Annotated in this window: 58 protein-coding genes, 1 tRNA gene and 1 riboswitch; of the genes, 29 read left to right on the top strand and 30 right to left on the bottom strand. The window is 66.7% G+C overall.

What is annotated here, in order from left to right; translation table 11 throughout:
• The first annotated feature begins 168 nt into the window (after positions 1–168).
• Entirely contained in the window at positions 169–1,344 is a 1,176-nt protein-coding gene (locus tag ASE28_RS22840; protein WP_057268591.1) for a trans-acting enoyl reductase family protein, read from the top strand.
• 13 nt (positions 1,345–1,357) lie between these two features.
• On the opposite strand, the gene ASE28_RS22835 is transcribed toward ASE28_RS22840, so the two are convergent.
• Complete coding sequence (locus tag ASE28_RS22835; RefSeq protein ID WP_057204002.1) at positions 1,358–1,876, bottom strand: Lrp/AsnC family transcriptional regulator; 519 nt, start codon at positions 1,874–1,876, stop codon at positions 1,358–1,360.
• 185 nt (positions 1,877–2,061) lie between these two features.
• On the opposite strand from ASE28_RS22835, the gene ASE28_RS22830 reads away from it, so the two are divergent.
• Both ASE28_RS22830 and ASE28_RS22825 read left to right on the top strand, forming a co-directional pair.
• Positions 2,062–3,078: a 1-aminocyclopropane-1-carboxylate deaminase gene (locus ASE28_RS22830; protein WP_057268590.1), complete on the top strand. Its 1,017-nt coding sequence runs from the start codon at positions 2,062–2,064 to the stop codon at positions 3,076–3,078.
• Positions 3,079–3,341: 263 nt separating this feature from the next.
• Positions 3,342–4,340: a tripartite tricarboxylate transporter substrate binding protein gene (locus tag ASE28_RS22825; RefSeq protein ID WP_057204000.1), complete on the top strand. Its 999-nt coding sequence runs from the start codon at positions 3,342–3,344 to the stop codon at positions 4,338–4,340.
• A 178-nt stretch (positions 4,341–4,518) separates the two neighbouring features.
• Here ASE28_RS22825 and ASE28_RS22820 read toward each other — a convergent pair whose 3' ends face one another.
• From ASE28_RS22820 to ASE28_RS22810, 3 genes are read right to left on the bottom strand one after another with little or no spacing between them, the layout of a single operon-like run.
• Positions 4,519–5,043, bottom strand: coding sequence for a hypothetical protein (locus ASE28_RS22820; protein ID WP_235516195.1), 525 nt, complete (start codon positions 5,041–5,043; stop codon positions 4,519–4,521).
• Positions 5,044–7,014 carry an MFS transporter gene (locus tag ASE28_RS22815; protein ID WP_057268589.1) on the bottom strand — a complete coding sequence of 657 codons (1,971 nt, stop codon included), beginning with the start codon at positions 7,012–7,014 and terminating at the stop codon, positions 5,044–5,046.
• 44 nt (positions 7,015–7,058) lie between these two features.
• Positions 7,059–7,934 (bottom strand): hypothetical protein, encoded by an 876-nt coding sequence (locus ASE28_RS22810; protein WP_057268588.1) that lies wholly within the window; start codon positions 7,932–7,934, stop codon positions 7,059–7,061.
• Between the two features lie 119 nt (positions 7,935–8,053).
• Between ASE28_RS22810 and ASE28_RS22805 the strand changes: the two genes are divergently transcribed.
• The 8 genes from ASE28_RS22805 to ASE28_RS22770 all read left to right on the top strand — a co-directional run bounded on the left by ASE28_RS22805 (position 8,054) and on the right by ASE28_RS22770 (position 14,955).
• Positions 8,054–8,785 (top strand): helix-turn-helix transcriptional regulator, encoded by a 732-nt coding sequence (locus tag ASE28_RS22805; protein WP_057268587.1) that lies wholly within the window; start codon positions 8,054–8,056, stop codon positions 8,783–8,785.
• A 156-nt stretch (positions 8,786–8,941) separates the two neighbouring features.
• Complete coding sequence (locus tag ASE28_RS22800) at positions 8,942–9,787, top strand: TetR/AcrR family transcriptional regulator (protein ID WP_057268586.1); 846 nt, start codon at positions 8,942–8,944, stop codon at positions 9,785–9,787.
• Positions 9,784–10,338 (top strand): DUF2867 domain-containing protein, encoded by a 555-nt coding sequence (locus tag ASE28_RS22795; RefSeq protein ID WP_057268585.1) that lies wholly within the window; start codon positions 9,784–9,786, stop codon positions 10,336–10,338. Before ASE28_RS22800 ends, ASE28_RS22795 begins: the two co-directional genes overlap by 4 nt.
• Complete coding sequence (locus ASE28_RS22790) at positions 10,335–11,666, top strand: AarF/ABC1/UbiB kinase family protein (protein WP_057268584.1); 1,332 nt, start codon at positions 10,335–10,337, stop codon at positions 11,664–11,666. The genes ASE28_RS22795 and ASE28_RS22790 overlap by 4 nt, the downstream gene beginning before the upstream one ends.
• Positions 11,667–11,694: 28 nt before the next feature.
• Positions 11,695–12,075 carry a DUF6463 family protein gene (locus tag ASE28_RS22785; protein ID WP_057268583.1) on the top strand — a complete coding sequence of 127 codons (381 nt, stop codon included), beginning with the start codon at positions 11,695–11,697 and terminating at the stop codon, positions 12,073–12,075.
• A 147-nt stretch (positions 12,076–12,222) separates the two neighbouring features.
• On the top strand, positions 12,223–12,663 hold the full coding sequence (locus tag ASE28_RS22780; protein ID WP_057268582.1) for a YXWGXW repeat-containing protein: 441 nt from the start codon (positions 12,223–12,225) through the stop codon (positions 12,661–12,663).
• 135 nt (positions 12,664–12,798) lie between these two features.
• A complete protein-coding gene (locus ASE28_RS22775) occupies positions 12,799–13,242 on the top strand; it encodes a YXWGXW repeat-containing protein (RefSeq protein WP_057268581.1) in 444 nt (147 codons plus the stop codon).
• Positions 13,243–13,423: 181 nt separating this feature from the next.
• A riboswitch (glycine riboswitch) is annotated at positions 13,424–13,532 on the top strand.
• Positions 13,533–13,632: 100 nt separating this feature from the next.
• Positions 13,633–14,955, top strand: coding sequence for a D-amino acid dehydrogenase (locus tag ASE28_RS22770; protein WP_057268580.1), 1,323 nt, complete (start codon positions 13,633–13,635; stop codon positions 14,953–14,955).
• A gap of 3 nt (positions 14,956–14,958) precedes the next feature.
• On the opposite strand, the gene ASE28_RS22765 is transcribed toward ASE28_RS22770, so the two are convergent.
• Positions 14,959–15,279 (bottom strand): cytochrome c, encoded by a 321-nt coding sequence (locus ASE28_RS22765; protein WP_082608214.1) that lies wholly within the window; start codon positions 15,277–15,279, stop codon positions 14,959–14,961.
• 13 nt (positions 15,280–15,292) lie between these two features.
• A complete protein-coding gene (locus ASE28_RS22760) occupies positions 15,293–16,504 on the bottom strand; it encodes a sulfite oxidase (protein WP_057268578.1) in 1,212 nt (403 codons plus the stop codon).
• Positions 16,505–16,732: 228 nt separating this feature from the next.
• On the opposite strand from ASE28_RS22760, the gene ASE28_RS22755 reads away from it, so the two are divergent.
• Positions 16,733–17,887: a rhodanese-like domain-containing protein gene (locus tag ASE28_RS22755; RefSeq protein ID WP_057268577.1), complete on the top strand. Its 1,155-nt coding sequence runs from the start codon at positions 16,733–16,735 to the stop codon at positions 17,885–17,887.
• A 24-nt stretch (positions 17,888–17,911) separates the two neighbouring features.
• On the opposite strand, the gene ASE28_RS22750 is transcribed toward ASE28_RS22755, so the two are convergent.
• The 3 genes from ASE28_RS22750 to ASE28_RS22740 form a co-directional block, all read right to left on the bottom strand.
• The gene (locus ASE28_RS22750) at positions 17,912–19,216 is read right to left on the bottom strand and encodes an FIST N-terminal domain-containing protein (protein ID WP_057268576.1); all 1,305 of its coding nucleotides are present in this window, start codon (positions 19,214–19,216) and stop codon (positions 17,912–17,914) included.
• Positions 19,217–19,263: 47 nt separating this feature from the next.
• Positions 19,264–20,091: a PhaM family polyhydroxyalkanoate granule multifunctional regulatory protein gene (locus tag ASE28_RS22745; RefSeq protein ID WP_057268575.1), complete on the bottom strand. Its 828-nt coding sequence runs from the start codon at positions 20,089–20,091 to the stop codon at positions 19,264–19,266.
• Positions 20,092–20,179: 88 nt separating this feature from the next.
• On the bottom strand, positions 20,180–20,671 hold the full coding sequence (locus ASE28_RS22740; protein WP_057268574.1) for a copper chaperone PCu(A)C: 492 nt from the start codon (positions 20,669–20,671) through the stop codon (positions 20,180–20,182).
• Positions 20,672–20,894: 223 nt separating this feature from the next.
• On the opposite strand from ASE28_RS22740, the gene ASE28_RS22735 reads away from it, so the two are divergent.
• Together ASE28_RS22735 and ASE28_RS22730 are read left to right on the top strand one after the other, a co-directional pair.
• Positions 20,895–21,539: a glutathione S-transferase gene (locus tag ASE28_RS22735; protein ID WP_057268573.1), complete on the top strand. Its 645-nt coding sequence runs from the start codon at positions 20,895–20,897 to the stop codon at positions 21,537–21,539.
• 39 nt (positions 21,540–21,578) lie between these two features.
• Positions 21,579–21,992 (top strand): VOC family protein, encoded by a 414-nt coding sequence (locus tag ASE28_RS22730; RefSeq protein WP_057204134.1) that lies wholly within the window; start codon positions 21,579–21,581, stop codon positions 21,990–21,992.
• Between the two features lie 70 nt (positions 21,993–22,062).
• On the opposite strand, the gene ASE28_RS22725 is transcribed toward ASE28_RS22730, so the two are convergent.
• Positions 22,063–22,611: an Rrf2 family transcriptional regulator gene (locus ASE28_RS22725; RefSeq protein ID WP_057268572.1), complete on the bottom strand. Its 549-nt coding sequence runs from the start codon at positions 22,609–22,611 to the stop codon at positions 22,063–22,065.
• Positions 22,612–22,768: 157 nt separating this feature from the next.
• Between ASE28_RS22725 and nhaR the strand changes: the two genes are divergently transcribed.
• Positions 22,769–23,665 (top strand): transcriptional activator NhaR, encoded by an 897-nt coding sequence (gene nhaR, locus ASE28_RS22720; RefSeq protein WP_057268571.1) that lies wholly within the window; start codon positions 22,769–22,771, stop codon positions 23,663–23,665.
• Positions 23,666–23,699: 34 nt separating this feature from the next.
• On the opposite strand, the gene ASE28_RS22715 is transcribed toward nhaR, so the two are convergent.
• Both ASE28_RS22715 and ASE28_RS22710 read right to left on the bottom strand, forming a co-directional pair.
• Complete coding sequence (locus ASE28_RS22715; RefSeq protein WP_082608203.1) at positions 23,700–24,653, bottom strand: sugar kinase; 954 nt, start codon at positions 24,651–24,653, stop codon at positions 23,700–23,702.
• Positions 24,646–25,038 (bottom strand): RidA family protein, encoded by a 393-nt coding sequence (locus ASE28_RS22710; protein ID WP_057268570.1) that lies wholly within the window; start codon positions 25,036–25,038, stop codon positions 24,646–24,648. The genes ASE28_RS22715 and ASE28_RS22710 overlap by 8 nt, the downstream gene beginning before the upstream one ends.
• Positions 25,039–25,149: 111 nt before the next feature.
• On the opposite strand from ASE28_RS22710, the gene ASE28_RS22705 reads away from it, so the two are divergent.
• From ASE28_RS22705 to ASE28_RS22640, 14 genes are all read left to right on the top strand, one after another.
• The gene (locus ASE28_RS22705; protein ID WP_057268569.1) at positions 25,150–26,751 is read left to right on the top strand and encodes an ABC transporter substrate-binding protein; all 1,602 of its coding nucleotides are present in this window, start codon (positions 25,150–25,152) and stop codon (positions 26,749–26,751) included.
• Positions 26,752–26,775: 24 nt separating this feature from the next.
• Positions 26,776–27,723, top strand: coding sequence for an ABC transporter permease (locus tag ASE28_RS22700; protein WP_057268568.1), 948 nt, complete (start codon positions 26,776–26,778; stop codon positions 27,721–27,723).
• A gap of 1 nt (position 27,724) precedes the next feature.
• Entirely contained in the window at positions 27,725–28,594 is an 870-nt protein-coding gene (locus ASE28_RS22695) for an ABC transporter permease (protein ID WP_057203979.1), read from the top strand.
• A 61-nt stretch (positions 28,595–28,655) separates the two neighbouring features.
• On the top strand, positions 28,656–29,720 hold the full coding sequence (locus ASE28_RS22690; protein ID WP_057268567.1) for an ABC transporter ATP-binding protein: 1,065 nt from the start codon (positions 28,656–28,658) through the stop codon (positions 29,718–29,720).
• The gene (locus ASE28_RS22685) at positions 29,717–30,709 is read left to right on the top strand and encodes an ABC transporter ATP-binding protein (protein ID WP_057268566.1); all 993 of its coding nucleotides are present in this window, start codon (positions 29,717–29,719) and stop codon (positions 30,707–30,709) included. The genes ASE28_RS22690 and ASE28_RS22685 overlap by 4 nt, the downstream gene beginning before the upstream one ends.
• Before the next feature lie 44 nt (positions 30,710–30,753).
• On the top strand, positions 30,754–32,043 hold the full coding sequence (locus ASE28_RS22680; protein WP_057268565.1) for an amino acid deaminase: 1,290 nt from the start codon (positions 30,754–30,756) through the stop codon (positions 32,041–32,043).
• A 14-nt stretch (positions 32,044–32,057) separates the two neighbouring features.
• Entirely contained in the window at positions 32,058–33,020 is a 963-nt protein-coding gene (locus ASE28_RS22675; protein WP_057268564.1) for a MurR/RpiR family transcriptional regulator, read from the top strand.
• Entirely contained in the window at positions 33,020–34,486 is a 1,467-nt protein-coding gene (locus ASE28_RS22670; protein ID WP_057268563.1) for an amidohydrolase family protein, read from the top strand. The genes ASE28_RS22675 and ASE28_RS22670 overlap by 1 nt, the downstream gene beginning before the upstream one ends.
• 99 nt (positions 34,487–34,585) lie before the next feature.
• A complete protein-coding gene (locus tag ASE28_RS22665) occupies positions 34,586–34,948 on the top strand; it encodes a hypothetical protein (RefSeq protein ID WP_057268561.1) in 363 nt (120 codons plus the stop codon).
• Between the two features lie 171 nt (positions 34,949–35,119).
• Positions 35,120–37,303, top strand: a complete 2,184-nt coding sequence (locus ASE28_RS22660) for a TonB-dependent siderophore receptor (protein ID WP_082608213.1) — start codon at positions 35,120–35,122, stop codon at positions 37,301–37,303.
• Between the two features lie 20 nt (positions 37,304–37,323).
• The gene (locus ASE28_RS22655) at positions 37,324–38,064 is read left to right on the top strand and encodes an ABC transporter ATP-binding protein (RefSeq protein WP_057268687.1); all 741 of its coding nucleotides are present in this window, start codon (positions 37,324–37,326) and stop codon (positions 38,062–38,064) included.
• Positions 38,061–39,488 carry a DUF3526 domain-containing protein gene (locus ASE28_RS22650; protein WP_057268560.1) on the top strand — a complete coding sequence of 476 codons (1,428 nt, stop codon included), beginning with the start codon at positions 38,061–38,063 and terminating at the stop codon, positions 39,486–39,488. Before ASE28_RS22655 ends, ASE28_RS22650 begins: the two co-directional genes overlap by 4 nt.
• Positions 39,485–40,849: a DUF3526 domain-containing protein gene (locus ASE28_RS22645; RefSeq protein ID WP_235516194.1), complete on the top strand. Its 1,365-nt coding sequence runs from the start codon at positions 39,485–39,487 to the stop codon at positions 40,847–40,849. Before ASE28_RS22650 ends, ASE28_RS22645 begins: the two co-directional genes overlap by 4 nt.
• Positions 40,850–40,976: 127 nt before the next feature.
• Positions 40,977–41,372, top strand: a complete 396-nt coding sequence (locus ASE28_RS22640; protein ID WP_057268559.1) for a 4-oxalocrotonate tautomerase family protein — start codon at positions 40,977–40,979, stop codon at positions 41,370–41,372.
• A gap of 116 nt (positions 41,373–41,488) precedes the next feature.
• Here ASE28_RS22640 and ASE28_RS22635 read toward each other — a convergent pair.
• From ASE28_RS22635 to rplN, 18 genes are all read right to left on the bottom strand, one after another.
• Positions 41,489–41,565 (bottom strand) — tRNA-Met (locus tag ASE28_RS22635).
• A 20-nt stretch (positions 41,566–41,585) separates the two neighbouring features.
• Positions 41,586–41,984: a 50S ribosomal protein L17 gene (rplQ, locus tag ASE28_RS22630; protein WP_057203970.1), complete on the bottom strand. Its 399-nt coding sequence runs from the start codon at positions 41,982–41,984 to the stop codon at positions 41,586–41,588.
• Between the two features lie 173 nt (positions 41,985–42,157).
• Positions 42,158–43,150, bottom strand: a complete 993-nt coding sequence (gene rpoA / locus ASE28_RS22625; protein WP_007861735.1) for a DNA-directed RNA polymerase subunit alpha — start codon at positions 43,148–43,150, stop codon at positions 42,158–42,160.
• Between the two features lie 116 nt (positions 43,151–43,266).
• Entirely contained in the window at positions 43,267–43,890 is a 624-nt protein-coding gene (gene rpsD / locus ASE28_RS22620) for a 30S ribosomal protein S4 (protein WP_057203969.1), read from the bottom strand.
• A 90-nt stretch (positions 43,891–43,980) separates the two neighbouring features.
• Positions 43,981–44,385 carry a 30S ribosomal protein S11 gene (gene rpsK / locus ASE28_RS22615; RefSeq protein WP_005793662.1) on the bottom strand — a complete coding sequence of 135 codons (405 nt, stop codon included), beginning with the start codon at positions 44,383–44,385 and terminating at the stop codon, positions 43,981–43,983.
• An 18-nt stretch (positions 44,386–44,403) separates the two neighbouring features.
• Entirely contained in the window at positions 44,404–44,769 is a 366-nt protein-coding gene (rpsM, locus tag ASE28_RS22610) for a 30S ribosomal protein S13 (protein WP_008906516.1), read from the bottom strand.
• 23 nt (positions 44,770–44,792) lie between these two features.
• The gene (gene rpmJ / locus ASE28_RS22605) at positions 44,793–44,906 is read right to left on the bottom strand and encodes a 50S ribosomal protein L36 (RefSeq protein WP_057203968.1); all 114 of its coding nucleotides are present in this window, start codon (positions 44,904–44,906) and stop codon (positions 44,793–44,795) included.
• Between the two features lie 145 nt (positions 44,907–45,051).
• Complete coding sequence (secY, locus tag ASE28_RS22600; protein ID WP_057203967.1) at positions 45,052–46,371, bottom strand: preprotein translocase subunit SecY; 1,320 nt, start codon at positions 46,369–46,371, stop codon at positions 45,052–45,054.
• Positions 46,372–46,395: 24 nt separating this feature from the next.
• A complete protein-coding gene (gene rplO, locus ASE28_RS22595) occupies positions 46,396–46,827 on the bottom strand; it encodes a 50S ribosomal protein L15 (protein WP_057203966.1) in 432 nt (143 codons plus the stop codon).
• A 10-nt stretch (positions 46,828–46,837) separates the two neighbouring features.
• A complete protein-coding gene (gene rpmD, locus ASE28_RS22590; RefSeq protein WP_007861725.1) occupies positions 46,838–47,020 on the bottom strand; it encodes a 50S ribosomal protein L30 in 183 nt (60 codons plus the stop codon).
• 13 nt (positions 47,021–47,033) lie between these two features.
• On the bottom strand, positions 47,034–47,552 hold the full coding sequence (rpsE, locus tag ASE28_RS22585) for a 30S ribosomal protein S5 (protein WP_057203965.1): 519 nt from the start codon (positions 47,550–47,552) through the stop codon (positions 47,034–47,036).
• Positions 47,553–47,569: 17 nt separating this feature from the next.
• Positions 47,570–47,935, bottom strand: a complete 366-nt coding sequence (gene rplR, locus ASE28_RS22580) for a 50S ribosomal protein L18 (RefSeq protein WP_007861721.1) — start codon at positions 47,933–47,935, stop codon at positions 47,570–47,572.
• An 11-nt stretch (positions 47,936–47,946) separates the two neighbouring features.
• Complete coding sequence (gene rplF / locus ASE28_RS22575; protein WP_057203964.1) at positions 47,947–48,480, bottom strand: 50S ribosomal protein L6; 534 nt, start codon at positions 48,478–48,480, stop codon at positions 47,947–47,949.
• Between the two features lie 25 nt (positions 48,481–48,505).
• Positions 48,506–48,901, bottom strand: coding sequence for a 30S ribosomal protein S8 (gene rpsH / locus ASE28_RS22570; protein WP_057203963.1), 396 nt, complete (start codon positions 48,899–48,901; stop codon positions 48,506–48,508).
• Between the two features lie 20 nt (positions 48,902–48,921).
• Positions 48,922–49,227, bottom strand: a complete 306-nt coding sequence (gene rpsN / locus ASE28_RS22565; protein ID WP_007861712.1) for a 30S ribosomal protein S14 — start codon at positions 49,225–49,227, stop codon at positions 48,922–48,924.
• Between the two features lie 8 nt (positions 49,228–49,235).
• Positions 49,236–49,775 carry a 50S ribosomal protein L5 gene (gene rplE, locus ASE28_RS22560; RefSeq protein ID WP_057203962.1) on the bottom strand — a complete coding sequence of 180 codons (540 nt, stop codon included), beginning with the start codon at positions 49,773–49,775 and terminating at the stop codon, positions 49,236–49,238.
• A gap of 9 nt (positions 49,776–49,784) precedes the next feature.
• On the bottom strand, positions 49,785–50,105 hold the full coding sequence (gene rplX / locus ASE28_RS22555; protein ID WP_057203961.1) for a 50S ribosomal protein L24: 321 nt from the start codon (positions 50,103–50,105) through the stop codon (positions 49,785–49,787).
• A 9-nt stretch (positions 50,106–50,114) separates the two neighbouring features.
• Positions 50,115–50,483, bottom strand: a complete 369-nt coding sequence (gene rplN, locus ASE28_RS22550; RefSeq protein WP_057203960.1) for a 50S ribosomal protein L14 — start codon at positions 50,481–50,483, stop codon at positions 50,115–50,117.
• Between the last annotated feature and the right edge of the window lies 1 nt (position 50,484).

Below are 50,484 nucleotides of genomic sequence, written 5' to 3'. Positions count from 1 at the left end.
ATACCCGGCGAGACCGGTTTGTCGGGCGTTGCAGCCGATGCTCCTTCTGCCGCGCACGCTCCTGGTCACCCACCGAAGCGCATGGGCGACAGCCGATGCCTTCCCCGTCTTCGACAATCCCGCCGATCACGGGCCCGCCCCGTAACCCCCGAATTTCCAGGAGCCCCCATGACCAAACCCTTTGACATCGTCGTCCACGGCGCCACCGGCTTCACCGGCCGGCTGGTGGTGGAGTACCTGCTGCAGCGCTACCCCGCCGGCAGCGGCCTGCGCTGGGCCATGGGCGGGCGCAGCGCCGACAAGCTGGCAGCCGTGCGCGACGAGCTGGGCGCGCCGGCCGATACGCCCCTGGTGGTGACCGACAGCGCCAGCATGGAAAGCCTGCAGGCGCTGATGGCGCAGACCCGCCTGGTGCTGACCACCGTGGGCCCCTACCAGCTCTACGGCAACGAACTGGTGGCCGCCTGCGCTGCGGCCGGCGTGGACTATGTGGACCTGTGCGGCGAGCCCGCCTGGATGCGCCACATGATCGACGCGCACGAGGCCACGGCCCAGGCCAGCGGCGCGCGCATCGTGTTCTCGTGCGGCTTCGACTCGATCCCGTTCGACCTGGGGGTGTTCGTGCTGCAGCGCGAGATGAAGGCGCGCTTCGGCCATCCCGCCAGCCGCGTGCGCGGCCGGGTGCGCAAGATGAAGGGGACCTTCTCGGGCGGCACGGCGGCGAGCCTGAAGGCCACCATGGCCGCCTCGGCCGCCGACCCCAAGGTGCTGGACCTGCTCAAGAACCCGTTCTCGCTCACGCCCGGCTTCGAGGGCCCGCGCCAGCCCACGGGCCACAAGCCCATGTTGGACGAAGCCCTGGGCATGTGGGTGGCCCCGTTCGTGATGGCGGCCATCAACACGCGCAACGTCCACCGCTCCAACTTCCTGCTGCAGCACGCCTGGGGCACGGATTTCGTCTACGACGAGATGCTGGTCACCGGCCCCGGAGAGAAGGGCGAGGCCATCGCCAATGCCGTGGCCGGCGACAAATCCATGGGCTCGGACAAGGGCCCCAAGCCGGGCGAAGGCCCTTCGCGCGAGGAGCGCGAGGCAGGGTTCTACGACGTGCTGTTCCTGGGCGATGATGGCCAGGGCAACACCCTGCGCGTGGGCGTCAAGGGCGACCGCGATCCGGGCTATGGCTCCACCTCGAAGATGATCGCCGAGGCCGCGGTCTGCCTGCTTCAGGAAGCCACCGGCACTCCCGGCGGCATCTGGACCACCGCGCCCGCCATGGGCGAGCCGCTGGTGGCGCGCCTGCAGGCAAATGCCGGGCTGACGTTCGCCGTCGAGACGGCTTGATCCCCGCTGCTGGTCACAAGGCCAGCGGCAGCTCCGTGGTGGACAGCACGTTGCGCAGCACCATGAAGGAGCGCACCTGCCGCACGCCCGGCAGGTAGATCAGTTGCTCGGCGTGCAGGCGGTTGAAGCTGTCGCTGTCGCGCGTGCGCACCAGCATGAAATAGTCGAACTCGCCCGTGACCACATGGCACTCCATGCAGCCCGAGATCTTCACGGCGGCCTTCTCGAAGGCCGCGAACGACTCGGGCGTGGAGCGGTCGAGCACCACGCCGATCATCACCAGCATGCCGGCCCCCACGGCCTTGGGGTTGAGCAGCGCCACCACCCCATCGATGAGCCCCAGGCGCCTGAGCCGCTCCACCCGGCGCAGGCAGGCGGGCGGGCTCAGGTGCACCTTCTCGGCCAGGGCCACATTGGACAGGGAGGCATCGCGCTGCAGCAGGCGCAGGATGGCCTTGTCGGTGCGGTCGAGCTCGTCCGTCATTCCAGCGCTGGCCGGCACGCTCTTGTCACGAACTTTTGTTGCGCACATGGTTGGTTTTGTGGAATCAATGAAAATCAATTTTCATTTTCACATACCAAAACTCTGAAATCCACTCCATTTTCACAACCACGTTAAACGCCGCTTTTCCTACGATGGAGGCACTGCAGGCAAGGCGCCACCGAAGCGCCCCTGCGAGTGATTCCTCACCCCTTCCATCGCACACGAGAGCCGCCATGAACCTGCAGAAATTCGCCCGCCACCCGCTGACCTTCGGGCCCTCGCCCATCACGCCGCTGCCGCGCCTGTCGGCCCACCTGGGTGGCAAGGTGCACCTGTATGCCAAGCGCGAGGACTGCAACAGCGGCCTGGCCTTTGGCGGCAACAAGACGCGCAAGCTCGAATACCTCATTCCCGAGGCGATTGCCGGCGGCTACGACACGCTGGTCTCCATCGGCGGCATCCAGTCCAACCAGACGCGCCAGGTGGCGGCCGTGGCCGCCCACCTGGGCATGAAGTGCGTGCTGGTGCAGGAGAACTGGGTCAACTACTCCGACGCGGTGTACGACCGCGTGGGCAACATCGAGATGTCGCGCATCATGGGTGCCGACGTGCGCCTGGACGCCGCAGGCTTCGACATCGGCATCCGCCCCAGCTGGGAGCAGGCCATGGACGACGTGAAGAAGGCCGGCGGCAAGCCCTTCCCCATCCCCGCTGGCTGCTCCGAGCACCCGTACGGCGGCCTGGGCTTCGTGGGCTTTGCCGAGGAAGTGCGCCAGCAGGAGAAGGAACTGGGCTTTGCGTTCGACTACATCGTCGTGTGCTCGGTCACGGGCAGCACGCAGGCCGGCATGGTGGTGGGCTTCGCAGCCGATGGCCGCTCGCGCAAGGTGATCGGCATCGACGCCTCGGCCAAGCCCGAGAAGACGCATGCCCAGGTGCTGCGCATCGCGCAGAACACCGCCAAGCTCGTCGAGTTGGGCCAGGAGATCACCGCAGAGGACGTGGTGCTGGACACGCGCTACGGCGGCCCTGAGTACGGCCTGCCCAGCGAGGGCACGCTCGAAGCCATCCGCCTGTGCGCGCGCCAGGAAGGCATGCTCACCGACCCGGTGTACGAAGGCAAGTCCATGCACGGCATGATCGACATGGTGCGCAAGGGCGAATTCCCCGAAGGCTCCCGTGTCCTGTACGCGCACCTGGGAGGGGTGCCGGCGTTGAACGCCTACAGCTTTCTTTTTCGCAACGGCTGAAGCACCGCGCGATGAAACGGAGCAGCAGCGCCTGGGCCGACTGGCGGGCCTGTCGCTCATCTGAACCCCTCTGACTCCCACCATCGACCCGGGCATGCCCACGGGTCGCCGCCATGATCCCGTGCATCCACGGCCATGGCGGCTGCGCAAACATCTGCAGCAGCGACAGGCATGGCCGGTGCGAGACGAAGGCTGGTGCGCCCTGCCGCCTGTTCGCAGCCAACAACGGCCGGCCGACCAGCCCTCACCCGAAGGATCGCCAAATGAAGTGCTTGCATCTGAACCGACGCACAAGCGTCGCCGTGTTCGTGGTAGCCATTGCAGTGACAGGGCTGGGTGGAGGGGCCAAGGCACATGCCGATGGCTACCCCGTCAAACCGGTCCAGCTGGTTGTGCCCTTCCCGCCTGGCGGGGCCGTCGATATCGTGGGCCGCCTGATCAGCAAGAAGCTGGGCGAGCGCCTGGGCCAGCCGATCGTGGTCGAGAACAAGGCCGGGGCAGGCACCATCGTGGGCGCATCCTTCGTGGCCAATGCTCCTGCCGATGGCTACACGCTGCTGATCAGCTCCGGCTCCACCTTCACCGTCAACCCCGCGCTCAACAACAAGCTGCCCTACGATCCACTCAAGAGCTTCGAGCCGGTCGGCATGGTGGCGCGCGTGCCGCTGATCCTGCTCGCCCATCGCGATGTGCCTGTGGACAACCTCAAGCAGCTGATCACGGCAGCGCACCAGGCTCCCGACAAGTTCTCCTACGGCTCGTTCGGCAGCGGCACCACCGGCCATTTCGCCGCCGAGCTGATGTGGTCTGCCACAGGCATCAAGCTGCTGCACGTGCCCTACCGGGGAAGCGCGCCGGCCATGAGCGACCTGATGGGCGGGCAGATCCCGTTCACCATCGACACGGTGGCCGCGGCGCTGCCGCAGCTCAAGTCGGGCAAGATCAAGGCCATCGTCGTCACGGGCGCCGCGCGCGCCACGCGGTTGCCCGATGTACCGACGGTGGCGGAAAGCGGCTTTGCAGGTTTTGCTGCCGACTCGTGGCTGGCCGTTGTCGCGCCCCGCGGCCTGCCCGCCCAAGCAAAGGCCAGGTTGGAAAAGGCGCTGTCCGAAACCATGGCGGATGCCGAGATACGCGGCAAGCTCATCGCCAGTGGCCTGGAGCAGGCCTACGCCCCCGGCAACACCGTGCTCGCGCAGATCGAGGACGAACTACCGCGCATGCGGGCGATTGCCCAGCGCGCGAACATCCGCGCGGAGTGAACGCGGCCACGCAGCACCTGGGCAGCGTGCTCGAAAGCTGCTTTGCAGGTGGCGGGGTCTGCCTTGCAGGGCGTGATCGGGATGGCCTGGTCCAGGCTGAACAGCCAGCCACGAAGCGCAGCAGGCACTCGGGCACCAATGGGTATGAGCCCCCTGACCGAATCGGCAAGGCCCGGGTTCAGGAGCGCAGCCAGGCCATGAGGTGCGGATAGGGAGTGGCCCCTGCCGATGCCTGCGCGGGCGTGGCCGCCAGGCCCGCCGACACCAGCCCAGCGGCGCCCAAGTAGACGCCCAGCTCGAAGGTGGTGCGCAGGCCCTGGGACCGGCCATGGTAGCCACCGTCATGGAACAGCACCTCGGACGGCAACTGAAGGTGCCGCAGGGCCGCCCAGGCCCATGCCGTGGCCTCGATCTCGCCGCCATGCGGCACCGGGGGCAGTTCTGCGAGCGCGTCGTCCATCCCGCTGCGCAGCGCGGCCGGCACCACGGCCAGGTGCCCGGCTTCGTGCAGCAGGTCACCCGGCCAGCGCAGCTGGTCCAGGTCCACCTGCAGGCCACCCTGCACAATGCGCAGGCCCGGCAGGAAGCTGTCAGCTGGCACCTCTGCCTCGGTCACCTCCAGGCCAATCCCGCGCAGAAAGGCCACGATCCGGCGCGCCAGCGCCACGCGCTCTGGCGCTTGCAGGGGGTCGGCGCCCAGCACTCAGGTGCCCAGCAGATCGGCCACACGCGAGCGCAGCAACGCGGGCTGCACGTCCGACGACGCCACGGCATGCCCCACGTTCAGCCCCACGCGGCTGTAGAAGCCGCGGCGGAAGGGACGCACCATGGCCCCGCCCTGCTCGATGCGGCTGAAGTACGAGCCCCAGAGGTTGGTCAGCGCCATGGGGATCACGGGGGCGTCGATGCCTTCTTCGCGCGCCCGCTCGATGATCTTCATGATGCCGCCCTTGAACTCCTGGAGTTGCCCGTCCTTGGTGATGCCGCCTTCGGGGAATATGGCCAGCAGGTCGCCTTCGCGCAGCACCTGGGCCGCGCGCTCGAAGGCCGCGTCGTAGATGGCGGGGTCTTCCTTGTAGGGCGCGATCGGGATGGCCTTGGCCAGGCGGAACAGCCAGCCGAGCACCGGCACGCGGAAGATGCGGTGGTCCATCACGAAGTAGATGGGCCGGGGGCTGGCGGCCATGAGCAGCACCGCGTCGATGAAGCTCACGTGGTTGCAGGCCAGGATGGCCGCGCCCGTGGTGGGCAGGTTCTCGTCGCCCTGCACCTTGAAGCGGTAGACGAAGCGCGAAGACACCCAGGCCACGAAGCGCAGCAGGTACTCGGGCACCAGCATGAAGATGTAGAACGCCACCACGGCATTCGCCAGGCCGGTGAACAAAAAGATCTGCGGCACCGTGAAACCCGCGCCCAGCAACGCGCCGGCGATCAGCGAGCTGGCGATCATGAACAGCGCGTTCAGGATGTTGTTGGCGGCGATGATGCGCGCGCGGTGCGTGGGCTGGCTGCGCATCTGGATCAGCGCATACATGGGCACGCTGTACAGGCCCGCGAACAGGCTCAGCAGCGCCAGGTCGAGCATCACGCGCCAGTGCTGGCTTTGCGCGAGGAAGGCCCCGAGGCCCATGATCTCCGACGGCGGCAGGCTGCGCGCGGCAAAGTACAAATCGATGGAGAACACGCTCATGCCGATGGCGCCCAGGGGCACCAGGCCGATCTCCACATGGCGGCGCGAGAGCACTTCGCACAGCAGCGAGCCGATGCCGATGCCCACCGAGAACACCACCAGCAGCAGCGAGGCCACCTGTTCGTTGCCGTGCAGCACCTCCTTGGCCAGGCTCGGGAACTGCGACAGGAACACCGCGCCGAAGAACCACATCCAGCTGATACCGAGCAGCGAGCGGAAGACCACCATGTTGCCGTGCGCCAGCTTGAGGTTGCGCCAGGTTTCGGTGACGGGGTTCCAGTTGATGACCAGGCCCGGGTCGGTGGCCGGGGCCGAGGGAATGGCCTGCGCCACCACCCGTCCGACCAGTGCCAGCGCCACGCAGGCGATGGCCACCGTGGTGTGGCCGATGCCCGGCAGCGCCACCAGCAGGCCGCCCGCCACGTTGCCCAGCAGGATGGCGACAAAGGTGCCCATCTCCACCATGCCGTTGCCGCCGGTGAGTTCGCGCTCGGTCAGCACCTGGGGCAGGTAGGCGAACTTCACCGGGCCGAACAGCGTGGAGTGCATGCCCATGAGGAAGGTGCACAGGAGCAGGATCGCCACGTTGCCCGCGACGAAACCGACAGCCGCCACCAGCATGATGGCGATCTCCAGGTTCTTCACGAAGCGGATCATGCGCGTCTTGTCGTACTTGTCCGTGAGCTGGCCCGAGGTGGCCGAAAACAGCAAGAACGGCAGGATGAACAGCGCCCCGATCACCAGCCCCGCCATGGCCGGCGGCAGCCAGTCCACGCTGAGCTGGTAGGTCACCATCACCGTGAAGGCGAACTTGAACAGGTTGTCGTTGGCCGCGCCCGAGAACTGCGTCCAGAAAAAGGGCGCAAACCGGCGCTGGCGCAGCAGGGCGAACTGGTTGGGGTCCTCATGGCCGCCGTGGCTGCCCTGAACGCCGGGGCTGCCGTGCAGGGGGCTCGCGCCCGCAGAAGGGGTCTCGGTGCTCATGCGTCTCTCCTCGTTGGCATCTTGGTGTGTAGGAACGACATCTCTCAGGCGCCCTGGCGGCGTGCGGTGCGCGCCGTGGTCGAGCGGCTTTGCGGCCGGTGCTGGCCGCCATTCTGCCCGGTTGCGGCGACAGTGCGGGGGGCATTCGTGCGTTGCAGCAACGCTGCCAGCGCAGACAGCACGGGCAAGGCAGCGCCGGCCGCGATCAGGTGCTTGAGGCTGTGGCCCGACACCCACTGCCCCGTGGCCTCCAGGATCGCATGGTCGGCGGCCTCGAACAGCTTGGCCACGCCGTAGAAGGCGATCACTGCGCCCAGGTGCACCGCCAGGGAACCCGCGCGACGGGGCAGCACGGCCAGCGCCAGCACCACCAGCATGCCCCCCAGCTGCACCACCGCCCAGGGCAGCACGTTGCCGGACAGCGCCCACCACAGCACGGCAGAGGTGCCGCCCAGCAGCACGGCCCCCGCCGTGGCGATGCCGGCGCGCCCGCTGACGCGGCCCGCGGCCGCCAGCCCCAGCAGGCCTGCGAACGGCAGCACCATGCCCAGCCGGTCCCAGAACAGGCCGAAGTCGCTGGGACGCCAGTGGTAGAAGGACGAACCCACCGAAGTGCACACCAGCCCGGCCAGGAACAGGGCAACGAGGGCGCGGGATACCCCGTCCATCGCGGCATGCGGCAAGCGCACCAGCCAGGCCAGGCCCAGAATGCCCGCGATGGCAAACGGAAGGTTGCTCAGCACGTCGAGCGCACAAGGAATGCCCAGCAGCGTGCGCTGGTCGGCAAACCCGTGCTGGTGGGCACTGTCCAGCATCGCCGGCCCGAACAGGGCCAGACCCAGCAAGGCACAGGCGCCAACCAGAAGGCAGGCCTCTGGACGGGACAGGCCCGTGGTGGAAGGAGCGGAGGGCAGTGGCATGGTGCGGCGTCTCGGGAGTGGTTGATGCAGCGCAGTGTGGGCAGGCTCCAGGCCGAACGAGTACCGAAATCAGTGCAAAGGGCTACCGGAAACACCGCAGGTACCGATAATCGATACCCATGAGCACCACCGCCGACCTCGTCACCGCCCTCAAGAAGGAACTCAAGACCGCGCAGATGACCTACGCCGACCTGGCGCAGCAGCTGGGCATGGCAGAGTCCAGCGTCAAGCGCATGCTGGCCAAGGGGGACATGCCGCTGTCGCGCATCGACGCCATCTGCCGCGCGCTGGCGCTCGACTTTGCCGACCTGGCGCGCCGCGTGGCCGACAGCCAGCCCCTGCTCAAGGAGCTGACGCAAGAGCAGGAAAAAGCCGTGGTAGCCGACAAGCGGCTGCTCTTGATGGCCATCTGCGTGCTCAGCCAGTGGACGCTGGAGCAGGTGACAACGACCTACCGCCTCTCGGAGGCCGAAGGCATCAAGTACCTGGCCCAGCTCGACCGCATCGGCATCATCGAGCTGCGGCCGCTCAACCGCTACCGGCTCAAGCTGGCCAAAACCTTCCGCTGGCGGCCCCATGGCCCGGTGATGAACTACTTTCGCGAGCATGCGCTGCTCGACTACTTTGCCGGCGGCTTCGATGGCGCGGGCGAGGGCGTGCTGTTGGTACACGGCACCATCAGCCGCAGCCTGGCCCCGGCCTTCATGGAGCGCATGCAGCGCGTGGCCCAGGACTTTGCGCAGCAGCACCTGGCCGACCAGAAGCTGCCGGCCCGCGAGCTGGAGGGCTATACCTTGCTGCTGGCCCTGCGAAGCTGGGAGTTCGAGGCGTTCACAGGCATGCGGCGCTGAGCAGCACCGCTGCTTTTCCGACAGCGAAACACCTCGCCAACCTGCCTGGACATGCCGGCAGATGGGCTTCATGTTGCCTGCGCGCTCCGAACCCGCTTGACGGCTTAAACAGAATTAACTATTCTTTAAATACCAAATTAATGGGATTTAAAGAAAATGAAAACCACTCGCCAGCAGCAGGACGCTACGCGCCGCCAGATCGTGGCCAGTGCGGTCGATCTGATGACGCGCCAGGGCTTCGACGGCACGACGATGAAGGACATCGCGCGCGCGGCCGGCATTGGCGATGCGACGATCTACAAGTATTTCCCGACCAAGGACCGCATCGTGCTGGGCTATCTGGACGAAGCGGTGCGCAGCGCCCTGGCCGATACGCTGGCCACACCGGGCCTGGCGGACTACGGCCTGCAGGAAAAGCTGCAGCGCCTGACCGACGCCGTGCTCGAGCGCCTGCTGCCCGACCGCGAGTTCGTGGCCGCGGTGCGCACCCTGGCCAGGCGCTCGCCGCTGTCCATGCTGGCCGAGCCGCTGGCGGCACGCCAGGCGCTGCGCGAGGCGGTGACGGGCTTCATCGAAACGGCCGAATCCCATGGCGAGATCGAGCCCTGCGATTTCAAGGGGGTGGCCAGCGGCCTGTACGGCGACTACCTGGCGGGCGTGGTGGCCTACTGGCTGGCCGACGAATCGGACGAGTTCGCGGACACCACGCAACTGGTGGACCTGTCGCTGGGCGTGCTGGTGCTGGCGCTGCGCGCGGGCCTGGTGAACCGCGTGCTGCAGCTGGGGGGTTTCATGCTGCGCAGCCAGATGGCGCGCTTCATGCAGCACGGCAGCGGCTTGGTGGGCGTGCTGCGCATGGCCAAAAGCGCGCTGGGGGACACGATGGTGCCCCCGGTGGATACGCCGCCGCGCACGCCGCGTGCGCGCCCGTCGGCCCAGGCCCCCGTGGCCGATGCGCCCAAGCCCGCTCGCAAACCCCGTGCCCGCAAGGCCGCGCCATGAGCCCCGCCCGCACCGTCCGCGCCACCGCACTGCCCCAGGGCAGCGTGATCGCATCGCGACTGCCCGGCGCACAGTTCGCCGACTGCTTCGAAGCGGCCGACCCCACACCCGACAGCAGCGCGCTGCAGACCTGGCTCGACATGGTGAAACAAACGCCGGGCTGGACACGCGCGCTCATGGTCCTGCGCAACCGCCTGGTGCACATGGTGGGCCTCAAGGCTGTGGGGCAACTGCATGACGGCACCCGCCAGACTGAGGCGGGCTACCGCGTGGGCGATCTGGTGGGTTTCTTCGAGATCCGCCACCTGGGCGAGCGGGAGGTGGTGATGGGCGTGGACGACCGCCACCTGAACGTGCAGGTGTCGCTGCACAAGCGCATGCAGGACGGGCAGGCCGTGCTGGCTCTTTCCTCCGTGGTGCACATCCACAACGCGCTGGGCCACACCTACATGGCCGTGATCGCGCCGTTCCACCGGCGCATCGTGCGGACCCTGCTGGCCCGGGCACAAGGCCTGGCTTCGGCAGGCACATTGGCACAGCCCCGCGCATGACAGGCGCCAAGCCACCCCGCACCGGCACGCTCGCGCGCGGCACCATCACCGGCATCACGGCCGCGCGCCTGGGCCTGGCACAACTGGGCCAGCGCATGCGGCCCGCCCACGCCGACAAAGTGGCACAGGCCGATGCCCAGGCCCGCCACGAGGCGGCCATGGGCCGCATCCTGTTCCAGGCCATGGGGCAGTTGCGCGGCACGGCGCTCAAGGTGTCGCAGATCCTGAGCATGGACACCAGTTTTTTGCCCGAGGGCGTGCGGCGCGAACTGGCGCGCGCCTGCCATCAGGCCACGCCGCTCAACCGCGCGCTGGTGGGCCGGGTGTTCCGCCAGGCCTTCGGGCAGGAGCCCGAGGCCCTGTTCATCCGCTTCGAGCCCCAGGCCTTTGCCGCCGCCAGCCTGGGCCAGGTGCACCGCGCCGAGCTGGCCGGGCATGGCGCCGTGGCGGTCAAGGTGCAGTACCCGGGCATTGCCTCGACCATCGCCTCGGACATGCGCCTGTTGCGCACCACCCTGCGTGCCCTGGCGCACAGCGACCTGCCGCTACCCGGCGATGTGGTGGTGGAACGGGTGATGCAGGAGATCGAGCGCACGCTGCTGCACGAGGTGGACTACCTGCACGAGGCCCGGCAGCTGCAGTGGTTTGCCGAACATGCGGCGCTGCCAGGCATCGTGGTGCCGCAGCCCATCGCCTCGCACACCCGCGCGCAGGTGCTCACCCAGCAGTACCTGCCAGGCGTGCACCTGGGTGAATGGTTGCGCAGCGAGCCCACGCAAGCCGCACGCAACCAGGCCGGCCAACTGCTCTGGGACTGGTTCATGCACTGCACCTTTGGCCTTGGGCACATGCACGCGGACCTGCACCCAGGCAACTTTTTGTTCTTGCCCGACGGACAGCTCGGCGTGCTCGATTTCGGCTGCACGCGCGAGCTGTCGCCGGCCTTTCGCACCGGGGTCCTGCAGGCCTGGCGCGCGCTGCTGCAACCCGCGTCGCCTACCCATGCCCAAGGCGTGCTGCGGGCCTACGTGGCGCTGGGGCTGGTCGATGCAGCAATGGATGTCACCACCTTCACCGACGAGCTGATGCCCGCCCTCTCGATCATGCAGGCCTGGCAGACCGAGCCCTTCACAGAGCCGGTCTTCGACTTCGCAGGCAAGAGCCGGCCACCCGCCCCCGTGGCGGCGCAGCAAAAAGTGCTGGCCAGGCACCTGGCCGGCGTACCGCCAGAACTGCCGGCTTTCGAGCGCGCCTGGCTCGGGCTCATGCACCTGCTGACCGAAATCCGGGCGCAGGTACGCACGCAGGCCGACCGCTGGATCGGCTGACCGCCGCCCCACCCACAAGGAGAACTCCATGCACAGCCTCGCCCCGACCCTTGCCATGCTGGCCGCCCGCCCCTGGAAAGGCCGCTGGCTGCTGGCGGTGGCACTGCTGCACACGCTGGTGGCCGCCGTGCTGTTCGCGCCCCAGTGGCAGGCCTTGTGGCAGCGCGGCGTGTTCAATGCAGTGGCGGGCGATGTCCATATGGGCAACGCCATCTGGTTCCTGCTGTTCGGTGCCGTGCTCGCCCTGTTGGCCTGGGAGGTGACGGCGCTCGAGCGCAGTCAGCCGGCCGTGGCGCTGCGCCCCATGGGCTGGTGCCTGCTGGCCCTGGTATTGGCCGGCGTGGTGCTGATGCCGGTGTCCGGCTGCTGGCTGGTGCTGCCGCCGGCCCTGGCCTTGCTGGTCCGCTGATGTGACATAAATCACGCTTTGGGTGTGCAAGCCGCGCCGCAGCAACACCCGCTTACAACTCTTCGCACGAGCACTACACCGGCTTGACGCAAAACGCCCACGATCAAGGCTCCGGTTCCGCAAGGAATCATTTCCAAGGAGACCTTCATGGCCCGCATCGCCCTCGCCGTCGCTTCCCTGGCCTTGCTGTCGCTGGGTGCCATTGCCCCGGCGCTGGCATCCCCCAGCGCCACCGTCGTCATCCAGACCGGCAACCCTTACTACCAGCATCCCGTGCAGCGCCCCGCCCTGGCGCCGCTGCAGGTCACCCCGGTGCAGTACCACGCGCCACCCCCACCCCGCTACGAAGCGCCACCCCACGCGCGCCGTGGCATGGCCTGGGTGCCCGGCCATTGGGAATGGCGCGGCGGCCGCCACGTGTGGATCCAGGGCTACTGGGTCAAGGCCCGCCCCGGCTACCACTACCGTGAACCGCGCTGGGAAGAGCGCGATGGCCGCCACCACATGCGCCCCGGCGGCTGGGACCGCGATGGTGACGGTGTGCCCAACCGCCACGACCGACGTCCAGACAACCCGTACCGCAACTGATGGCGGCATGCTGGCCGCCCCTCGCGCGCCGGCCCCGCTCGCCTACAGGGGGCAAGGCGCAGCGCCTACAGACGTGGCGTTGCTGCCTGCCCACCATACAAAGGCGACACAACAACATTGAAGAAGGAGTCATCCATGGCTTACAAAACCACTTACGCAGCCCTCATTGCAACCACCCTGGCCCTGGCAAGCCTCTCGTCCGTGGCCACGGCCCAGCCGGTACACCAAGGTACCGTGGTGATCCAGTCGGGCTCTCAGGGGTACCAGGTGATCCCCGCCCCTCCACCCCCCCGCCGTGAAGCCGTGCCACGCCCGCGCCGTGGCCAGGTCTGGGAACAAGGCCACTGGGACTGGCGTGGCGGCCGCCACGTCTGGGTCGCCGGCCATTGGGTCAAGGCACGCCCCGGCTACGCCTACCGCCAGCCCACCTGGCAGGAGCGCGATGGCCGCTGGGAAATGCGCCGTGGCGGCTGGGACCGTGATGGTGATGGCGTTGCCAACCGCAACGACCGGGACCGCGATGGCGATGGCGTGCCGAACCGCCGCGACAGCAACCCTGACAATCCCCGCCGCAACTGACACCTGACCGGGCCCCGGCCCGGTCTTGTATCAGCAACGAACGCCGCACATTAGCTGCGGCGTTCGCTTTTGTGCGCTGGCACCGTCCTAGAATGGCCTTCGCAGGAGAGCAAGCGGCACCGCCCGCTTCACCGAAGGCGCAAACTCCCATGCACGCTCAGGTTCCGTACTGCACCATTCATCAAGGCCGTCTGGAGAGCCGCTACGCCATGTAGCGCACCGAAGGAGCAAGCCGCAGCCCATGAGGGGCAGCGGTGAATCTCTCAGGTACCAAGGACAGGGGGAGCGGCAGCCGGGCCTTGACGTGCCCGCTGCGCGCTATTGGTAACCAATAACCCGCAGTGGTAGCACGGACCAGCCTGGCGATTGCCCTTCCAAAAGGCTTTCAAAATGCGTGTGATCGTTCTTGGCGCCGGCCTGCTCGGCGTGACTTCGGCCTATTTCCTGCAGCAACTTGGCCACGAGGTGACCGTCATCGACCGCCAGAGTGCGCCCGGCGCGGAAACCAGCTTTGCCAACGGCGGCCAGATCTCGGTGAGCCATGCCGAACCCTGGGCCAACCCCAGCGCGCCGCTCAAGGTGCTGCAATGGCTGGGCAAGGAAGATGCGCCCCTGCTGTTCCGCATCCGCGCCGACATGCGCCAGTGGCTCTGGGGCCTGTCGTTCCTGCGCAACTGCACGCCGGCGCGCACGCGGCACAACATCGAGCAGATCGTGCGCCTCGGCACCTACAGCCGCGACACCTTGCAGCAGCTGCGCGCAGCCACCGGCATCGCCTACGACCAGCGCACGCAGGGCATCCTGCACTTCTATACCGACCAGAAGGAGTTCGATGGCGCCCTGGCCCCGGCCGAGCAGATGCGCCAGCTCGGCTGCGAGCGCCAGGTCATCAGCGCCGACGAGGCCGTGCGCATCGAACCGGCCCTGGCGCACATCCGCCCGCAACTGGCCGGTGCCACCTACACCGCCGAGGACGAATCCGGTGACGCCAACACCTTCACCCGCGAGCTGGCGCGCCTGTGCGAGGCTGCGGGCGTGCAGTTCCGCCTGGGCCACCACATCACGGCACTGCGCGAGGCGGGCGGGCGCATCGACCATGTGGAGGTGACCACCGCCGAAGGGCGCTTCGAGCGCGTGCACGGCGATGCCTTCGTGCTGGCCATGGGCTCGTTCAGCCCGCTGCTGGCACAGCCCCTGGGCATCCGCCTGCCGATCTACCCGGCCAAGGGCTACTCGGTGACCATGCCGGTCAAGGATGCATCGATGGCGCACCAGGTGAGTCTCACCGACGATGAGTACAAGCTCGTGTTCTCGCGCTACACCAGCGAGCGCGGCGGTGACCGCCTGCGCATTGCCGGCACGGCCGAACTCAACGGCTACAACCGCGACCTCAACCAGGTGCGCTGCGACGCCATCGTGCGCCGAGTGGAGCAGTTGTTTCCCGGCGCGGGCGATGCCAGCCGGGCCCAGTTCTGGACCGGCCTGCGCCCCGCCACGCCGAGCAACGTGCCGCTGATCGGCAAGACGAAGCTCGCCAACCTGTTCCTCAACACCGGCCACGGCACGCTGGGCTGGACGCATGCCTGCGGCTCGGGCAAGTCGCTGGCGCGCATCGTGAGCGGCCTGGCGCCCGAGCTGGACTTTGCCTTCACGGGCATGCCCCACAGCGCAGCACCCAGCCGGCTGCCCACAGCAGCGGCCCACAAGGCCTGACGCTCAGGGAGCAGCGCCGCTGGCCTGCGCCACGAAGTGCGCCAAGGCCCGCATGTCCTTGTCGCTGAGCTTGTCGGCATAGGAGGGCATGACGCCAATGCCCGCACGCAGTGCGCGCAGCACGCGCTCAGCGTTGGGCTTGAGCTCATCGAGCACGGGGCCGACCTGGCCCTCGGCGCCCGCTGCCTGCAGCGTATGGCACACCGCGCAGGCCGGCTGGATCTTGCCGAACAGCTCCTTGCCCCGCGCCAGCTCGCCGGCATCTGCGGCCCAGGCGCCGCTGCTGATCAGCGCCAGCAGCCAGGCCGCGGCTGCGGTACGCAAGATGCGCACCGCTTCAGGCGACCACCACGGTCACACCGTGGTCGCGCCAGCTCGTGTTGTTGTAGCCACCCAGGTTTTCCTCGCGCTGCTCTGGCTGCACGTTGCCTGCCGTGTCGGTGGCGCGGCTGAGCAGTTCATGCGAACCTGCGGCCAGGCGTGCGGGCAGCACGAACTGGCGCCACGCAAAGCGGCCCAGGTCAGGCCCGATGAGTTGGGCCGCCTGCCAGGTCTTGCCGCCGTCCACCGAGACCTCCACGCCCTTCACGCCGCGCGTGCCGCCAAACGCCACGCCATGCACCTGCACCATGCCGGCCTTGAGCGTGCCCTGTTCGGGCAGGGGGCCGTTGATCCAGGACTTGGTCGTCATCTCCCACACCGAGGGCTGCTCGGGGCCCGCCTTGGTGCCGGGTGGCGACATGCGGTAGCCGTGCGACATGATGCGTGCCTGCGACTGCTCGGCACCGAAGGCCACGCGCTTGACGTACTTGATGTTGTTCACCCCCTGGTAGCCCGGCACGATCAGGCGCAGCGGCCCCCCATGGGCCAGCGGCATGGGCTCGCCGTTCATCTCCCAGGCCAGGATGGCATTCTCCAGCGCCTGGATGGGCACCGAGCGCTCGACGATCACCGAGAGCGGGTCCACGCCCTCGGGCAATTTCTCGCCGCCCGTGCCCGTGAGGTAGGCAGCACCGCCCGCCAGCCCACCCAGGGCGGCCACCACGTTGCGCAGCGGCACCCCGCTCCAGACCACGCAGCCTGCCGCGCCCACCGTCCACGGCGTGCCGCTGGGCTTGCTGGGGAAGAAGCCGCGCCCGTTGCCCGAGCATTGCAGCACCGTGGTCACGGTCTCGATGCCCAGGGTTCTGAGCTCAGCCACGGTCAGTGCGCGTGGTGCCTTCACCCCCTCGATGGACACTGTCCATGCATCGCGCTCGGCCACGATGGCGGCATCGGGCGCGGGCAGGTTGTTGCGGATGTACAGCTGGCTCGACGGCGTGACCACCCCCGTGCCGAAAGCGCCCCGGCGCGTTTCCAGGGTGCTGCTGCTGTGCACGATCAGGCTGCCAGGGTTCTTCCACCCCACGTAGGGGGGCAGCGGCTTAGCCGCCGCTGGCGCAGCCTGGGCATGCGCGCCGCGGGTCCATGCAGCCAGCCCCAGGGCGCTGAGTGCGGCAGCGCTGCCAGTGAGCAGGTGCCGGCGCGGCAGGGTCACGGGATTCTTCATGAAACGTTCCTCCAGAGGTGGGTAAGGCAGGTGTTTCCGCAATCGGCACCGGCCGCAGACGGCCGCCAGCATGCGGCTGCATATCCCATTCTGGTATGGCCGCCCCGATTTGCCCTGGGGGTTTGTGAGAGCAGGTGTAAGAAATGGCAACAACACCCTCAAGGACGTGTGCTAGGTAGCGCCCTGGTGCATATTTGACATCGGCTGACAGACTCCAAAGGAGACACCATGTACCGCAAAACACGCCCTGCCTTGTTGTCCCTGTTGCTGCTAGTGCTCAGCCCCTTCGCCCAGGCCCAGCTCACGGCCATCGTGGCCGTGGAGCCCACGGCCAAGAAGGCCGCGCACAGCATCCTGCGCAGCGCGTTCGAGTCAGGCCTGTCCAAGGCCGCTGGTCAAGCTGCCACCGTGGTCACCAGCGAAGACCTGGCCGATGTCATGCGCGCCACGCGCAGCGCGGGCTACGATGTGTTCATCGGCCCGGCCCAGGTGGCGGCCTCGGCGCTGCAGCGCGGGTACGAGCTGGTGGGCGCCACGCAGAAATCGGACCTGTACCTGCTCGTGGGCTCTGCCCAGGTGGCGAACGTGGCGGCGATGAAAGGCCAGCGCCTGTACCTGCCCCAGCAGGATTCGATCTACACCTACATGGCACGCGGCATGCTCAACGAAGCAGGCCTGTCGTTCCAGGACCTCAAGTCGGTACTGCACGAAAAGCACCCGCAGGCGGGCTTGAGCGCGTTGGTGCTCGGCAGCACGGATGCCACCGTGGTGCGGGCGGACGACTGGGCCGAATGGTCGGCCACCCACAAGGGCGACGCACGGGTGCTGGCGACCTCGCAGCCGGTACCGGGCGGCTTCTCGATCGCCGTGAAGAAGGACCTGCCTGCCGACGTCAAGGCACGCCTGGCCCAGTGGTTCGCCTCGGGCTCCGGGACCACAGGGCTGAGCCCGGTGGCCTTGCGCCCTGAAGCGCAGGAGTACCGCCGCGTGGCAGAGCTTGGACTCTTCACCCCCAACAGCCTGCCCGGCGTGAACCGCATCACCGCACGCGAGGCGCAAAAGCTGCAGGCGCAGGGGGCGGTGGTGGTCGATACACGCACCGAGAAGGAGTTCAAGGCCAAGCGTATCCGCGGCGCCGTCTTCGCGGCCTACGTGGAAAAAAGCCTCAAGGACGTGGCCTTCAACGCCACGCAGGATGACTTCCAGGCACTGGAGAAGGTGGACCGCAGCAAGCCCGTGATCTTTGCCTGCAACGGGGCCGAATGCTGGAAGTCCTACAAGGCGGCCAAGGTGGCGGCCAGCAAGGGCTACAAGACGGTGTACTGGTTGCGCGGCGGCCTGCCCGAGTGGGATGCCGACGGGCTTCCGACCGAAAGCAGCTGACCTGGGCGCCCAGGCGACCTGCCTTCAGGTGAAGACCGTGAGCACGCCCGTGTAGCCGTACAGATGGTGGTGCGCGATCTCTCCGCCCGCGAAGAAGCCGGTCAGCGGCACGTCGCCCAGCGCATGGCGCACGATCTGCAGCTCTGCGCTGGGCCCGCCGAAATGCGGACCCCCACGGCCTGAGCAGCTCACGTAGATGGCGCCGCGAATGCGCCGGCCGTGGTGCCCGGCGGCAGGGCCCTGCGCCGCCGTTCCGGGCGCCGGGGCCATGGCGCGGCCCGTGTGGTCCTGCGACTCCAGTGGCGCAGGCTCCAGTTCCTCGGGTTCCAGCTCTTCGCGGATCTCGGCGCAGATGCGCATCAGGTCGGCGCGCGCCGCCGCCACGTTGCGCTGGCAGAAGGCCAGGTGCATGCCGGGCTCCACCCGGTCGCCCAGGGCCACGCCCCGGCGCGCACCGTCCAGGCCCACGATGTGGCGCACGCGCGTATCGGTGCCGAAGTGGCCCGTGCGCTGCTGGCCCCGGGGCTGCTCTCCGGCATCCACCAGCCCGGCCAGCGTGGCGCGCACCTTGCGCAACGCTGGCTGCGGATCACCGTCGAGCGAGACCTCCAGCGTGTCGAGCAGCACGTCGAGCGCTGGCTCGCCATCGAGCTGCAGCACCACGTTCTCATGCGCAGCGGTCACGCTGCGCAGCGGCCCCACGGGCTGGCAGCCCTGGGTGACGCGCGAGACCAGGACCACCTCGGCGCCAAAGGCCACGCCCGACAGGCCGCCATCGAAGACACCGCTGGCACCGCCCTGCCCGGCGATATTGCCGTCACCGGCAACCGCGAACTGCACGCCCGCGCCCCGGCTGGCGCTCAGGCCGCCAAACAGGTAGCCGGTCTCGGTGCGCGCAGCCATTTCGGCCAGCAGCTCGGCCAGCTCGGGCGTGTGACCATCGGCATGCACCAGCGCCGTGTGGGCCACGAAGCCGCTGGCCGGTTGGCGCGGCAGCGGGGCCACGCCCGAGAACACGCGGTACTGGTCGGGCGATACGTCCAGCAGCATCACGGACAGTGCAGGCTCGTCGAAATACTCGGCATTGTTGGCGGCCACGCCCACGCCCACGGTGCCACTCCAGTCGGTCACGCCGGGCAATTCGCTGGCCAGGTGGTCAAGCAGGGCCTGGGCATCGCCCGCATAGTGGTCGGTGATGTAGAGCAGGCCCAGCGTGGGGGCACTCGCGTACTGGGGCAGCGCCATCTGCGCGCGCAGTTGCGCCAGCGCCAGGGCCGCAGCCATGCGCCACTGGGGGTGGGTCGCATGGCCGGAGGGAAAGAGTGTCATGGTGTGTGTCTTCTCGCAGGCGGTTGCGCGGGACGCACAGGCCAGGGTCAGCCAGCGCTCTTGCGCGGCGCGCGCTTGGCGGCCGCAGCCGTTGCCTTCTTCGCGGCCGGCCGGGCCTTGGCTGCGGGCTTGGCCGCTGCCTTTTTGGCGGCGGGCTTGCGCTCGCCCGACATGCTCTTCATGCCCTTGGCGGCAAACTGGCTGGCCATGCCGGTGGCCGTCTTGATGGCCTCCTTGGCCAGGCCGGTAGCCATGTTCTTGGTGGTGTCGAGGGCGGTCTGCTTGGCCGCATCCTTCATGGCATTGGCGGCGATCTGCTGGAACTGGCCGGTGAGCGCGCCCCACCACTGCAGCGGGTCCACCACGGAGGCGTCCGGTGCCGAGGCCGCGGGCTTGCCCTTGCTGGCCTTGCCGGGCGCCTGCACCTCGGGCTCGGCCTGCACCTCAGGCTCTTCTTCCTTCGCGCGGCCGGTGACGCGGGCAGCCGCACCGGCGACGGCCCCGGCCGCACCACTCACCGTGTCAGCAGCCTTTTGCACGCCGCTCATCACCGTGTCGGCGGTCTTCAGTTTGAAGGCATTGGCCACGTCCCCCATGCTGAAGTTCATGCCTTTCAGGGTGGCCAGGGTCATCTTCTGCACCTCCAGCGCCTGGATGGTGGCGGCCAGCGCGCGGGAGTTCTGCTCCAGCCAGAATTGCACGGCCTTGAGTTCGTCGATTCGCTTGTCCAGTTCTTCGACGCTGATGGTCGGTGCCACCCAGTTCGAGAGGTTGGGCAGTTGCGGAATGCTGGTCGACGCACCCTTGGCCAGGCTCTGCAGAAAATCGAAACCGGGGACGAATTTGCCGAAACCAAAGTTGGATGTGTCGCTCATGGCTGCTCCGCAAGAAGGGGGTTGGAACCTGTCTTGACAGCTTACCCCAATGAGTGGCGGCTGGCGATGGCCTGCACAGGCCCCTGGCTCAGTGTTTGTGCCCATGCGCCGGGGCTGCCGCCCCAGGCTGCGCACCCGGCGCGCTGGCCGCCACGGGCACGGTCAGCTCGAGTTTGCTTTCCACGCCCTTGGCGTCCTTGAACGTCAGCGTGAGGGGCACGGTGCTGTCCTTGGCCAGGGGGGCCTTGAGGTCCAGCAGCATGACGTGAAAGCCACCGGGCTTGAGCTCCACGGCCTTGCCTGCGGGCAGATCGAGCACCGGTACGGCACGCATGCGCATCACGTCGCCATCGAGCTTCATCTCATGCACCTCGGTCACGCCAGCGGCGGGGGATGAAGCGCTGACCAGGCGCGCGCCCTGCGGTGCCGTGAGCTTCATGAAGGCACCGGTGCCCTTCTGGCCTGGCACGCTGGCGCGGGCCCAGGCGCCCTCGACCTTCACGTCGGAAACCTGGGCCAGCGCGGGGGCGGCCAGCAGGGTGCACAGGGTGAGGCCGGCGAGGGTGCGGGAGAAAATCATGCAAAAGGCTCCTGGAGAACGGTGGCGGCGCGGATGGCGGGGCCAGGGCGGCCGCTCCTGAGAATGGAAGGGATTGCGCAGCAAGCGCGTGCTCCCTCATTGTAGGGAGGGCCCCCTGGCACGCCGCCGCGCGTCATCTGCGCGACGCGCCCGGCCCCGGCCAGCCCCTAGCATGGCGGCTGGCGCACACCAATGGCCCCCAAGGCAATACAGGAGACACCCCATGCTCACACTCTGCGGCTTTTCGGCCAGCAACTACTACAACAAGGTCAAGCTCGCGCTGCTGGAAAAGGGCGTGCCCTTCGAGGAGGAACTGGCCTGGGTCGGCGAGACCGACCGCAGCGCCAGCCCGCTGGGCAAGGTGCCCTACCTGCGCACCCCGGGCGGCACGCTGTGCGAGTCGGCCGTGATCGCCGACTACATCGAGGCGGCCTACCCCGCGCATCCGCTGATCCCGGCTGATCCATTGGCCGCCGGCAAGGTGCGCGAGCTGGTCACTTTCATGGAACTGCACCTGGAGCTGGTGGCGCGCAACCTCTACCCGCAGGCCTTCTTCGGCGGAACGGTGAGCGAGGCCGCGCGCGAAAAAGTCGGCGCCCAACTGGCCAAGAATGTCGCGGCATTCGCCCAGCTCACGAAGTTCAGCCCCTTCATCGGCGGCGACACGTTCACGGCGGCAGACTGCGCGGCCATCGTGCACCTGCCCCTGGTGTCCTCGGCCACCAAGATCATCTACGGCCGCGACTTCCTGGCCGAGCTGCCGGTGCGTGAATACCTGGCCCGCATGAACGAGCGCCCCCATGTGGCGCGCGTGAATGCCGACCGCAAGACCAACACCGCCGAAATGCTCGCACGCCCGAAAGGCTGACGCTTCCAGGGGGCGCATGGCGGCTGCTATCCTGCGCCGATGCACAGCCTTTTCCACCTTGCCTTCAACGTCACCGACCTCGACGCAGCCCGCCGCTTCTACGGCGGCGTGCTGGGCTGCCGCGAAGGCCGCAGCACCGACACCTGGGTCGATTTCGACTTCTTTGGCCACCAGATCTCATTGCACCTGGGCACGCCGTTTGCCAGCGCCGCCACCGGGCATGTGGGCGAGCATCTGGTGCCCATGCCGCATTTCGGCGCCATCCTCGAATTGCCCGCATGGAAGGCCGTGGCCGAGCGGCTGCGCGCGGCCGGCACGCCCTTCGTGCTCGCGCCCCAGGTGCGCTTCGAGGGGGAGCCCGGCGAGCAGTGGACGATGTTCTTCCGCGACCCGAGCGGCAACCCGATCGAGATGAAGGGTTTCAAATCCATGGAGCAGGTGTACGCGGCCTGAGAGGCTTAGCCGACCCCTGCCCTGAAAAATCGGGCGCAGGGGGTGGCCACCCTCCCCCTGGCACGCCTCTTCAGCGCCGCTGCATCAGCGGCATGGTGCCCAGCGCGAACACCGAGTTGGGCACCCCCACCCCCGCCATGCGCGGCTTGGGCTTGCTCGTTGGTACGGCACGGGCACGCTGCTGCGGCTCGGCCGCATCCACCACCACGCCGCGCTCGATCTCCTGGGCCACCAGTTCCGCCAGGCTCACGGACTGCAGGTAGTCCATCACCCGGCTGTTGAAGGTGATCCACAGCTCGCCCGTCATGGCCGTCATCTGCGCGGCCTGGCCCTGGCCCAGCCCCTGGGTGTCATCACCCTTGAGGTTCTCCACCGCCAGGATGATCTCGGCCACGGACACCTGCTCCGCGCGGCGCGCCAGGGTGTAGCCGCCGCCTGGGCCGCGCGTGCTGTCCACCAGCCCGGCGCGCCGCAACGCGCTGAACAGCTGCTCCAGGTAGGACAGCGAGGTGCCCTGGCGTGCACTGATGGTCGACAGTGCCACAGGACGCATCTGCTGGCGCAGCGCGAGATCGGTCATGGCCGACACGGCAAGTTGCCCTCGGGTAGTGATACGCATCTTTGACTCCTTGTGAACGTTGTATGGCCAGGGTTCGGTGCCCGAAGGGGCGTTCCGCGATCTGTCCATGTACGTACTGTAGGGATCTTGACACTTCGCGTATATTCGATTTATTGAGTTTTTTACTTCGATTTTTGCGAAGTATCAAGGAGACGGCATGAACTTCAAACACCTGCGCTACTTCTGGACCACGGCCAAGGCGGGCGGCATCATGCGCGCTGGCGAGCAGCTCAACACCTCGCCGCAGACACTGTCGGGCCAGATCAAACAGCTGGAGGAGTGGCTGGGCCACGACCTGTTCAGGAAGCGCGGCCGGGGGCTGGAGCTGACCGCCGAGGGCCGGGTGGCTCTGGGCTATGCGGAACAGATCTTTACCCTCGGCGACGAGCTCGAAAAATCCATCCGCCTGGCACGCGGGCAGTCGCGCCCGATCACCTTCCGGGTGGGCGTGGCGGATTCGGTGGCCAAGTCGGTGGCTTACCACCTGCTGGAGCCGGCGATGGGCCTTGCCGAGCAGGTGCACATGACCTGCCACGAAGGCAAGTTCCCCGAGCTGGTGGCGCAGCTGAGCCTGAACCGGCTGGACCTGGTGCTGGCGGACGAGCCGGTCTCCAAGAAGATCGGCGTCAAGGCCTTCAACCACGGCCTGGGCACCAGCTCGATGAGCTTCTTTTGCGCGCCGGCCCTGCGCAGCCAGTTGCAAGGCCCGTTCCCCAAATGCCTGCATGGCGCGCCGATGCTGATCCAGGGGCCCATGTCCTCGGTGCGCCAGCAGCTCGACCACTGGTTCAACAAGCACCAGCTGCAGCCACGCCTGGTGGGGGAGTTCGACGACAGCGCGCTGATGAACGCCTTCGGGCGCGAGGGCCGCGGGGTGTTCACCTCGCCCACCGTGCTGGAGGAGGAGACCCAGGCCCAGTTCGGGGTGGAGGTGATCGGCCGTTCCACCGAACTGGTAGAGGAATTCTTCGCGATCTCGGTGGAGCGGCGCATCAGCCACCCCTGCGTGGCCGCCATCACCAGGGCGGCGCGGTCGGACCTTTTTGCGGCATGACCGGGGCAGGTGCCGATGGCCCTGCCCCGCCGGTTCACGCCATCGCTGCCTGCACCTGGTGCGCGTACGGCAGCGGCGCGACGGCGCCATAGCCCTGCACGGCCAGTGCGGCCGCCGCGTTGGCATAGCGCGCCGCCGCGAACACGTTGTCGCCCTGGGCCAGGCGGGCCAGCAGGTTGCCGCAGAAGCAATCGCCCGCGCCCGTGGCATCCACGGGATTAACGCGCAGGCCTGCGATCCGCTCACTGCGCTGGCCGTTGCTGGCCAGTGCCCCCTCGGCCCCGAGCTTGAGCACCACGGTGGCCGCGCCCCGGGCATGGCCCCAGTCGACGATGGCGTCCGGGTCGGACAGGCCCGTCAGGGCCTGCATGTCCTCCAGGCTGGGCAGGAAGATGTCGCACAGCGCCACGGCCTGCGCGATGCAGGCCTGGGCCCGCGCCAGCGGCCAGAGCTTGAGGCGCAGGTTGGAGTCGAAGGCCACCAGCGTGCCGGCCTCGCGCGCCAGGCGCATGGCCTCGAAGGCGGTGTCGCAGGCCTGGGGCGAGATGGCCAGCGAAATGCCCGACAGGTGCAGGATGCGCGCGGCCTGCAGCACGGCGGTGGGCTCGCCGGCCAGCCATTGCGGCGACATGCGGCTCGCGGCCGAGCCCGCTCGCAGGTAGCTGAACTCGTGCCCGGCATCCCCGTGCGAGACGAAGTAGATGCCCGTGGGGTGTTCGCCATCGCCCTGCACCGCACGGGTGTCCACCCCCTCGGTACGCCACAGCGCGGTGAGCGCCTGGCCAAAGCTGTCCTGCCCGATGCGCGTGAGGTAGGCCACGCGCGCGCCGGCCCGCGCCGCCGCGATGGCGGCATTGCTGGTATCGCCGCCAAAGCCGCGCAGGTACTGCGGCTGGCCGCGGTGGATCTGGTTGAACTCGACCATGGCCTCACCCAGCGCGGCCACGTCGAAGCTCCTGCCCTTGGAGGTGTTGGCGCGCTCAGACACGGGGCTTGTAGGCGGTGACGTCGATCTCGACCTTGGCGTCGATCATGAGGCGCGACTCGACGGTGGAGCGTGCGGGCCGGTGCTCGCCGAAGCACTCCATGTAGACGCGGTTGAAGCTGCCGAAATCGCGCGCATCGGCCAGCCAGACGCTGACCTTGGCCACGTCGGCCAAGGTGCAGTCGGCCAGCGCCAGGGCATCCTTGACGCGCTGGAACACCTGACGCGTCTGCGCCTCGATGCCGCCGACGATGACCTGGCCCTGGTCGTCCGTGGGCACCTGGCCCGAGACGAAGACGAAGTCGCCGGCGCGCGTGGCGGGCGACAGGGGCCGCGCCTGGCGGTCGGAGGCGATGGGGGACTGGCCCAGCAGTTCTACATGGCTCATGCAAGCTCCTTGTGTAATGAATTTACATAAATCATCGAAAAAAACCCGTTTGACTTTCACAAACGAGTCATCTACGATTAAAAATGTAATTTTATTACTTATGGAGCCACGATGCAATCCTCATCCATCCGTGATCGGTTGACGCTCGCAGTACCTGTGCAAACCGCACGGCGCCGTGTTCTTGGCCTGGCGGCAGCCACTGCCGCCATGGTCGTGGCCCTCGGCTCGGGCCTGCCGGCCCGGGCCGCCCCTGCCAAGGGGGGCGCCGCCAACCTGGCGATGGTCGGCGAGCCCCAAGGGCTGGACCCCATGGTCAGCACGGCCGACCTGGTCGGCACCATCATGCAGCACGTCTACGAGCCGCTGTACACCTTCGACGCGAACTGGGCCGTGGCGCCCATGCTGGCCGAAGGCCTGCCTGCCGTGTCCAAGGACGGGCTGACCTACACCATCGCCCTGCGCAAGGAAGTCAAGCTGCACAACGGGCGCGACCTGAACGCCGACGACGTGGTGGCCTCGCTGCAGCGCTGGATGGAGCTGTCGCCGCGCGGCAAGGCAGTGGCCAAGGAGGTGGCCTCGCTCACCGCCAAGGGCCCGCTGTCGGTGGAGCTCACGCTCAAGGCGCCCTATGCACCGCTGCTGGCCCAGCTGGCGTTGCCCAGCGGCATGGCCGCCATCATGGCCAAGGAAAGCATTGCGCCGCAACTCAAGGACTTCATCGGCACCGGCCCCTACAAGTTCAAGGAGCGCCGTCCCGACCAGTTCACGGTGCTGGTGCGCCACGACAGCTACAGCGCCCGCAAGGAGGCGCCGAGCGGCTATGCCGGCCGCCGCGAGGCCCTGCTCGACGAGCTGCGCTTCGTGCCCGTGCCCAATGCCAACACCCGCGTGGAAGGCGCCCTGTCGGGCCAGTTCCAGTACGCCGACCTGCTGCCCGTGGAAGCGGCCGGCCGCATCGACAAGGGCGCGCCGGCCGTGGTGCCCATCGTGACCAAGAACTTCGGCTTCCCCTACATCGTCTTCAACACCAAGGAAGGCGTGCTCGCCGCGCAACCGCTGCGCCGCGCGGTGCAGACCGCCGTGGGTTCGGGCGAGCTGCTGGCCGCAGGCTTTGGCGACAACCGCTTCTTCGTGGTGGAGCCCAACTTCTTCCCCAAGGGCACGCCCTACTACTCGGACGCGGGTGGCAAGCTGTACAACGAGCGCAACCCGCAGGCCGCCAAGGACCAGGCGGCCAAGGCCGGCTACAACGGCCAGCCGGTGCGCATCATGGCCAGCCGCCAGTACGAGTTCCACTACAACATGGCGCTGGTGATGGCCGAGCAGCTCAAGAAGGCAGGCTTCAAGACCGAGCTGCAGGTGGTGGACTGGGCCACCCTGGTGCAGCGGCGCAACGACGCCAAGCTGTGGGACGTGTACTTCACGCACTCGGGCCTGTTCCCCGAGCCCATGCTCTCGCCGCCGCAGCTCGGTGAAGGCGCACCGGGCTGGTGGGACTCGCCGGCCAAGAAGGCCACGCTCACGGCCTTCAACCAGGAGACCAACATCGCCAAACGCGGCCCGCTGTGGGGCGCCGTGCAGCAGGTGGTGTACGACGAAGTGCCCTTCATCGAGGTGGGCAAGTTCAACGGCCTCTCGGCGCGCTCGGCCAAGCTCGAGGGCTACACGCCGGCGATCTGGCCGTTCTTCTGGAACACGGGCCTGGCCAAGTAAGCCCACCGCACAAGGTTCGTTGCCATGCGTTTTCTGATGACCCGCCTAGGCGGTGCCCTGGTGGTGCTGGCCCTCGTCGCGGTGCTGGTGTTCGCGCTCACGCGCCTGGCCTCGGGCGACCCGGTGGCGCTGCTGCTGGGCGACCAGGCCACGGCCGAGGACATCGCCGCAGCGCGCGTGCAGTACGGGCTCGACAAGCCCCTGCCCACGCAGTTCGTGCTGTGGATCGGTGAGCTGCTGCAGGGCAACCTGGGGCAGTCGATCTTCCTGCAGCGCCCGGTGGCGCAGGCACTGCTCGAACGGGCCGAGCCTACGCTGTTCCTGGCGCTGTTCGCCGTGGGCATCGCCGCACTCATCGGCATCCCCTGCGGCATGGCCGCGGCCATCTGGCGCGGCAGCCCCGGTGACCAGGCGCTGAGCGGCGTGGCCATGCTCGGGGCCAGTGTGCCCAGCTTCTGGCTCGGGCTGATCCTGATCCAGCTGTTCGCGGTCAAGCTCGGCTGGTTCCCGGCCTCGGGCTATGGAAATCCGGAGTCGCCGCTTGCGGAAAGATTGACCCACCTGCTGTTGCCGGCGCTGGTGCTGGGCCTGCTGAACTCGGCACTGATCATCCGCTTCACGCGCGCTTCGATGCTCGACATCCTGGGCGAGGACTATGTGCGCACCGCGCGCGCCAAGGGCCTGGCCGAGGGCACGGTGATGGTCAAGCACGTGCTGCGCAATGCACTGGTGCCCATCGTCACGGTGCTGGGCCTCACGCTGGCGCTGATGATCGGCGGCACCGTGGTGACCGAGACCGTGTTCAACCTGCCCGGCGTGGGCAACCTGGTGGTGCGCGCCGTGCTGCGCCGCGACTACCCGGTGATCCAGGGCACGTTGCTGGTCATCGCGGCGATCTACGTGTTCATCAACCTGGCCATCGACTTCCTGTACACGCTGGTCGATCCGCGCATCCGGCTGGAGGGCCAATGACATGGTGCAACGCCTGATCCGCAATCTCACGGACTACTGGCTGCCGCTGGCGCGCCGGCTGTTCTCGCGCAAGGTGGTGCTGGCCTCGGCCATCCTGCTGGCGCTGGTGGTGGCCGTGGCCACCGTGTTCCCCTGGGTGTCGGACGCCGATCCCAATGCCATCTCGATCAGCGAGCGCCTGAACGCGCCCTCGGCCGCACACTGGGCCGGCACCGACGAACTGGGGCGCGACGTGATGCTGCGCATCGTGCATGGCGCGCGCTATTCGCTGCTGATCGGCGGGCTCACCGCAGCGGGTGCCGTGCTGTTCGGCACGCTGCTGGGCATGTTCGCGGGCTTCTTTCGGCGGCTGGACGCGCCGCTGATGCGCGTGGTGGACGCAATGATGTCCTTCCCCGACATCCTGCTGGGCATCGCCCTGGTGTCCATCCTGGGCGCCTCGCTGTGGAACGTGATGCTGGCGCTGGTGATCGTCTACACGCCGCGCGTGGCGCGGGTGGTGCGCGCCAGCACGCTGGTGCTGCGCGAGCTGCTGTTCGTGGACGCAGCACGCGCCCTGGGCGTGCGCACGCCGCTCATCTTGCTGCGGCACATCCTGCCCAATCTGGTCTCACCCATCCTGGTGCAGGTGACCTTCATCTTCGCCTACGCCATCCTGGCCGAGGCGGGCCTGTCCTTCCTGGGTGTGGGCGTGCCGCCGGACATCCCCACCTGGGGAACCATGATCGCGGGCAGCCTGGAATCGGCCGACCGTGCGTTCTGGACGATTCTCTACCCGGGCCTGGCCATCGTGCTCACCGCCCTGTCGCTGCAGATGCTGGGCGACGGCGTGCGCGACCTGCTCGACCCCAAGCTCAAGAAAGCCTCGTGAGCCCCGCTTTCGCCCCACCCACGCAAGCGCCCGCCCGAGGGCGCGCTACGAAGGTATCTCCATGACCACCCACACGGCTGCCATGGCCGCCCCGCGGCTCGAAGTGCAGGGCCTGTCCACCTCGTTCGCTACCGACGCCGGCCGTATCCAGAGCGTGGCCGATGTGTCCTTTGCCATCCACCCGGGCCAGACACTGGCGCTGGTCGGTGAATCGGGCTCGGGCAAGTCGGTCACCAGCCTCACGCTGATGGGCCTGCACGCCAAGACCTCGCAGGCGCAGGTGGACGGCCAGGCCTGGTTCACCCGGCGAGATGGCCGGCGCGTGGACCTGCTGGCCCTGCCCGAGGCCGAGCGCCGCGCGCTGCGCGGCAACGAGATGGCCATGGTCTTCCAGGAGCCCATGACCAGCCTGAACCCGGTGCTCACCGTGGGCGAGCAGATCGCCGAATCGGTGCGCCTGCACCTCAAGCTCGACCGGCGCGCCGCCATGGCCCACGCCCAGCGCATGCTGGAGCTGGTGGAGATACCGGCCGCGAAGCAGCGCGTGCACGAATACCCGCACCAGCTGTCGGGCGGCATGCGCCAGCGCGTGATGATTGCGCTGGCCATGGCATGCAGCCCGACGCTGCTGATCGCCGACGAGCCGACCACCGCCCTGGACGTGACCATCCAGGCGCAGATCCTGGCGCTCATGGGCCGGCTGCAGAAGGAGACGGGCATGAGCATGCTGTTCGTGACCCACAACCTGGGCGTGGTGGCGCAGTACGCCGATGCGGTGGCGGTGATGTATGCGGGGCGCATCGTCGAGTCGGCCCCCGTGCACGACCTGTTCGCACAGCCCGAGCACCCCTACACGCGCGGCCTGCTGGCCTGCCTGCCCGGCGTGGCCCGGCGCCATGCCGTGGCGGTGGCCGGGCAGCGCCCACGCCTGGTGGCCATACCGGGCCAGGTGTCGAGCCCACTCGCGCCGTCGCCGGGCTGTGCCTTCGCGCCGCGCTGCGAGCGCCGCATCGCGGCCTGCGATGCGCGCATGCCGGCCCTGTCCGACGAGGGCAGCGCAGGCGCCAGCCGCCGGGTGCGCTGCGTCCGCGTGAATGAGCAGACCACTGAAGAGGTGGCCGCATGAACGCCGCGTCCATGGCCCCGACCCCGGGCGACAACCTCATCGAAGTGCGCGGCCTGCGCAAGTATTTCGGCAGCGGCCCGCACCCGGTGCGCGCGGTGGACGATGTGAGCTTTGCCATCCGCCGCGGCGAGACGCTGGGCCTGGTGGGCGAATCAGGCTCGGGCAAGAGCACCATCGGCCGCCTGCTCACCCGCCTGGTGGACCCCACGGCGGGCCAGATGCTGTACAACGGCGAGGGCGCGAGTGGCCAGGACCTGGCCGCAATGAGCCAGGGCCAGTTCCGCCCGCTGCGCTCGAAGATCCAGATCATCTTCCAGGACCCGTACGCCAGCCTGAACCCGCGCATGCGCATCCGCGAGGTGCTGGGCGAGGCGCTGGATACGCACAAACAGGCGCGCGGTGCGGCCCGCCTGCCGCGCATTCACGAGCTGCTCACGCAGGTGGGCCTCAGGCCCGAGCATGCGGACCGCTTTCCGCACGAGTTCTCGGGCGGGCAGCGCCAGCGCATCGGCATTGCGCGCGCGCTGGCCGTGCAGCCGAACTTCATCGTGGCGGACGAGCCGCTGTCGGCACTCGACGTGTCGATCCAGGCCCAGGTGGTGAACCTGCTGGGCGACCTCAAGGAGCAGTTGGGCCTGACCTTGCTGTTCATCTCGCACGACCTCGATGTGGTGGAGTACCTGTGCGACCGCGTGGTGGTGCTCTACCTGGGCCGCGTGATGGAGATCGCGCCCACTTCCGCGCTGTATGCAAGCCCTGCGCATCCCTACACGCGCGCGCTGCTCGCGGCCGCCCCGATCCCCGACCCCGCGCAGCGGCGTACCATCCCCCTGCTGCAGGGCGACCTGCCCAGCCCCGCCAATCCGCCGTCCGGCTGCGTGTTCCGCACGCGCTGCCCGCACGCGGTAGCCGAATGTGCCAGCGCCGACATGGCCCTGCGCTCCGTGGGCGCGGACCATTGGAAGGCCTGCTGGCGCGACGACATCTGACCGGTGCAGCCCCTGGCTGCGCCCCAACCACATGACGAGACAACATGACCAACAACACCACTGACTTCACCCTGGACGCCACCTGCAAGAGCTATCCCATCGCTGCGGCGCCCTGCCGCGCCAGCGAGATCGGCGCGCGCGGCTGGAACGTACTGGCGGACGACCTGGCGTTTCCGCTCGCCGTGCTCAGCCGCACGGCACTGGCGCACAACCTGGCCTGGATGCAGGATTTCGCGCAGCGCAAGGGCATCGCCCTGGCGCCGCACGGCAAGACCACCATGTCGCCCCAGCTCTTCGCACAGCAGCTGGCGGCTGGTGCCTGGGGCCTGACCTTCGCCACGGCCTTCCAGGTCGCGGTGGGGGTGGAGGCCGGTGCGCGTAGCGTCATCATCGCCAACCAGGTGGTGTGCGATGCCGACCTGGACGCGCTCGATGCGCTGCTGGCGCGCCATGCGGATCTCACGGTGTGGTTCCTCGTGGATTCGCTGGCGCAGCTCACGCTGGTGGAGGCCTGGAAGCAGCGCCGTGGCAGTGCCCGCGTGTTCAACGTGCTGCTGGAGATGGGCATCCCCGGCCAGCGCACGGGCTGCCGCACGCTGGACGAGGCACTGGCGCTGGCGCGCGCGCTGGCGGCGTCGAAGGCCGTGCAGTTCGATGGCATCGAATGCTATGAGGGCGGCGTGGCGCGCTGCGACAACGAGCACGACGCCCGCGAAGTGACCGCCATGGTGCGCCGCGTGATGGACGTGGCACGGGCCTGCGACACCGAGCACCTGTTCGCACGGGACCGCATCCTGCTCACGGCCGGCGGCTCGGCCGTGTTCGACCTGGTGGTGCCGCTGCTGCAGGCCCAGGGCCTGTCGCGCCCGGTGGAGGGCGTGCTGCGCTCGGGCTGCTACGTGACGCACGACCACGGCAACTACGCGCGCTTTCTCAAGAACGTGGAGCAGCGCGAAGGGCTCGATGCCTCGCTGCGCCCGGCGCTCACGGTCTGGGCCATGGTGCAGTCCGTGCCCGAACCGGGCCTGGCCCTGCTGACCTGCGGGCGGCGCGACATTTCCTACGACCTTGAGATGCCCATCCCCGTGCAACTGGCGCGGCGCGGTGCGCGCATGGCAGCTGCCGTGCCCGCCGGCTGGAGCGTGAGCGCACTCAACGACCAGCATGCCTACCTGCGCTTCGACGCATCGGCCGGTGAAGGCAGCGCCCCGCGCGTGGGAGATCGCGTGGCGCTGGGCATTTCGCACCCCTGCACCACCTTCGACAAATGGCGCTGGATGCCGCTGGTGGAAGACGATGGCGCCGTCACGGGTGCCATCAGCACCCGGTTCTGAGGCCGGAGAAGCGCATGAACAGCAGCCTGCCTCCTTCGCCATCGTCCACCCTGCCGCCCAGCCCCACGCCCGGACTGCTGCAGCAGTTGCGCGAACGGCAGGACAGCCTGCCCGAAGCGCAGCGCAGCGTGGTGCGCGCCGTGCTTGAAGACCCGCGTGCCGCCGTGGCCGCCACGGTGGAGCAACTGGCACAGCAGGCAGGCGTGTCCATGCCGACCATCGTACGCACCTGCCGCAGCTTCGGCTACGACTCGGTGCGCGAATTCATGCTGGCGCTGGCGCAGGACCTGGCGGTCTCGGGCTCGTACCTGCACCGCAGCGTGCTGGCCGAAGACTCGGCGCAGGACGTCTCCAGCAAGATCATCCACGCGGCCGTCGCCTCGCTGACCGAGCTGGGCCGGCGCATCGACGTGGAGGTGATCGACCAGGTGGCCGCCAAGCTCGCCAAGGCGCGGCGCATCGATTGCTATTCGGTGGGTGCGGCGTCGACCTTCACGGCCAGCGAGCTGCAAAGCCGGCTGTTCCGCCTGGGCCTCACGGCGAATGCGATCTTCGATGCACACCAGCAGTTGGTATCCGCCAGCACGCTGGGCCCCGAGGGCGTGGCCTTTGTCGTCTCGCACGTGGGTCGCATGCCCTACACGGTGGAGGCGGCCCGCTTTGCGCGCTCGCAGGGCGCCACCGTGATCGCCCTCACGCAGCCAGGCACGCCGCTGGCGGAGACGGCCGACCTGGTGCTGGCCGTGTCGGTGCCGCAGGACGCAGTGATGCGCGTGGGCACCGAGGCCTACCTGGCGCACCTGGTGGTGATCGAGATCCTGATGGTGCGCCTGGCGCAGCAGCTGGGACCGGTAGCCACCCGCGGCCTGCAGCAGTTCAAGCAGCTTTTGCACAAACACGGATTCGACAGCGCCGAGTATTCGGGCGCCATGGACCCCGGCCCGGGCCTGCACAAGCCGGGCCAGAAAGACCACTGATGGCAGCAACGCAAGCGACCCTGCTGAAGAACGGAACCATCATCGACGGCACCGACCGCCCCGGATGGGTGGGCGACCTGCTGCTGGCGGGCGAGCGCATCGTGGCGCTGGCCGCACCCGGCGCCATCGACCCCGCCTTGTTCACCGGCATGGCAGTCGAGACCATCGACTGCACGGACCGCGTGATCGCGCCCGGTTTCATCGACGTGCACACGCACGACGATGCCGCCGCCATCGACGCCCCCGACATGCTGCCCAAGCTGTCGCAGGGCGTGACCACGGTGATCGTGGGCAACTGCGGCATCTCGCTGGCGCCCATGGTGACCGATGCGCCGGCGGCGCCGCTGTCACTGCTGGGCAAACACCAGTTCCGCCATGACACCATGGCCGCCTATGCGCGCGCCGTGGATGCCGCGCAGCCCGGCGTGAACGTGGCGGCCCTGCTGGGCCACACAGCCTTGCGCATGCGCCACCTGCCCGAGCTGGGCCGCGCGGCCACGGTCAGCGAGCGCGCCGCCATGGCGGCCGACATGCAGGAGGCCATGGACGCGGGCGCCTTGGGCCTGTCGTCCGGCGTGTTCTACAAGGAGGCCTATGCGGCCGACCTCACCGAGCTGACCGAGCTGGCCAGCGTGGCTGCGCGCAATGGCGGCGTCTACGCCACCCATATCCGCGATGAGCTCGCCGGCATTCTGCCGGCGCTGCAGGAGGCCGCGCTCACGGCTCGGCAGGCCGGCCTGCCGCTGGTGCTGTCGCACCACAAATGCGCCGGCGCCGCCAACTGGGGCCGCACGCGCGAGACGCTGCCGCTGATCGAGTCGCTGGCCCAGGGCCAGCCCATCAGCCTGGACGTGTACCCCTACACCGCCGGCTCGACGGTGCTGCGCACTGACCTGGTCGACGGCGTGATCGACATCCTGATCACCGGCAGCCAGCCGCACCCCGAGATGGTGGGCCGCTACCTCAAGGACATCGCGCGCGAGTGGGATGTGAGCGAGCAGGCGGCGTGCGACCGGCTGCAGCCCGGCGGCGCCTGCTACTTCCAGATGCGCGAGGACGATGTGGAGCGCGTGATTGCGCACCCGCTGGCCATGATCGGCTCGGATGGGCTGCCCCATGACGAGCGCCCGCACCCGCGGCTGTGGGGCGCGTTTCCACGCGTACTGGCTTGCTACTGGCGCGAAAAAGGCTTGCTGCGGCTGGAAGAGGCCATCCACAAGATGACCGGCCTGTCGGCCCGGCGCTTTCGCATCGGCGAGCGCGGGCGGCTCGCGGCCGGCTTCATGGCCGACGTGGTGGTGTTCGACCCGGCGCGTGTGCGCGATACCGCCAGCTACGAGCAACCCGTGCAGTTCAGCGAGGGCATCGAGCAGGTATGGGTGAACGGCGTGCTGAGCTATACCGCTGCCGGCCGGGCTACCGGCGCGCGCGCCGGGCGCTTCATTCGCCGGCAGGCAACGGCCTGACCCGGGCCGGCGGCCAGGAGGTGCCGGACGGCATCTCCTGGCCCCGCCCGACCCGCCTCGACTGAGAATTGGTTCTCAATAGTATGATGCGCATCCACCATGCGGATCTCGCGCCCCCTCCTCTGGCTCTTGCTGCTCACGCTGTGCCTGCACCTGACGGCAGGCATGGGCCTGCACGCCGCAGAGCACCTGGGGAGCCAGCGCGCGGCGGTAGCGCAGGCCTTGGCGTCCGACGAAGACAGCGAGGCTGGGCATCCCGGCAAGACCTCTGTCGAGGCCGGTGTGTGTGCCTGGTGCCTGGCCCACGCCCAGCAGGCGGCCGACCTGGCCACGGCCCCGCCCGTGCCCGACGCTGCGCAGGCCTGGGCCTGGGTACCGCCAGTGCGGGATGCAGTGGCCTTCATCCCGCACCCCGGCCATTGGCCGTTCGCGTCACGCGACCCTCCCGCCGCACAGGCCTGACCCTGCGCACTGCGTTGGGCTGAACGTCCCGTCCCCATCGACCTTTCGGCTGCGCCCGGCGCCTGCCGCAGGCCGGTGCATTTCTTCCTGGTCTGCGCCACCGCGCCACCGCGTAACCGCGCCTGCACGCAGCAGGCATGCGCGCGAGACCTGCCCCTTCGAATGCCCTTCATGACCACCGCCACGCTTCGCACGGGTATTTCCGTGCCCGTTTTCCTCCACCTGCGCCCCCACCCTTTGGCATGGGCCATTGCTTGCGCGCTGGTTGCTCCGGTCTTCGCGCAGACTGCACCGCCCCCCGTGGCCCAGGCGCCTGGGCAGCTGTCCACCGTCGAGATCGTGGGCCGCACAGAGTCCGGGGCATACCACGCCGATGAAGCGGCCGGAGCCAAGTCGGACCTGCCGCTGCGCGAGCTGCCGCAGTCGGTGCGCATCGTGACGCGCCAGGCCATCGACGACCTGGGCGCCACCAAGCTCGACGACGTGCTCGACTATGTCGGCGGCGTATCGCGGCAGAACAACTTTGGCGGCCTGTGGGACAACATCGCCATCCGCGGCCTGCCGGGCAACGAGAACACCGGCATGGCCACGCTGCTCAACGGCTTCTCGTCCAACCGCGGCTTCAACGCACCGCGCGACCTGGCGGGGGTGGAGCGCATCGAGTTTCTCAAGGGCACTGCTGCCGCGCTGTACGGCAGCAGCGAGCCGGGCGGCACGCTCAACATCGTCTCCAAGCGCCCGCTGTGGAAAGCGGCCCACTCCGTGGAAGGCTACGTGGGCAGCTATGCGCTCAAGCGCGGCGCCTTCGACAGCACGGGCCCCATTGGCGAGAACTTCGCCTACCGCCTCAACGTGGCGGTGGAAGACCGTGACAGCTTTCGCGACCAGGTGACGGCACGGCGCGAAGTGGTGGCGCCCGCCTTCACCTGGAAGCTGGGCCGCGACACGGTGCTGGAATATGCCGGCGAGGTGCTGCGCCAGGCAACGCCCCTCGACCGCGGCGTGGTCGCGGTGAACAACCAGCTGGGCGCCATTCCCCGCAACCGCTTCCTGGGCGAACCGGCCGACGGCAAGGTGGCGGTGGAGAACCAGACTCACCAGTTCATCCTGTCGCATGAATGGAACCCCACCTGGCGCAGCCGGTTCGGCCTGGCGTACCGCGAAACTTCGGTGAATGGTTTCTCCACCGAAGCCACCGCCTTGCAGGCCAATGGCAGTTTGACGCGGCAGCGCCGCTTTCGCGATTTCGAGTCTGACGACATCGCGCTCCAGGCCGAGTTACAAGGCAACCTGAAAACAGGGGCCATCGAGCACGAACTGCTGCTGGGAGTGGAGAGCTTTCGCTTCCACATGGATTCGCTGATGCTGAGGGCGAACCCCACCACCACGGCGCCGTATGCGATCAACATCTGCAACCCGGTCTACGGCCAGGCCCAGCCCACGCCGACAGCCAACACCGACACGCTGGAGCACCAGCGCAATACGGCGTTCTACCTGCAGGATGCGATCAGGCTGGCGCCCGACTGGCGGCTCGTGGCGGGCGTGCGCATGGACAACTACCGCCAGTCCCTGGAGAACCGCCGGACCCGCGCCACGGCCAGCCAGGAACCCTCTTCCACCTCGCCGCGTGTCGGCCTGAGCTGGTTGCCAACCCCCCAGTGGACGGTGTATGCCAATGCGGGCCGTTCCTTCCGCCCGAACGTCGGCTCGGACGTGGCGACCCGTGCATTCGAACCGGAGACGGGCCGGGCTCTGGAACTGGGCACCAAGTGGGAAAGCGCGGACAAGCGCATGGGCGCCACTGCGGCTCTGTTCGATATCCGCAAGCGCAACGTGCTCACGGCCGACCCACTGAACAGCGGCTTTTCGGCCGCTGCTGGCGAGATCCGCAGCCGGGGCCTGGAATTTGACCTGGCGGGCCAGGTGACGACGCACTGGCGGGTCAACGCGAGCATGGTGTTCAACGACGTGGAGATCACGAAGGACAACACCCTGGAAGTGGGTGGCCGCCTGCTCAACGTGCCCAAGGTCAACGGCAGCGTACTGGCGGTGTACGAGGACATGCTGGGCAATGGGCAGCGCTACGGCGTGGGCGGCGGCGTTACCCACGTGGGCCAGCGCCTGGGCCAGGCGCGCACGCAAGGCGAGGCCACCGCAGGCACGCCGGCCTTCGACCTGCCCGCCTACACCACGGCTAAGCTGGTCGCGTACTGGCGCCTGTCGCCCACGCTGCGGCTGACGCTGGACGTGGACAACCTTTTTGACAAGACCTACTACACCAGCTCCTACAGCCGCGTGTGGGTGACCCCGGGCACAGCCCGCACGGTCACCATGGGCCTGCAGGCGAAGTTCTGAACACGATGGGCATGACGACCATGGCAGACCACCATCTCCCAGAACCTGTACTGCAGGCCCGCGCCGTCACGGCCAGCTACGGCGGCCGCACCATCCTGCAGGGCCTGGACCTGCAGGTGAACCGGGGTGAAATCTACGCCCTGCTGGGCTCCAACGGTGCGGGCAAGACGACCACGCTGAGCCTGTTCCTGGGCTTTCTTGCGCCCACTGCGGGCAGCCTGCGCGTGCACGGCACCGACCCGGTGGCCGACCCGGACGCGGCGCGCAGGCAACTGGCCTACATCCCCGAGAACGTCGCACTCTACGAGCACCTGAGCGCCCGCGAGAACGTGGCCTACCTGCTGGACCTGGCGGGCCAACCCGAGGGCGCGCAGGCCATTGACCAGGCACTGCGGGCCGCCGGGCTCGCCGCTGCGGCCCACGGCCAGCGCGTGGCGGGTTTTTCCAAAGGCATGCGCCAGAAGGTGGCGATTGCACTGGCACTGGCACGCAAGGTGCCGGCGCTGCTGCTGGACGAGCCCACCTCGGGCCTGGACCCGCAGGCCACTGCCGAGTTCAACCGGTTGCTGGCGCTGCTGCGCTCGCAGGGCGTGGCGGTGCTGATGGTGACGCACGACCTGCTGAGCGCAGCCGACGTGGCCGACCGCATCGGCTTCATCGATGCCGGGCGCCTGGTCGAGGAAGTGGCGGCCAGTGGCGACGAGCGCTTTGACGTGCGCGCCCTGCACCGGCGCTACGCCACGCCGGGAGCCACGGCATGAGCCGCGCCGTCACCCGCATCGCGCGCGAGGAGTGGCGCCTGATGCTGCGCGACCGCGTGGCCGTGCTGGGCCTGGCGCTGCTCACAGTGCTGACCCTGGTGGCCTCGCTCACGGCCTGGGAATCGCGCCGCGCAGCCGATGCCGAGCGCGCCCGCTACCAGGCGCAGGCCAACCAGGAGTTCGAGGCCCAGCCTGACCGCCACCCGCACCGCATGGTGCACTACGGACACTTCGTGTTCCGGCCGCTGAACCCGCTGGCGGCATTCGACGCGGGCATCGATGCCTACACCGGGCACACGCTGTTCCTGGAGGGTCACCGCCAGAACAGCGCCAACTTCGGCGATGTGCGCCAGTCGTCCCTGCTGCTGCGCTTCGGCCAGCTCACGCCGGCCTTCGTGCTGCAGGTGCTGGCGCCGCTGCTGCTGGTGTTCCTGGGCCACGCATCCCTGGCACGCGAGCGCGAGTCGGGTACCTTGCGCATCTTGCTGGCGCAGGGCGTGCGACCGGGCCAGATCGTGCGCGGCAAGCTGCTGGCACTGGCCGGCGCGGCGGCACTGGCCCTGCTGCCCGCCGCCCTGGCGCTGGCCTGGATGGGTGCGCTCTCGCAACCCCTGCGCTCGGCAGCGCTGCTGGCGGGCCATGCACTCTGGCTGCTGCTGTGGGCGCTGGCGGTGGTGGGGCTTTCCGCGCTGTTTGCGCGGCGGCGCGATGCCTTGCTGTGCCTGCTTGCCCTGTGGACGGTCACCGTGATCCTGGTGCCGCGGCTGGCGGCAGATACGGCCGCCTATGCCCACGGGCTGCCCACCCGCCTGGAGAGCGACATTGCCGTGGCGCGCGACCTCGCCGCCATGGGTGACAGCCACAACCCCGACGATCCGTACTTCGCGGGCTTCCGCCAGAAGGTACTGGCGCAGTATGGCGTCGCCAGGGTCGAGGACCTGCCCGTCAACTACAAAGGCCTGCTCGGCATGGAAGGCGAACGCATGACCAGCGAGCTCTTCAACCGCTATGCCGCCGATTCCTTCGACCAGCAGGGGCGGCAGAGCGCCTGGATGGACCGGGCCGGCCTGCTCAGCCCGTTGCTGGCCCTGCGGCGGGTGTCGATGGCCACGGCGGGCACCGACCTGGCCAGCTACCGGCGCTTTCTGGAGCAGGGGGAGCACTACCGCTACACACTGATCCAGTCGCTCAACCGCCTGCAGGCGGAGAAGATCCGCTATGCCGATGACCGCAACCCCACCCGGCAGAACCGCGTGGACCGCACGCACTGGCACGACACTGCGCATTTCCAGTACCTGCCTGCCACACCGTCGGCCGTGCTGCAGTCGGTGCTGCCTGCCGCAGCCACGCTGCTGGCCTGGCTGGCAGCACTGCTGGCGCTGCTGGCCTTCAGCGCGCAGCGCCTGGGAAGGAGCACCCGATGATGCGCTGGCTTGCCCATGAATGGCGGCTGGTCTGCCGCTCACGCCTGTGCCTGTGGGCCCTGGTGCTGCTGTGCCTGCTGTCCGCCGTGTCCCTGGTATCGGGCGCGCGCGAGGTGGCCCGCCAGCAGGCCCACATCGCACGCCTGGCGCCGCTGCACGAGCGGGACGTGCAGGCCGTGGCCAGCCGCTTTGCCAAAGGCGGCGATGCGGGTTATGCGGCCTACTACACGTTCTACGACACGCAGGACCCGCCTTCGAGCGCCGCCTTCCTGGCCCTGGGCCTGCGCGACGTGGCGCCCTATGTGCTGCGCGTGCGCGCCCTGGGGCTGCAGGCCCAGCTTTACGAGGGGGAGACCTTCAACCCCGAACTCGCGCTCGCAGGGCGTTTCGACTTCGCGTTCGTGCTGATCTACCTGGCGCCGCTGTTCATCATTGCGCTGCTGCATGACCTGGTGTCGGGCGAGCGCCAGTCGGGCCGGTTGCGCACGCTGCTGGCCATGCCGGGGGCGGGTACGCGGCTGTGGCTGCGCCGCGCGGGCCTGCGCACGGCGCTGGCCATCGCCAGCCTGGCCCTGCCGCTGCTGGCAGCCGCAGCCGTGCTGCCCATCGGCATGGCGGCCCTGGCAGGAGCGCTGGCCGTGGTGGTGGTCTACGCGGCCTTCTGGGGCACCGTGTGCGTGCTGGTGGCCGCCCGGCCCTGGAGCTCCACCGCGCATGCCACCGCGCTGATGGGCTGCTGGGTGGTGCTCACCCTGGTGTTGCCCACGCTGGCGCAGATGGCCATCACGCGCAGCATTCCCGTGGGCCAGGGCGTGGACCTGATGCTCGTGCAACGCCAGAACGTGCACGGCGCCTGGGACCAGCCGCGCGATGCCACGATGCACAAGTTCTTCAAGACCCACCCCGAGTGGAAGGACACAGCCGCCCTGCCGGTGCAGTTCCACTGGAAGTGGTACTACGCTTTCCAGCAACTGGGCGACGAGAGCGTGGCCGGCGAGGTCAGTGCCTACCGCAGCGGGCTCACGCGCCGCCAGCATTGGACGGAACGCCTGGGCTGGCTGCTGCCCGGTGTGGCGGCCCAGGGCGCACTGCACGGGCTGGCGCGCAGCGACCTGCCAGCCCAGCTGCGCTACCAGGAGCGCATAGAAACCTTCCACAGGGAAGTGCGGGAGTTCTACTACCCCTATGTCTTCAACGAGCGCCCTTTCGGCCCCGCAGACTTTGCCCGCCGACCCCGCTTCTCGGCCGTGGCGCTCGCCCCCTCAATGCCGCTGGCGCCGCTGGTGGCCATGCTGGCCTGGGTGCTGTGCCTGGGTGGCCTGTGCGCCCGCGCATTGAAGCGGGTACAGGCATCGGCCTGAACATCGGCGGGGCGGCTTTGCACGCGCTGCAAAGCCGCTTCCCGCGGGCCGCCGTGTCCGAAAACAGGGCCGAAAACTACAGTGGAGGCACCAACAACCCGCCACCACTGACCAGGAGTTTTCCACCATGCCCATCATCAACGTCAAGGTCTCTGCCGAACGCTCGGCCGCCCTTTCGCAGCGCATCTCGGACACGCTGCTCGAATTGACCACCCGCATCCTGGGCAAGAACCCCAAGATCACGGCGGTCACCGTCTCCTACGTGCATCCCGAGGACTGGATCGTGGGCGGCAGCAGCCTCGCAGCACAGGGCAAGCGCAGCGTGTACCTGGACATCAAGGTGGTCGACGAGACCAACACCAAGGCCGAGAAGGCGCGCTACATCGCCGAAGTGTTCGCCGCATTCCAGGGGCTGCTGGGCGAATTGCACGAAGAAAGCTACATCTACGTGCAGGATGTGCGCGCCACGGCCTATGGCTATGGCGGCAAGACACAGGAGTTTCGCCACCAGCATCCCCAGTGACCGCCTGCGGATGGCCAGCCAGGGGGCTTTCAAGGATGGAAGCCCCGACAAAACCGGCCCAGAAACAAAAAAGCCCACTATCAAGTGGGCTTTTTTGAAGCGGCTAACCGCTATATTGGTTGCGGGAGGAGGATTTGAACCTCCGACCTTTGGGTTATGAGCCCAACGAGCTACCAGACTGCTCCATCCCGCGGCAAGATTGAATTATATACCTTATTCTGCGGCTGCGGCCGAAGAATTTTCAGTTTTTTCATCGCCACGGTCGACCAATTCAACCAGGGCCATGGGCGCATTGTCGCCAACGCGGAAACCCATCTTCAGGATGCGGGTGTAACCACCGGGACGCGCGTTGAAGCGGGGGCCCAGGTCGTTGAACAGCTTGGTGACGCTGTCACGGTCGCGCAGGCGGTTGAAAGCCAGGCGGCGGTTGGCGACGGTGTCGACCTTGGCCAGGGTGATCATGGGCTCGATCACGCGGCGCAGTTCCTTGGCCTTGGGAACGGTGGTCTTGATGACTTCGTGCTCGATGATCGAGTTCATCATGTTCTGCAGCATCGCAAGGCGGTGCGAGCTGGTGCGATTGAGTTTGCGGAGTCCGTGTCCGTGGCGCATGGTGCTTTCCTTCTACTGTCTATGTAATTAAATCGGGCAGCCGTATCAGGTACTGCGCGAGGCACTGTTGTTCCCTCGGGGGGGAACGAAAAGTCCCCCTTACGGCAAGACCGCGGGGGACTCTGGAAACCAGGGTCCCTCTTTCGGGGAACCCGGGATTATAGCGGTTTTGATTAACGCTTGTCCAGACCGGCTGGTGGCCAGTTCTCAAGCTTCATGCCAAGCGTGAGACCACGCGATGCGAGCACTTCCTTGATTTCGTTGAGCGACTTGCGGCCCAGGTTAGGCGTCTTGAGCAGCTCGTTCTCGGTGCGCTGGATCAGGTCACCGATGTAATAGATGTTCTCGGCCTTCAGGCAATTGGCAGAACGCACGGTCAGCTCCAGCTCGTCCACAGGGCGCAGCAGGATCGGATCGAACGTGGCATTGCCGCGTGGGCCTGCAGGTGCGTCGAACGCAGCCAGCTCGCCACCTTCCAGCTGTGCGAACACAGCCAGCTGCTCCACCAGGATCTTGGCCGATGCACGCACTGCGTCTTCGGCAGTGATGGCACCGTTGGTCTCGATCTCGACGACCAGCTTGTCCAGGTCGGTACGCTGCTCCACACGGGCGCTTTCCACGGTGTAGCTCACACGCTTCACAGGGGAGAACGAGGCGTCCAGCACGATGCGGCCAATCGACTTGGTCGATTCGTCGGCATAGCGGCGCAGGTTGCCCGGCACGTAGCCACGGCCCTTTTCCACCTTGATCTGCATGTCCAGCTTGCCACCGGCCGACAGCGTGGCAATCACGTGGTCGGGGTTGACGATCTCGACGTCATGGGGCGTCTGGATGTCGCGCGCGGTCACCACGCCTTCACCATCCTTGCGCAGGCTCAGCGTGACTTCGTCACGGTTGTGCAGCTTGAACACCACGCCCTTGAGGTTCAGCAGGATGTTGACCACATCTTCCTGAACGCCGTCAATGGACGAGTACTCATGCAGAACGCCTGCAATGGTGACTTCCGTCGCTGCGTAACCCACCATGGACGAGAGCAGGACGCGCCGAATGGCGTTGCCCAGCGTATGGCCGTAGCCACGCTCGAACGGCTCCAGCGCGACCTTGGCACGGTTGTGGCCAAGCTGCTCGACATTGATCGCCTTGGGTTTCAGCAAATTGGTTTGCATTCAGACTTCCTCTCAATACCCCCAGCTCGTTACACCGGTAAGGCTGGTGAAGCGCCTAAACCGCGATGCCTCGCGGTTCAGGTACGGTTTTCTCGAAATGTGATTCGAACTAGCGATTAGCGCGAATACAACTCAACGATCAGCGATTCGTTGATGTCGGCGCCGAACTCGTCGCGGTCAGGCACCTTCTTGAACACGCCTTCTGCCTTCTCGGCATTGACGTCCACCCAGGCGGGCATGCCGACCTGTGCAGCCAGTTGCAGTGCTTCGACGATGCGGTTCTGCTTCTTGGACTTTTCGCGCACGGCCACGACATCGCCGACCTTGACCAGGTACGAGGGGATGTTGACGGGCTTGCCGTTCACGGTGATGGCGCAATGCGACACCAGCTGACGGGCTTCTGCACGCGTGGAGCCAAAGCCCATGCGGTACACGACGTTGTCCAGACGCGATTCCAGCAGGAACAGCAGGTTGGCGCCGGTGTTGCCCTTGCGGCCATCAGCGGTCTCGAAGTAGCGGCGGAACTGCTTTTCCAGAATGCCGTACATGCGCTTGACCTTCTGCTTTTCGCGCAGTTGCAGGCCATAGTCGGACGTGCGGGCACCGGAGGTGCGGCCGTGCTGACCAGGCTTGGAGTCGAACTTGCACTTGTCCGCAATGGAGCGACGTGCGCTCTTGAGGAACAGGTCGGTGCCTTCACGGCGGGAGAGTTTGGCCTTGGGGCCGAGGTAACGTGCCACTTGAACTTCCTTTTTGTCATCTACCGCAAACCATTGCGGGAGCCGCCTGTGTCGCTCTCGCGTACGCAGGCGGCGGTGGGCTTGTGAAAATTAGATACGACGGCGCTTTTGAGGGCGGCAGCCGTTGTGCGGGACTGGCGTCACGTCGGAGATCGACGTGATGCGGATGCCCAGGGCACCCAGTGCGCGCACCGAGGATTCGCGACCAGGACCTGGGCCCTTGATCTCGACGTCCAGGTTCTTGATGCCTTGGTCAATGGCGGCGCGGCCAGCCACTTCCGAAGCCACCTGGGCAGCGAAAGGCGTGGATTTGCGCGAGCCCTTGAAGCCCTGGCCACCCGACGATGCCCACGACAGGGCATTGCCCTGGCGGTCCGTGATCGTGATGATCGTGTTGTTGAACGACGCATGCACGTGGGCAATGCCGTCCGACACGTTCTTGCGAACCTTCTTGCGAACGCGCTGTGCTGCGTTATTGGCTGGAGACTTGGCCATATTGATCTTTCAATCTCTTTATTTCTTCAGTGCAGCAGCACCCTTGCGCGGACCCTTGCGGGTGCGGGCATTGGTGCGGGTACGCTGACCACGCATCGGCAGACCACGACGATGGCGGAAACCACGGTAGCAGCCAATGTCCATCAAGCGCTTGATGTTCATGGTGGTTTCGCGGCGCAGATCACCTTCAATGGTGAATTGCTCGATCTGCTCACGAATTTTTTCCAGGTCGCCGTCCGTCAGATCCTTGATCTTCTTGGAGTAAGCGATTCCGGTTGCTTCGCAAATCTTGCGAGCGCGAGTCCGACCAATGCCAAAAATGGCGGTCAGACCGATTTCCGCGTGCTTGTGGGGCGGAATGTTAATGCCAGCGATACGTGCCATATGCGTCCTCTAATACTTTCCAATCAACCCTGGCGCTGCTTGTGACGCAGTTCCGTGCAGATCACGCGCACCACACCTTTGCGGCGGATGATCTTGCAGTTGCGGCAGATTTTTTTGACCGAAGCCGAAACTCTCATTGCATTCTCCTAAAACTTTTGCATCCGTCCCGGCATCTTGCACGGAACACAATTTGTGCCCGCGACAAACATCGTGGGGCGCCAACTAAACCAAACCTTGCATTCAGGAAACCAACCGCGGAAAGCGCCTGGCCACCGTCACCCGTCAACCGCCCTGATTGCCTTTGAAATTGGCTTTCTTGAGCAGCGACTCATACTGTTGCGACATCATGTAGTTCTGGACCTGGGCCATGAAGTCCATGGTCACCACCACAATGATCAACAGCGAAGTTCCACCAAAGTAAAACGGTACGTTGTACTTCAGAATCAAGAACTCGGGCAGCAGGCAGACGAAGGTGATGTAAACCGCCCCCGCCAGTGTCAGTCGCACAAGAATCTTGTCGATATAGCGGGCCGTCTGCTCACCAGGACGAATCCCGGGAATGAACGCACCGCTCTTCTTCAGGTTGTCTGCCGTTTCACGGCTGTTGAAGACCAGCGCCGTGTAGAAGAAGCAGAAGAAGATGATCGCAGCAGCATAGAACATCACATACACCGGCTGACCAGGCGTCAGGGCAGAAGAGATGTCGCGCAACCAGCGCATCGACTCACCGGCACTGAACCAGTTCACCACGGTGGCTGGCAGCAGGATGATGGACGACGCGAAGATGGGAGGAATCACACCTGCCATGTTCAGCTTCAAGGGCAGGTGCGACGATTGTCCACCATACACCTTGTTCCCCACCTGCCGGCGCGCATAGTTCACCAGGATCTTGCGCTGACCACGTTCCACGAACACCACGAAGTAAGTCACCGCAGCGACCACCAGCACGATGAAGATAGCTGCCAGAATGCTCATCGCACCTGTGCGCACCAGCTCCAGCAGGCCACCGATGGAGCTTGGCAGACCGGCCGCGATACCTGCAAAGATCAGGATCGAGATACCGTTGCCAAGACCACGTTCCGTGATCTGCTCACCGAGCCACATCAGGAACATGGTGCCTGCCGTCAGGCTGACCATGGCCGTGATGCGAAAACCCATGCCAGGGCTCAGCACCAAGCCGGCCGAGCTCTCCAGCGCCACGGCAATGCCGAGCGACTGGAAAATGGCCAAGCCCAGCGTGCCGTAGCGCGTGTACTGGGTGATCTTCCTGCGGCCGGACTCGCCTTCCTTCTTGAGCTGTTCAAACGTCGGGACCACGTAGGTCATCAGTTGCATGATGATCGATGCCGAGATGTACGGCATGATCCCCAGTGCAAAGACGGTAAAGCGCGAGAGCGCTCCACCCGAGAACATGTTGAACAGGTTCAGGATGCCGCCTTGCTGGCCGCTGAATAACTGCTGAAGTTGGGCTGGGTCGATACCAGGCACCGGGATATGAGCCCCGATGCGGTAAACGATCAGCGCAAGCAACAGAAAAACCAGGCGACGACGCAGGTCGCCGAACTTGCCGGTTTTTGCAATTTGAGCCGCGCTAGTTGCCACAGGTGCCTTCTTTCAGAACCAAAATCAGGCCAGGCTGCCGCCAGCAGCTTCGATAGCCGCCTTGGCACCCGCTGTAGCGCCAACACCCGTCAGCTTGACAGCCTTGGTGAGCGTACCGGTCTTGATGACCTTGACCACCTTGGCCAGCTCGCCGATCAGGCCGGCTTGCTTCAAGGCAAGCACGTCCACTTCGGCCAGGCCCAGCTTTTCCAGGTCGGTCAGGTTGACTTCGGCATTGAACTGCAGCAGGTGCGACTTGAAGCCGCGCTTTGGCAGGCGACGTTGCAAAGGCATTTGACCGCCTTCGAAACCCACCTTGTGGTAGCCGCCTGCGCGGGACTTCTGACCCTTGTGACCACGGCCAGCGGTCTTGCCCAGACCGGAGCCGATACCGCGGCCTACACGGCGCTTGGCATGCTTGGCGCCGTCTGCGGGCTTGATGCTATTGAGTTCCATGATCTATCTCTCAGAGGACTTTGACCAGATAGCTGATCTTGTTAATCATGCCGCGCACTTCGGGCGAGTCCTGCAGTTCGCTGACGCTGTTCAGCTTGCGCAGACCCAGGCCACGGACGGTGGCGCGGTGCGATTCCTTGGTGCCGATAGGGCTGCGCACCAGTTGAATCTTGACGGTTTGTTGCGTAGTCATTTACAGCTTCCAATCAGGCGAAGATGTCTTCGACCGTTTTGCCGCGCTTGGCTGCCACTTGCGAAGGCGTCGTGGAGTTCACCAGTGCGTCAAAAGTAGCGCGGACCATGTTGTAGGGGTTGGACGAACCATGGCTCTTGGCCACGATGTCGGTCACGCCCAACACTTCGAAGACAGCGCGCATGGGGCCGCCAGCGATGATGCCGGTACCCTTGGGGGCCGGTGCCATCATCACATGTGCAGCGCCGTGGTGGCCAGTCACCTGGTGGAAGATCGTGCCGTGCTTCAGCGTGACCTTCACCATGTTGCGACGGGCTTCTTCCATCGCCTTTTGCACGGCAGCAGGCACTTCCTTGGACTTGCCCTTGCCCATGCCCACGCGGCCGTCACCGTCGCCGACCACAGTCAGTGCGGCGAAACCGAGGATACGGCCACCCTTCACGACTTTGGTGACGCGGTTGACCGCGATCATTTTTTCGCGCAGACCGTCGTCACGACCTTCGTCTTGCACTTTGGGTTGAAATTTAGCCATTTTGTATTCCGCTCCGCTTAGAACTGCAGGCCAGCTTCACGGGCTGCGTCGGCCAGAGCCTTGACGCGACCGTGGTAGGCAAAGCCTGAGCGATCAAATGCAACCTTCTCAACGCCAGCAGCCTTTGCCTTTTCAGCAATGCGCTTGCCGATGGCCGTGGCTGCAGCGGCATTGCCGCCCTTGCCCGAACCACCGAGTTCCTTGCGGACGTCGGCTTCTGCGGTGGAGGCGCTTGCCAACACCTTGCTGCCGTCGCCGGAAATGACGCTGGCATAAATATGGAGATTCGTGCGGTTCACGGTCAGACGGGCCACGCCTTGCTGTGCAATGCGGATACGGGTCTGGCGCGAACGACGAAGACGCTGCTCTTTCTTGGTCAACATGTTGCAGCTCCTTACTTCTTCTTGGTCTCTTTGATCGTGATCTTCTCGTCCGCATAGCGGATGCCCTTGCCCTTGTAGGGCTCGGGTGGACGAACAGCACGGATCTCAGCGGCAATTTGGCCAACGCGTTGGCGGTCGGCACCCTTCACAACCACTTCCGTGGGGGTGGGGGTGGCCACCGTGATGCCAGCGGGCATCTCGATGTTGACCGGGTGCGAATAACCGACAGCCAGGTTGAGCTTGGCGCCGGAGGCGGCGGCCTTGTAGCCCACGCCGATCAGGGTCAGCTTCTTCTCGAAACCCTTGCTCACGCCCACAACCATGTTGTTGACGAGTTGGCGGATCGTGCCGCTCATGGCATTGGCTTCGCGAGAATCGTTGACAGGCTCAAAGCTGAGCTTGCCGTCGTTGCTCGACACCTTCACCAGCACGTTTTGCGCCAGCGACAGAACACCACCAGTACCCTTGACAGAGATCTGGTCGGCTTTAACGGACACATCCACGCCAGCGGGGATGGTCACGGGCATTTTTCCTACTCGGGACATTTCAGTTTCTCCTCAATGTCGCGGGTTAGGCCACGTAGCAGAGCACTTCGCCACCGACACCGGTAGCGCGCGCCTTGCGATCGGTCATCACGCCCTTGGGGGTGGTGACAATTGCCACACCAAGACCGTTCTGGACTTGCGGGATGGAATCGTAGCCTTTGTAGACACGCAGGCCAGGGCGGCTGACGCGCTCGATGCGCTCAATCACCGGGCGACCTGCGTAGTACTTCAGGGCGATTTCGAGTTCGGACTTGCCGGATTCGGTCTTGACCTGGAATCCGTCGATATAACCCTCGTCCTTCAGCACCTGGGCGATGGCAATCTTCACTTTGGAAGAAGGCACCAGAACCGTGGCTTTGGCGACCATCTGTGCATTACGGATGCGGGTCAGCAAGTCAGCGATAGGATCACTCATGCTCATGTTGTAATTCTCCTGCCTGCTTACCAGCTGGCCTTGGTGACACCGGGGATGTCGCCTGCAAAAGCCAGTTCACGGATCTTGGCGCGGGCCAGACCGAATTGACGGAAGGTACCGCGCGGACGACCGGTGATTTCGCAACGGTTGCGCTGGCGCGTGGGGTTCGCATTGCGGGGAAGCTTCTGCAGGCCCAGGCGGGCTGCATCACGCTCTTCGTCGCTGCGCTTGGCGTCACCGGCAATCGCCTTCAGTTCCGCATACTTCGTTGCGTACTTGGCGGCCAGTTTTTCGCGCTTCAGTTCGCGCTGGATCAAAGCTACTTTAGCCATACCCTGCCTCAGTTCTTGAACGGGAAACGGAAACCAGCGAGAAGAGCCTTGGCTTCTTCGTCGGACGTGGCCGTCGTGGTGATGCTGATATTGAGACCACGCAAGGCGTCAACCTTGTCGTATTCAATTTCAGGGAAAATGATCTGTTCCTTGACGCCGATGTTGTAGTTGCCACGGCCGTCGAAAGCGCGACCGGAGATACCACGGAAGTCACGAACGCGGGGCAGAGCCACGGTCACGAAACGGTCCAGGAACTCATACATCTGCACGCCACGCAGCGTGACCATGCAACCGATGGCCTGGCCTTCGCGGATCTTGAAACCGGCGATAGCTTTCTTGGCCTTGGTGACCACGGGCTTTTGACCAGCGATCTTGGTCAGGTCCGCCACGGCGTTGTCCATCACCTTCTTGTCCGAGACTGCCTCGCTCACACCCATGTTGAGCGTGATCTTGGTCAGACGGGGAACCTGCATGGGCGAGGTGTAGCCGAACTGTTTGATCAGTTCGGGAGCGATCTTGTCGCGGTAGATTTCTTGGAGTCGTGCCATGTTTGCCCCTTAGGCCACCTTGATTTCAGCGCCGCTGGACTTGTACACGCGAATGCGTGCGCCGTCTGCCTGCACCTTGATGCCCACACGATCAGCCTTGCCGGTAGCCGCATTGAAGATGGCTACGTTGGACTGGTGAATAGGCATGGACTTTTCAACGATGCCGCCCGTCGTACCCTTCATGGGGTTCGGCTTGGCGTGCTTCTTGACGACGTTGATACCGTCGATCAGCACATAGGAATCGTCCTTGCGCGACGACACCGTGCCGCGCTTGCCCTTGTCGCGCCCTGTCAGCACGATGATTTCGTCGCCCTTGCGAATCTTGTTCATGGCGCGTCCTTAGAGAACTTCAGGAGCCAGGGACACGATCTTCATGAACTTTTCGTTACGCAGTTCACGCGTCACGGGTCCAAAGATGCGGGTGCCGATAGGCTCCAACTTTGCATTCAGCAACACTGCTGCGTTGCCGTCGAATTTGACGAGCGAGCCATCACCGCGGCGGATACCCTTTGCGGTGCGAACGACCACTGCGCTGTAAACCTCGCCTTTTTTGACGCGGCCACGCGGAGCGGCTTCTTTGATGCTCACTTTGATGATGTCGCCAACGCTTGCATAGCGACGCTTCGAGCCACCCAGCACCTTGATGCAAAGGACGGACTTGGCGCCGGTATTGTCGGCAACCTCTAACCGAGATTCTGTCTGGATCATT

This window comes from Acidovorax sp. Root219 (genome assembly GCF_001428665.1).
Taxonomy (GTDB): Bacteria; Pseudomonadota; Gammaproteobacteria; order Burkholderiales; family Burkholderiaceae_C; genus Acidovorax.
Note: the sequence above shows the minus strand (reverse complement) of the source record. Positions and strands in the feature narration are given on the sequence as shown.

Coding starts and splice junctions, on each gene's coding strand:
- ASE28_RS22840 (WP_057268591.1), top strand. CDS start 169: ATGACCAAACCCTTTGACATCGTCGTCCACGGCGCCACCGGCTTCACC.
- ASE28_RS22835 (WP_057204002.1), bottom strand. CDS start 1,876: ATGTGCGCAACAAAAGTTCGTGACAAGAGCGTGCCGGCCAGCGCTGGA.
- ASE28_RS22830 (WP_057268590.1), top strand. CDS start 2,062: ATGAACCTGCAGAAATTCGCCCGCCACCCGCTGACCTTCGGGCCCTCG.
- ASE28_RS22825 (WP_057204000.1), top strand. CDS start 3,342: ATGAAGTGCTTGCATCTGAACCGACGCACAAGCGTCGCCGTGTTCGTG.
- ASE28_RS22815 (WP_057268589.1), bottom strand. CDS start 7,014: ATGAGCACCGAGACCCCTTCTGCGGGCGCGAGCCCCCTGCACGGCAGC.
- ASE28_RS22810 (WP_057268588.1), bottom strand. CDS start 7,934: ATGCCACTGCCCTCCGCTCCTTCCACCACGGGCCTGTCCCGTCCAGAG.
- ASE28_RS22805 (WP_057268587.1), top strand. CDS start 8,054: ATGAGCACCACCGCCGACCTCGTCACCGCCCTCAAGAAGGAACTCAAG.
- ASE28_RS22800 (WP_057268586.1), top strand. CDS start 8,942: ATGAAAACCACTCGCCAGCAGCAGGACGCTACGCGCCGCCAGATCGTG.
- ASE28_RS22795 (WP_057268585.1), top strand. CDS start 9,784: ATGAGCCCCGCCCGCACCGTCCGCGCCACCGCACTGCCCCAGGGCAGC.
- ASE28_RS22790 (WP_057268584.1), top strand. CDS start 10,335: ATGACAGGCGCCAAGCCACCCCGCACCGGCACGCTCGCGCGCGGCACC.
- ASE28_RS22785 (WP_057268583.1), top strand. CDS start 11,695: ATGCACAGCCTCGCCCCGACCCTTGCCATGCTGGCCGCCCGCCCCTGG.
- ASE28_RS22780 (WP_057268582.1), top strand. CDS start 12,223: ATGGCCCGCATCGCCCTCGCCGTCGCTTCCCTGGCCTTGCTGTCGCTG.
- ASE28_RS22775 (WP_057268581.1), top strand. CDS start 12,799: ATGGCTTACAAAACCACTTACGCAGCCCTCATTGCAACCACCCTGGCC.
- ASE28_RS22770 (WP_057268580.1), top strand. CDS start 13,633: ATGCGTGTGATCGTTCTTGGCGCCGGCCTGCTCGGCGTGACTTCGGCC.
- ASE28_RS22760 (WP_057268578.1), bottom strand. CDS start 16,504: ATGAAGAATCCCGTGACCCTGCCGCGCCGGCACCTGCTCACTGGCAGC.
- ASE28_RS22755 (WP_057268577.1), top strand. CDS start 16,733: ATGTACCGCAAAACACGCCCTGCCTTGTTGTCCCTGTTGCTGCTAGTG.
- ASE28_RS22750 (WP_057268576.1), bottom strand. CDS start 19,216: ATGACACTCTTTCCCTCCGGCCATGCGACCCACCCCCAGTGGCGCATG.
- ASE28_RS22745 (WP_057268575.1), bottom strand. CDS start 20,091: ATGAGCGACACATCCAACTTTGGTTTCGGCAAATTCGTCCCCGGTTTC.
- ASE28_RS22740 (WP_057268574.1), bottom strand. CDS start 20,671: ATGATTTTCTCCCGCACCCTCGCCGGCCTCACCCTGTGCACCCTGCTG.
- ASE28_RS22735 (WP_057268573.1), top strand. CDS start 20,895: ATGCTCACACTCTGCGGCTTTTCGGCCAGCAACTACTACAACAAGGTC.
- ASE28_RS22730 (WP_057204134.1), top strand. CDS start 21,579: ATGCACAGCCTTTTCCACCTTGCCTTCAACGTCACCGACCTCGACGCA.
- ASE28_RS22725 (WP_057268572.1), bottom strand. CDS start 22,611: ATGCGTATCACTACCCGAGGGCAACTTGCCGTGTCGGCCATGACCGAT.
- nhaR (WP_057268571.1), top strand. CDS start 22,769: ATGAACTTCAAACACCTGCGCTACTTCTGGACCACGGCCAAGGCGGGC.
- ASE28_RS22710 (WP_057268570.1), bottom strand. CDS start 25,038: ATGAGCCATGTAGAACTGCTGGGCCAGTCCCCCATCGCCTCCGACCGC.
- ASE28_RS22705 (WP_057268569.1), top strand. CDS start 25,150: ATGCAATCCTCATCCATCCGTGATCGGTTGACGCTCGCAGTACCTGTG.
- ASE28_RS22700 (WP_057268568.1), top strand. CDS start 26,776: ATGCGTTTTCTGATGACCCGCCTAGGCGGTGCCCTGGTGGTGCTGGCC.
- ASE28_RS22695 (WP_057203979.1), top strand. CDS start 27,725: ATGGTGCAACGCCTGATCCGCAATCTCACGGACTACTGGCTGCCGCTG.
- ASE28_RS22690 (WP_057268567.1), top strand. CDS start 28,656: ATGACCACCCACACGGCTGCCATGGCCGCCCCGCGGCTCGAAGTGCAG.
- ASE28_RS22685 (WP_057268566.1), top strand. CDS start 29,717: ATGAACGCCGCGTCCATGGCCCCGACCCCGGGCGACAACCTCATCGAA.
- ASE28_RS22680 (WP_057268565.1), top strand. CDS start 30,754: ATGACCAACAACACCACTGACTTCACCCTGGACGCCACCTGCAAGAGC.
- ASE28_RS22675 (WP_057268564.1), top strand. CDS start 32,058: ATGAACAGCAGCCTGCCTCCTTCGCCATCGTCCACCCTGCCGCCCAGC.
- ASE28_RS22670 (WP_057268563.1), top strand. CDS start 33,020: ATGGCAGCAACGCAAGCGACCCTGCTGAAGAACGGAACCATCATCGAC.
- ASE28_RS22665 (WP_057268561.1), top strand. CDS start 34,586: ATGCGGATCTCGCGCCCCCTCCTCTGGCTCTTGCTGCTCACGCTGTGC.
- ASE28_RS22660 (WP_082608213.1), top strand. CDS start 35,120: ATGACCACCGCCACGCTTCGCACGGGTATTTCCGTGCCCGTTTTCCTC.
- ASE28_RS22655 (WP_057268687.1), top strand. CDS start 37,324: ATGGCAGACCACCATCTCCCAGAACCTGTACTGCAGGCCCGCGCCGTC.
- ASE28_RS22650 (WP_057268560.1), top strand. CDS start 38,061: ATGAGCCGCGCCGTCACCCGCATCGCGCGCGAGGAGTGGCGCCTGATG.
- ASE28_RS22645 (WP_235516194.1), top strand. CDS start 39,485: ATGATGCGCTGGCTTGCCCATGAATGGCGGCTGGTCTGCCGCTCACGC.
- ASE28_RS22640 (WP_057268559.1), top strand. CDS start 40,977: ATGCCCATCATCAACGTCAAGGTCTCTGCCGAACGCTCGGCCGCCCTT.
- rplQ (WP_057203970.1), bottom strand. CDS start 41,984: ATGCGCCACGGACACGGACTCCGCAAACTCAATCGCACCAGCTCGCAC.
- rpoA (WP_007861735.1), bottom strand. CDS start 43,150: ATGCAAACCAATTTGCTGAAACCCAAGGCGATCAATGTCGAGCAGCTT.
- rpsK (WP_005793662.1), bottom strand. CDS start 44,385: ATGGCCAAGTCTCCAGCCAATAACGCAGCACAGCGCGTTCGCAAGAAG.
- rpsM (WP_008906516.1), bottom strand. CDS start 44,769: ATGGCACGTATCGCTGGCATTAACATTCCGCCCCACAAGCACGCGGAA.
- rpmJ (WP_057203968.1), bottom strand. CDS start 44,906: ATGAGAGTTTCGGCTTCGGTCAAAAAAATCTGCCGCAACTGCAAGATC.
- rplO (WP_057203966.1), bottom strand. CDS start 46,827: ATGGAACTCAATAGCATCAAGCCCGCAGACGGCGCCAAGCATGCCAAG.
- rpmD (WP_007861725.1), bottom strand. CDS start 47,020: ATGACTACGCAACAAACCGTCAAGATTCAACTGGTGCGCAGCCCTATC.
- rpsE (WP_057203965.1), bottom strand. CDS start 47,552: ATGGCTAAATTTCAACCCAAAGTGCAAGACGAAGGTCGTGACGACGGT.
- rplR (WP_007861721.1), bottom strand. CDS start 47,935: ATGTTGACCAAGAAAGAGCAGCGTCTTCGTCGTTCGCGCCAGACCCGT.
- rplF (WP_057203964.1), bottom strand. CDS start 48,480: ATGTCCCGAGTAGGAAAAATGCCCGTGACCATCCCCGCTGGCGTGGAT.
- rpsH (WP_057203963.1), bottom strand. CDS start 48,901: ATGAGCATGAGTGATCCTATCGCTGACTTGCTGACCCGCATCCGTAAT.
- rpsN (WP_007861712.1), bottom strand. CDS start 49,227: ATGGCTAAAGTAGCTTTGATCCAGCGCGAACTGAAGCGCGAAAAACTG.
- rplE (WP_057203962.1), bottom strand. CDS start 49,775: ATGGCACGACTCCAAGAAATCTACCGCGACAAGATCGCTCCCGAACTG.
- rplX (WP_057203961.1), bottom strand. CDS start 50,105: ATGAACAAGATTCGCAAGGGCGACGAAATCATCGTGCTGACAGGGCGC.
- rplN (WP_057203960.1), bottom strand. CDS start 50,483: ATGATCCAGACAGAATCTCGGTTAGAGGTTGCCGACAATACCGGCGCC.